At 43.5% G+C, this 57,671-nt stretch carries 41 protein-coding genes and 1 pseudogene (1 of these 42 cut by a window edge); 28 read left to right on the plus strand and 14 right to left on the minus strand.

Annotated features, from left to right (window positions below):
- Nucleotides 1-1,216, plus strand: partial view of a DHA2 family efflux MFS transporter permease subunit gene (locus tag AB4Z50_RS09365; RefSeq protein WP_441878215.1) — the 3' portion only. Its footprint begins 284 nt before the window's first position; only the last 1,216 of its 1,500 coding nucleotides appear in the window; its start codon lies beyond the left edge, outside the window; the stop codon is at nt 1,214-1,216.
- 99 nt (nt 1,217-1,315) lie between these two features.
- Here AB4Z50_RS09365 and AB4Z50_RS09370 read toward each other — a convergent pair whose 3' ends face one another.
- Nucleotides 1,316-1,918, minus strand: a complete 603-nt coding sequence (locus AB4Z50_RS09370) for a TetR/AcrR family transcriptional regulator (protein ID WP_441878217.1) — start codon at nt 1,916-1,918, stop codon at nt 1,316-1,318.
- Nucleotides 1,919-2,055: 137 nt separating this feature from the next.
- Here AB4Z50_RS09370 and AB4Z50_RS09375 point away from each other — a divergent pair, with 137 nt between their 5' ends.
- Nucleotides 2,056-3,318 (plus strand): MFS transporter, encoded by a 1,263-nt coding sequence (locus tag AB4Z50_RS09375; protein ID WP_441878219.1) that lies wholly within the window; start codon nt 2,056-2,058, stop codon nt 3,316-3,318.
- Nucleotides 3,319-3,404: 86 nt separating this feature from the next.
- Nucleotides 3,405-3,989 (plus strand): Crp/Fnr family transcriptional regulator, encoded by a 585-nt coding sequence (locus AB4Z50_RS09380; protein ID WP_441878222.1) that lies wholly within the window; start codon nt 3,405-3,407, stop codon nt 3,987-3,989.
- A 5-nt stretch (nt 3,990-3,994) separates the two neighbouring features.
- On the opposite strand, the gene AB4Z50_RS09385 is transcribed toward AB4Z50_RS09380, so the two are convergent.
- A complete protein-coding gene (locus AB4Z50_RS09385; protein WP_441878224.1) occupies nt 3,995-4,717 on the minus strand; it encodes a DUF4386 domain-containing protein in 723 nt (240 codons plus the stop codon).
- Between the two features lie 190 nt (nt 4,718-4,907).
- Between AB4Z50_RS09385 and AB4Z50_RS09390 the strand changes: the two genes are divergently transcribed.
- Nucleotides 4,908-5,765, plus strand: coding sequence for an alpha/beta fold hydrolase (locus AB4Z50_RS09390; RefSeq protein WP_441878226.1), 858 nt, complete (start codon nt 4,908-4,910; stop codon nt 5,763-5,765).
- Between the two features lie 69 nt (nt 5,766-5,834).
- Here AB4Z50_RS09390 and AB4Z50_RS09395 read toward each other — a convergent pair whose 3' ends face one another.
- Nucleotides 5,835-6,725 carry a diguanylate cyclase domain-containing protein gene (locus AB4Z50_RS09395; protein WP_441878228.1) on the minus strand — a complete coding sequence of 297 codons (891 nt, stop codon included), beginning with the start codon at nt 6,723-6,725 and terminating at the stop codon, nt 5,835-5,837.
- 280 nt (nt 6,726-7,005) lie between these two features.
- Here AB4Z50_RS09395 and AB4Z50_RS09400 point away from each other — a divergent pair, with 280 nt between their 5' ends.
- The 3 genes from AB4Z50_RS09400 (at nt 7,006) to AB4Z50_RS09410 (ending at nt 9,163) form a co-directional block, all read left to right on the plus strand.
- On the plus strand, nt 7,006-7,815 hold the full coding sequence (locus AB4Z50_RS09400) for an SDR family NAD(P)-dependent oxidoreductase (protein WP_441878230.1): 810 nt from the start codon (nt 7,006-7,008) through the stop codon (nt 7,813-7,815).
- A gap of 125 nt (nt 7,816-7,940) precedes the next feature.
- Nucleotides 7,941-8,675: an SDR family NAD(P)-dependent oxidoreductase gene (locus tag AB4Z50_RS09405; protein ID WP_441878232.1), complete on the plus strand. Its 735-nt coding sequence runs from the start codon at nt 7,941-7,943 to the stop codon at nt 8,673-8,675.
- A 68-nt stretch (nt 8,676-8,743) separates the two neighbouring features.
- A complete protein-coding gene (locus AB4Z50_RS09410; RefSeq protein WP_339205714.1) occupies nt 8,744-9,163 on the plus strand; it encodes a MarR family winged helix-turn-helix transcriptional regulator in 420 nt (139 codons plus the stop codon).
- A gap of 146 nt (nt 9,164-9,309) precedes the next feature.
- On the opposite strand, the gene AB4Z50_RS09415 is transcribed toward AB4Z50_RS09410, so the two are convergent.
- The gene (locus AB4Z50_RS09415; protein WP_441878235.1) at nt 9,310-11,928 is read right to left on the minus strand and encodes an S-layer homology domain-containing protein; all 2,619 of its coding nucleotides are present in this window, start codon (nt 11,926-11,928) and stop codon (nt 9,310-9,312) included.
- A 91-nt stretch (nt 11,929-12,019) separates the two neighbouring features.
- On the minus strand, nt 12,020-12,184 hold the full coding sequence (locus AB4Z50_RS09420; RefSeq protein WP_441878237.1) for a hypothetical protein: 165 nt from the start codon (nt 12,182-12,184) through the stop codon (nt 12,020-12,022).
- Between the two features lie 144 nt (nt 12,185-12,328).
- Here AB4Z50_RS09420 and AB4Z50_RS09425 point away from each other — a divergent pair, with 144 nt between their 5' ends.
- The 7 genes and pseudogenes from AB4Z50_RS09425 (at nt 12,329) to AB4Z50_RS09455 (ending at nt 23,084) form a co-directional block, all read left to right on the plus strand.
- The gene (locus AB4Z50_RS09425; RefSeq protein ID WP_441878239.1) at nt 12,329-13,228 is read left to right on the plus strand and encodes a 3-hydroxyacyl-CoA dehydrogenase; all 900 of its coding nucleotides are present in this window, start codon (nt 12,329-12,331) and stop codon (nt 13,226-13,228) included.
- A gap of 555 nt (nt 13,229-13,783) precedes the next feature.
- A complete protein-coding gene (helD, locus tag AB4Z50_RS09430) occupies nt 13,784-16,198 on the plus strand; it encodes an RNA polymerase recycling motor HelD (protein WP_441878484.1) in 2,415 nt (804 codons plus the stop codon).
- 171 nt (nt 16,199-16,369) lie between these two features.
- Nucleotides 16,370-19,438, plus strand: coding sequence for an ATP-binding protein (locus AB4Z50_RS09435; RefSeq protein ID WP_441878241.1), 3,069 nt, complete (start codon nt 16,370-16,372; stop codon nt 19,436-19,438).
- 196 nt (nt 19,439-19,634) lie between these two features.
- Nucleotides 19,635-20,108, plus strand: a pseudogene (locus tag AB4Z50_RS09440) (TetR/AcrR family transcriptional regulator); the annotation flags it as partial.
- Between the two features lie 211 nt (nt 20,109-20,319).
- Nucleotides 20,320-21,894, plus strand: a complete 1,575-nt coding sequence (locus AB4Z50_RS09445) for a sigma-70 family RNA polymerase sigma factor (protein ID WP_441878243.1) — start codon at nt 20,320-20,322, stop codon at nt 21,892-21,894.
- 45 nt (nt 21,895-21,939) lie between these two features.
- The gene (locus AB4Z50_RS09450) at nt 21,940-22,884 is read left to right on the plus strand and encodes a hypothetical protein (RefSeq protein WP_441878245.1); all 945 of its coding nucleotides are present in this window, start codon (nt 21,940-21,942) and stop codon (nt 22,882-22,884) included.
- Between the two features lie 32 nt (nt 22,885-22,916).
- A complete protein-coding gene (locus AB4Z50_RS09455) occupies nt 22,917-23,084 on the plus strand; it encodes a hypothetical protein (protein ID WP_441878247.1) in 168 nt (55 codons plus the stop codon).
- 116 nt (nt 23,085-23,200) lie between these two features.
- On the opposite strand, the gene AB4Z50_RS09460 is transcribed toward AB4Z50_RS09455, so the two are convergent.
- Nucleotides 23,201-23,602: a RidA family protein gene (locus AB4Z50_RS09460; RefSeq protein WP_441878249.1), complete on the minus strand. Its 402-nt coding sequence runs from the start codon at nt 23,600-23,602 to the stop codon at nt 23,201-23,203.
- A gap of 465 nt (nt 23,603-24,067) precedes the next feature.
- Here AB4Z50_RS09460 and AB4Z50_RS09465 point away from each other — a divergent pair, with 465 nt between their 5' ends.
- Nucleotides 24,068-26,854, plus strand: coding sequence for a glycoside hydrolase family 3 C-terminal domain-containing protein (locus AB4Z50_RS09465; RefSeq protein ID WP_441878251.1), 2,787 nt, complete (start codon nt 24,068-24,070; stop codon nt 26,852-26,854).
- A 118-nt stretch (nt 26,855-26,972) separates the two neighbouring features.
- Here the strand turns inward: AB4Z50_RS09465 and AB4Z50_RS09470 are convergent, their stop codons facing one another.
- Entirely contained in the window at nt 26,973-28,034 is a 1,062-nt protein-coding gene (locus AB4Z50_RS09470) for a phosphatidylglycerol lysyltransferase domain-containing protein (protein ID WP_441878253.1), read from the minus strand.
- A 150-nt stretch (nt 28,035-28,184) separates the two neighbouring features.
- Here AB4Z50_RS09470 and AB4Z50_RS09475 point away from each other — a divergent pair, with 150 nt between their 5' ends.
- Nucleotides 28,185-28,718, plus strand: coding sequence for a cysteine hydrolase family protein (locus AB4Z50_RS09475; protein ID WP_441878255.1), 534 nt, complete (start codon nt 28,185-28,187; stop codon nt 28,716-28,718).
- Nucleotides 28,719-28,786: 68 nt separating this feature from the next.
- On the opposite strand, the gene AB4Z50_RS09480 is transcribed toward AB4Z50_RS09475, so the two are convergent.
- From AB4Z50_RS09480 to AB4Z50_RS09490, 3 genes are read right to left on the minus strand one after another with little or no spacing between them, the layout of a single operon-like run.
- Complete coding sequence (locus AB4Z50_RS09480; RefSeq protein ID WP_441878257.1) at nt 28,787-29,029, minus strand: hypothetical protein; 243 nt, start codon at nt 29,027-29,029, stop codon at nt 28,787-28,789.
- Nucleotides 29,026-29,595 (minus strand): RNA polymerase sigma factor, encoded by a 570-nt coding sequence (locus AB4Z50_RS09485; RefSeq protein WP_441878259.1) that lies wholly within the window; start codon nt 29,593-29,595, stop codon nt 29,026-29,028. Before AB4Z50_RS09485 ends, AB4Z50_RS09480 begins: the two co-directional genes overlap by 4 nt.
- Nucleotides 29,588-30,295: a hypothetical protein gene (locus AB4Z50_RS09490; protein ID WP_441878261.1), complete on the minus strand. Its 708-nt coding sequence runs from the start codon at nt 30,293-30,295 to the stop codon at nt 29,588-29,590. Before AB4Z50_RS09490 ends, AB4Z50_RS09485 begins: the two co-directional genes overlap by 8 nt.
- A 165-nt stretch (nt 30,296-30,460) precedes the next feature.
- Here AB4Z50_RS09490 and AB4Z50_RS09495 point away from each other — a divergent pair, with 165 nt between their 5' ends.
- The 9 genes from AB4Z50_RS09495 to AB4Z50_RS09535 all read left to right on the plus strand — a co-directional run bounded on the left by AB4Z50_RS09495 (nt 30,461) and on the right by AB4Z50_RS09535 (nt 45,779).
- Nucleotides 30,461-31,117, plus strand: coding sequence for a response regulator transcription factor (locus AB4Z50_RS09495; protein ID WP_339205700.1), 657 nt, complete (start codon nt 30,461-30,463; stop codon nt 31,115-31,117).
- Between the two features lie 4 nt (nt 31,118-31,121).
- Complete coding sequence (locus tag AB4Z50_RS09500; protein WP_441878263.1) at nt 31,122-32,561, plus strand: ATP-binding protein; 1,440 nt, start codon at nt 31,122-31,124, stop codon at nt 32,559-32,561.
- Entirely contained in the window at nt 32,558-33,325 is a 768-nt protein-coding gene (locus tag AB4Z50_RS09505; RefSeq protein ID WP_441878265.1) for a hypothetical protein, read from the plus strand. Before AB4Z50_RS09500 ends, AB4Z50_RS09505 begins: the two co-directional genes overlap by 4 nt.
- Nucleotides 33,326-33,510: 185 nt before the next feature.
- Nucleotides 33,511-34,911 carry an ABC transporter substrate-binding protein gene (locus AB4Z50_RS09510; protein WP_441878267.1) on the plus strand — a complete coding sequence of 467 codons (1,401 nt, stop codon included), beginning with the start codon at nt 33,511-33,513 and terminating at the stop codon, nt 34,909-34,911.
- Entirely contained in the window at nt 34,904-35,800 is an 897-nt protein-coding gene (locus AB4Z50_RS09515) for a carbohydrate ABC transporter permease (protein ID WP_441878269.1), read from the plus strand. Before AB4Z50_RS09510 ends, AB4Z50_RS09515 begins: the two co-directional genes overlap by 8 nt.
- 52 nt (nt 35,801-35,852) lie before the next feature.
- A complete protein-coding gene (locus AB4Z50_RS09520) occupies nt 35,853-36,686 on the plus strand; it encodes a carbohydrate ABC transporter permease (RefSeq protein WP_441878486.1) in 834 nt (277 codons plus the stop codon).
- 21 nt (nt 36,687-36,707) lie between these two features.
- Nucleotides 36,708-37,847: an efflux RND transporter periplasmic adaptor subunit gene (locus AB4Z50_RS09525; protein WP_441878271.1), complete on the plus strand. Its 1,140-nt coding sequence runs from the start codon at nt 36,708-36,710 to the stop codon at nt 37,845-37,847.
- A gap of 402 nt (nt 37,848-38,249) precedes the next feature.
- Nucleotides 38,250-40,721 carry a LuxR C-terminal-related transcriptional regulator gene (locus AB4Z50_RS09530; RefSeq protein ID WP_441878273.1) on the plus strand — a complete coding sequence of 824 codons (2,472 nt, stop codon included), beginning with the start codon at nt 38,250-38,252 and terminating at the stop codon, nt 40,719-40,721.
- A 300-nt stretch (nt 40,722-41,021) separates the two neighbouring features.
- Nucleotides 41,022-45,779 (plus strand): cadherin-like beta sandwich domain-containing protein, encoded by a 4,758-nt coding sequence (locus AB4Z50_RS09535; RefSeq protein ID WP_441878275.1) that lies wholly within the window; start codon nt 41,022-41,024, stop codon nt 45,777-45,779.
- 360 nt (nt 45,780-46,139) lie between these two features.
- On the opposite strand, the gene AB4Z50_RS09540 is transcribed toward AB4Z50_RS09535, so the two are convergent.
- Nucleotides 46,140-47,786 carry a glycoside hydrolase family 19 protein gene (locus AB4Z50_RS09540; protein ID WP_441878277.1) on the minus strand — a complete coding sequence of 549 codons (1,647 nt, stop codon included), beginning with the start codon at nt 47,784-47,786 and terminating at the stop codon, nt 46,140-46,142.
- A 608-nt stretch (nt 47,787-48,394) separates the two neighbouring features.
- Here AB4Z50_RS09540 and AB4Z50_RS09545 point away from each other — a divergent pair.
- On the plus strand, nt 48,395-48,652 hold the full coding sequence (locus AB4Z50_RS09545) for a hypothetical protein (protein WP_441878279.1): 258 nt from the start codon (nt 48,395-48,397) through the stop codon (nt 48,650-48,652).
- A 19-nt stretch (nt 48,653-48,671) separates the two neighbouring features.
- On the opposite strand, the gene AB4Z50_RS09550 is transcribed toward AB4Z50_RS09545, so the two are convergent.
- Nucleotides 48,672-49,358 (minus strand): hypothetical protein, encoded by a 687-nt coding sequence (locus tag AB4Z50_RS09550; protein WP_441878281.1) that lies wholly within the window; start codon nt 49,356-49,358, stop codon nt 48,672-48,674.
- Nucleotides 49,359-49,612: 254 nt separating this feature from the next.
- Here AB4Z50_RS09550 and AB4Z50_RS09555 point away from each other — a divergent pair, with 254 nt between their 5' ends.
- Complete coding sequence (locus AB4Z50_RS09555; protein WP_441878283.1) at nt 49,613-49,906, plus strand: hypothetical protein; 294 nt, start codon at nt 49,613-49,615, stop codon at nt 49,904-49,906.
- A gap of 113 nt (nt 49,907-50,019) precedes the next feature.
- On the opposite strand, the gene AB4Z50_RS09560 is transcribed toward AB4Z50_RS09555, so the two are convergent.
- Both AB4Z50_RS09560 and AB4Z50_RS09565 read right to left on the minus strand, forming a co-directional pair.
- Nucleotides 50,020-51,066, minus strand: coding sequence for a bifunctional transcriptional activator/DNA repair enzyme AdaA (locus tag AB4Z50_RS09560; protein WP_441878285.1), 1,047 nt, complete (start codon nt 51,064-51,066; stop codon nt 50,020-50,022).
- Between the two features lie 310 nt (nt 51,067-51,376).
- Nucleotides 51,377-56,233 carry an S-layer homology domain-containing protein gene (locus AB4Z50_RS09565; RefSeq protein ID WP_441878287.1) on the minus strand — a complete coding sequence of 1,619 codons (4,857 nt, stop codon included), beginning with the start codon at nt 56,231-56,233 and terminating at the stop codon, nt 51,377-51,379.
- A gap of 408 nt (nt 56,234-56,641) precedes the next feature.
- Here AB4Z50_RS09565 and AB4Z50_RS09570 point away from each other — a divergent pair, with 408 nt between their 5' ends.
- Nucleotides 56,642-57,499, plus strand: coding sequence for a class II fructose-bisphosphate aldolase (locus AB4Z50_RS09570; RefSeq protein ID WP_054025684.1), 858 nt, complete (start codon nt 56,642-56,644; stop codon nt 57,497-57,499).
- Nucleotides 57,500-57,671: the final 172 nt, after the last annotated feature.

Below are 57,671 nucleotides of genomic sequence, written 5' to 3' on the forward strand. Positions count from 1 at the left end.
GATTGTTTCGGCAGTTGCGCCTAACTTCGACATTTTGCTAACTGGCCGCCTTATTCAAGCCGCTGGAGCGGGGATTATTATGCCGCTGTTAATGAATGTTATTCTGACCGTATTTCCTCCGGATAAGCGCGGAGCTGCTATGGGAATGGTTGGATTGTCTATTATTTTTGCTCCTGCAATTGGACCAGCAGTCGCTGGTTATATCATGGAGCATTATTCATGGCGTACGATGTTTTATGGAATGCTTCCAATTGTCGTCCTCATTATTGTAGTTGCTTATATTTTCCTGAAAAATGTAGCTGAACGAACCTATCCTAAAATTGATATTTTGAGTGTCGTTCTGTCAACAGTCGGATTTGGTACCGTTCTTTATGGCTTCAGCAGTGCTGGAAGCAAAGGCTGGTCAAGCGCAGAAGTGATTGCATCGCTTGTTACGGGTGTGGTTGCCTTGATTTTGTTTACATGGAGACAGCTGATTTCGAAGGATCCGCTTCTGGATCTAAGAGCTTTTAAATACAGCATGTTTTCCCTAACCACCATTATTAATATTGCTGTAACCATGGTCATGTATGCAGATATGATGCTGCTTCCACTCTATTTGCAAAGTGCACGTGGATACACCGCTTTGGAGTCAGGCTTGCTTATGCTCCCTGGCGCGCTTCTAATGGGACTAATGATGCCGATAACAGGAAAGCTATTCGACCGGTTTGGAGCAAAATGGCTGTCCATCATCGGTATGGCTATTACGATTATCACAACGATCGGCTTCGTTAATCTGACCGATTCGACTAGCTATACGTATTTAGTGCTGATGTCCACAGGTCGGCGCTTTGGTATGGCGATGTTCCTGATGCCAATCACTACGGCGGGTCTGAACCAACTGCCTGCAAGATTAAATGCGCACGGTACTGCGATATCCAACACCATCAAGCAGGTAGCTGGCGCAATAGGTACTTCTCTGCTTGTTACGGTTATGGCTAGCCGGACAAAGGCACATCTTCTAGATATCTCTGCAGCAGGCGACGCAGCTAATTTTTCGAAGGAGCATATTATGATGGAGGCTTCTATTCAAGGTATTAACGATGCGTATCTTGTCATCATTGGAATCGGAGTAGTAGGTCTGGTGCTTTCCTTCTTCATTAAGCGTGTAGGGCAAGCCGAGGAAGTAGAAGAAACTAAAATAGCTCTGAACCGAAAAACAGCTGTTGAGGCGTAAGGAATAACGGTAGTCAAGTTTCCTAAATGTTTGCTCATTACAAATTATTAAGAAGAGCCTCGTGACTACTCACGAGGCTCTTTTTTGGCTTGAAATCATCTAACTGGATTCGCGTAAGCATGCTGTTTTTAAATAAGCAGCAAAGCTCTTAATATTCATCCGGATATGCCGATTATTGCCTTCAAGCTTGCTCATCATAATGCCGCCCTGCATGATGGAAAGGGAGAAGGTAGCCAGCGCCTCTATATCAAGGTCTTCTTTGAACTCACCGCTTTGCACACCTTCGGATATAATTTTTCTTTTGGCTTCCAGCGTACCTTGCAATGCTTGCTGGGCTTTCTCGCGTAGGCCTGGATGACTGTCGTCGCTTTCGATAGCAGTGTTGAGGAGGGGGCAGCCCCCGATGAAGGGAGGCGCTTCAACGACTTTCTCGTATATATTTAAATATGCCAGCAGCTTGCCAGAGGCCGTTTCCTGCTGACTGATTGCATGAGCAAGCTGAGCCCCAACAATACGCCCGGCATAACTAAAGGCTTCATATGCAATCTCATCTTTACTGGAAAAATGACGATAAATGCCGCCTTTCTTAATGCCTGTCAACTCTGTTATATCAGATAAGGATGAGCCCGAATATCCCTTTTGGTTAAAAAGTTCAGCGGCTTTCGTTATGATGTAATGGCGTGTCTTTTCACCTTTCTCCATCGTCATCCCCCTCGTACGTAACTGTATTTGTACACGTAGTATATCAAACGAATTTGCACTCTTGCAAAACATAACATCTATGTTATCATAAAAGATACCGAACGGTATCTTTTATGAGCGGCAGGGGTGAAACGATAATGGGCACAACATGGTTTAAGGAATCCAGCTATGCATGGATTGGATTAGGGTCTCTTTGGATTATTGGATTTATTGGTGCATTGACCAGGTTCAGCATGTCTTTTTTTCAGGTGCAAATAGCAATGGATTTACAGATTAGCAGGGGATTTATTTCGATGGCATGGTCGACTAATTTATTAATTACAGCGATATGCGCTCCTTTGGGTGGCTGGCTTGTAGATCGTTACGGTGCAAAAAGGATATTGTTTATAAGTGCAGTCTTGAGTACCTTGGGTACTGGCGTTGTCGTGTTAGGGAACCAGCCTATCTTGTTTTTCATTGGATATGGTGTAATCTCTGGTTTAGCTGGTATTGGGCTGACGACAAGTTATATATTGATGTTTGAATGGTTTAGGCATCATCGTGCTAAAGCAATGGCACTGCTTGGGAGTGCTTCCTCTGTAGGATTAGCGATTATTACGCCAATTTTCGTATCCGCGGGATGGCTGACTTGGAAGGATGCCTTTATGGCTTCTTTTGCCCTAGGAATAGTTGTGACATTACCTGTTATTTGGCTTGGAATTAAGAGCTCTCAACAGCAAAATATAAATAAAGCTCAAACGGATCATCCAGTAGAGGTCGTAGAGCATGATATACCACTTAAAGTAACAACATCACCTAAGAAATTTGTCTATCTTCCTATCTTTGTCGTTGTCGCTATTGCGCTGTTTACCTGCGGTATTAATATGGGTTCCGTCGAAATGAACTTGGTAGCTATACATCAGTTGGCAGAAGTGTCACCAAGCATGCTCGCCTTATCCATGAGTATACTTGGCATTATGGAAATTACGGGGGCTCTCTTTTGCGGCTATTTTCTAGATCGATACAATAAATTAATGATGATGTCCATATTGTATGGCATACGTATTTTGGGTTTTATTTTCCTCTTCATGCACTTGGGAAGCTCACCCATTGTATTTGCAATTGCGTTTGGAATTACTTATTTAACCGCAGTACCCGGAGGAATCCTTGTCATTAATGAATTTGCAAAAGGGAAAGGAAAACATACGGGAGTCCTTCTTCTATTCCATCAGGGAGGCGGTATAGTGGGAGCATTAATCGGAGGCTTATCTTTCGATTATTTTGGGAGTTATCAGAACCTGATTGCCGTTGACATTCTAATCTGTATCCTCGTAACGCTGGGGTACTTCATATTATTTACGACCCATAAACGGAAGCTTCGAATCCCCAATAATAAGGTTGCAGCAAGCAAGGCGCTTTGAATTATTTTAAGGGCAGGTGCGCTTTAAAATTGGCTTTCTAGATGATATGCTGAACCGTAAAGCGGTACTGATGAAAGGATAACGAAATGAAAAGCATATTGTTTAAGTATATGACTAAATTCACGTCTCTTAGCGATGAGGAACAACAGGCTATCGTTGATGACATCCTTATCGAGGAATATAAAAAGGGAACAGTACTCCTTAGACAAGGAGATGTTCCCACAAAGTGTTATTTCGTGCTGAAGGGCATTGTCAGACAGCACTTAATAGATGAAGCGGGAAAAGAGGTTACATCGAATTTTTTCACAGAAGAGCAAGCCGTATCGATTTTTAATCGTCATCAGCAAAATAAGCCGTCCGCGTACACCTTAACTTGCCTTGAAGATTGTATATTGGTGGTTGGGGAGCTCGATGATGAAAAAGGCATGTTCAATAAACACTTACAACTCGAATCAATGGTACGCATAATGGTAGAAGAAAATCTGGGTGAGGTGCAAGATGAGTTGACATCATTCATTGCTTCTGCACCTGAAGAACGCTACAAAGCGCTATTACGAAAAAGGCCTCATCTCGTCGATCGTGTACCCCAACATCAATTGGCAAGCTATCTTGGCATAACGCCAGAGTCATTAAGCAGAATCAAGAAACGGGTCAACACCAGCGATAGTTAAGGAAGCTATTTTTCACTTTTGGGAAGTTTTCCTCCTCTGAGCAGCAGCCAAACTCCAAAGCCTAGCTCTCCTGCAATCATTGGCGCCATAAATACGACATTAAGTACATCAATTACCCCATCGTATTGTGAAAGAAACGTTTTGCTAAGGTGAACGACGATATAGCCTATTGAAGCAAGCAGCAATAAAATGCTGATCACTTTAGGAATACGGTTTGATTTTAAAGCCACATAGCCCACAATGAACAAATGCCCGCCAAAAACGATCAAACCAATAGACCAAATCGATTGGAATGCCTCAAGAAATAGCATCATAAGTGACTGCGTTTGTTCGATGTTGAATGAGACCGACTGGTCTGTATTTTTCGAGAGCAGAAATACAAGAATCAAGTTTAAAATGGCAATACCGAGTATTGTCGTATAGGTAAGACGGAGCCATGCACCTAGCAAGGAAAGGCTTTTATTCAATGGCTCTAGGAACACATAAAAAGCCCAGGTGACTAGAATGTCAGAAATCATAATGATGACCCAGCCAAAGATTTCGCCTTTGAAAAGGTTATTTGATGCTACGATGTTGTTGAATGTGGTGCTGGCATCGCCTTCCACAATAAGGCTCCCATGGGCAAAGCCATAGGAAAAAAATGAGGCAAGAGTCATGATGATGAGTGAAATGCCAGCCGTTAGTGCAGCAGTTCGCTGATTTGATTTTTCTTGTACGGTGATAGTCATAAGAAAGCCTCCTATAGATCCTGTATTGTTTTCATTTTAACTAGGAGGAATATGACCGGTCATTGACTTAAATCAAGGAAGAGGGATTTATAAATTCATGAATACGCCTCAAACCTATAATCAATCGGTGGATTACTGGAAGCAATATCAGAAGTTTTTTCCTGAAGAAATGCAGATAAATGAAAACGGATTGCCAAAAGAAGAATGGATGACTTGGAACAATGTTCATATTCATCTGGATCGAATGCTTGCTCCGGATGCAAAATTAAAAATTATTTTCATCCATGGCGCTGGCGGGAATGGCAGGTTGTTGGCCCCATATGCACGAATATTGCAAACATATGGTTATGAAGTGGTATCTCCGGATCTGCCGCCGTATGGCTTAAGCTATGCAAAATCGGTAAAACAATTAGATTATCAGCTTTGGATTAACATCCTTACTGCATTGATTGATGAAGAATTGAAGCGGGACGGTAAACCGATTATCTTGCTGGGTACTAGTATAGGAGGCATGTTAGCTTATCACACCGCTGTACAGAGTAGGCAAGTGAAAGGATTAATTGCAACAACATTTGTTGATACGAGTGATTCCAGCGTTCGTGATCAATTAGCTCCTAACAAACTCATTAGCCGGTTGGGGAAATTTTCGTTGGACAGTTTTCCTAAGCTGTTTGATTCCTTACATATCTCTGTTAATCGTGTATCTCGTATGAAATTAATTACGAACAATGTCGAATTGACCAAGCTTATTATGAATGATGCTCATGCCGCAGGAACGAAGATCCCTTTACGCTTATTAAGAACTTTCTTAAATATGAAACCGGCAATAAAACCTGAGCATTTTGATGTTTGTCCGGTTTTGCTCGTCCATCCTCAATTGGATCCTATGACTCCGTATAGCTTCAGCAAACCATTTTTTGAAAAAATAAAAAGTAAAAAGGAATATGTAGCTTTAGAAGGGGCAGGCCATTTTCCAATTGAACAACCGGGGCTAGAGCAGATGAATGCTGCGGTGCTTTCTTTTTTGAAAACAATAGAGAACGAATAGTAAGTAGAACATCTATTCATATCGACTTAAAAAAGCCCTTTTGCGTAAAGCAAAAGGGCTGATATACGTTCATATGCTGTACGATTCTATCGCGATGGCGTTTGTCCCTATTTTTCTTGCATGGTTAATAACTTCGATGGAGTCTTCGATAATGCTCCGTATATTGGTAACATTTTTGGAATTTGCGACTAATCCACCGATATAGCAGCCCATGTTTTTGTTGCAGCCAATACTTGAAAAATCAAAGTTTATCATATCATCAATAATAGCTTGGGCAGTTTTTTGGATTTCTTCCTTTCCGGCTTTGGCAAATACAACGAATTCATCGCCATGAGCACGGCCAATGGCTGCCTGACTTAAAAAAGCTTTGATATTAGATTCAATGATTTGAAAACAAGCGACAATGACACGATCACCAACATCAAAGCCAAAATCATCATTGACCTGCTTGAAGTGGCTGATGTCAAATCGAAAAACGGCAATATCATCATTTTCTGCGCATAATTCCGTGATACTAGCAGCTGTTTCCAGAAACATTTCCATATTGGGAATGTTCTTTTTGATTTCATGGACGCTCGTTTGTTCGATTTTTAGCAAATGAACTTGTTTATCCATATTAAACCCTTCCTTCTCCAATATTAAGATGAGTCGATCAATTGCGATTTTCTTCTGTATTTGCTCATTTAAAGCAGAGGTAATCTCAATGCGCTTGCGTATCAACTGGTTAATAATTTTTGAGGTTTCGGTAGGTGCGATTAAAGCTTCCTTGATCTCATGCAGAGAGAATCCAAGATTTTTAAGTATGATGATCCAATTTAAATAATGAGCTTGCTCAGGGTCATAGCAGCGATAGCCAGTGAAAGGGTCGATTTTTGATGGTTTTAGAAGCCCTACCTCATCGTAATGTCGAAGCATTTTCGCGGTAACCTTATTTAATTGTGCGAATTCGCTGATTCTCATTTGGAACATCCTTTCATAGAGTACTCCGGCCGGAATAACTTATCATAAACATAAACCTTACCCTAGCAGGAAAGTCAATATTTACTTATAAAAGGACGTTATTCTGCCGAGGAAGGCACTAATATACAACCACACAAGTGCAAATTTACGATACCAAATTGTACCCTTGCACGATAATTATTAATTTGATAATATTTAGACATCAAATAGTTAGACGTCTAAATATAATGCAATCATATTACTTTATCGTGAGTGTCTCTAAGGAAGGGGTTTACGAATAATGGGAAGAATGAACGAGAAAGTGGCGCTTATCACTGGAGGAGCTTCAGGCATAGGCTTGTCCGCAGCTAACTTGATGGCAAAAGAGGGAGCAAAAGTAGTCATTGCCGACTTTAATGCTGAGGGGGCCAAAGAAGCTGCCGAAAATATTAAAATCCAAGGCGACGAAGCCGTAAGCGTATTTCTTGATGCCGGGGACGAAGTGTCCATTAAGGAAGCAGTTGAATTTACGGTACAACAATATGGTAAAATCACGAGCCTGTTCAACAATGTCGGCTCGACAAACCTGAAGAAGGATATAGATGTTGTTAACGTTGATCTGGATGAGTGGGATCGGCTTATGAATGTTAATTTAAAGAGTGTCTTACTCGGCTGCAGATTCGCTATCCCTCATATGATCCATGCTGGTGGAGGCTCGATTATCAATACAGCTTCTATGGCGGGTTTTCATGGAGATCAAGTTCGGGTTGCATACGGAGCTTCGAAGGCAGGCGTTATAAATCTTACCAAATATATCGCTACCCAATATGGGAAGAATAACATTCGTTGTAATGCAGTAGCACCTGGATTGATTTTGACGCCAGCTGCTAAAAATAATATGCCCTCGGAGGTATTGGATATCTTCGCTAAATATAACGCACTGCCTTATCACGGAGAACCGGATGATATTGGACATACCGTCCTGTTCCTGGCTTCAGATGAATCCAGATTTATTACGGGACAGACGATTCAGGTTGAGGGAGGGCATTATATTGCAAACCCATCCGTCCCTGATTTCGAGCAATATATGAAACTGGCACAGCATCCATGACAGCTGAAGATTGCGACTGAAGCGGCCAGCCAAAATATGCTGACATGAATTATAGAAATTCGCTATGCGGTTTTAATGATAGGAACAAATAGCAGATCAATCAAATTACGTTAGGAGAATGCGATATGGGGAAATTGGACAATAAAGTAGCAATTATTACTGGCGGGGCATCGGGTATAGGCGAACACATGGTTAATCTGTTTGCACAAGAAGGAGCTATCGTTATTGCCGCAGACATTAATGAGGCAGCTCTTGAATTGGCAAGTCAAAAACAGAATGTTTACGGTATGAAATTAAATGTTGCCTCTGATGATGATTGGCAGGCGCTGGCAAAGGATGTTCATGATCGTTTTGGTAAAATTGATATTCTCGTCAACAACGCAGGCATTTCTTCTGAAAAACCATACGAGCAAATCAATATCGAGGATTGGCAGAAAATGCTCTCCATTAATGGGTTTGGCCCATTTGCCGGGATGAAGCATGTCACTCCCTATATGGCAGCCCAAAAGAAAGGCTCCATCGTTAATATTTCTTCGTACACGGCTTTGATCGGCCAAGGCTTTAATCACTATTCAGCCTCTAAGGGTGCAGTTCGCGCGATCTCTAAAGCGGCGGCTACAGCTTTTGGGCGTCAAGGCATCCGGGTAAACGCACTATTTCCGGGGATCATTGAAACACCAATGACACAAGCTTTAAGCACTTCAAAGGACCTGTTAGACCGCTTAATCCAGGCCACACCTCTACAGCGTTTAGGCCAACCTGACGATATTGCTCAAGCAGCGTTGTTCTTAGCTTCTGATGATTCTTCGTATATTACAGGATCTGAGTTAGTAATTGATGGTGGATACTCAGCTCAATAATGTGTAATATGATGACAGCCCTTAATTTTAATTAAGGGCTGTCATTTATGTGCACCAAGGAGGTCTTTATGGAAGAGCAAACCATCTTCAATCTCATACATAACATGGATAAATTCACCAATAAAATGATTATTCAGTGGAACAAGTCATTCAATGAGGACTTAGGTGTTTCTCATGTGCTTGTGCTCGGCCATCTTAAACAAAACGGAAAGAGCAGGCCATCGGACATTGCAAAAATATTAGGGCTTACCCCGCCTACGCTTAGTTATTTATCGGAAAAACTTGTCGCCAAGAAATTAGTCGTCAGATTAATGGATGAGTCTGATCGTCGAATTATTTATTTGGGCATTACCGACAAAGGTGCAGATATTCTTAAAAGAGCACAGCTGGAGGGGCAACGGCTGCGTACAAATCTATTAGACAAATTGACTGAGCAGGAGCGGGAGCAGCTAGCCAACCTGTATAGTAAGCTGAATAAAGAGGACTAGATTTTCTGTATACGCAAGATTGTGGTTGCGGTGAATAGTACTGGTGTTTGTTAAAAAGAGGATAGGTAAAGCTTTGTAGCTACCTATTATTTAAAATATGCCTAAGACTGTCCAAAGGACGGTCTTAGGCATGTTCTTGTTTATGCTTATTTCTTTAATTGTAGCAAATTGATAATGATAGTTACTGCTTCGGCTCTTGTTGCCGTATCGTTGGGCACAAATAGGTTGCCGCTGCGTCCGCTTATGATTCCCAATTCCTTCACTGCGGCTACTGAACCTTTTGCCCATGCTGGAATTTGGCTATCATCAGCAAAATTTGTCACTGTAGCAGCTGTTGTATCTGCTTTAGCAGCTCTAGCCATCATAACCGCTAATTCTGACCGAGATATGCTCGCTGCTGGACGGAAGCTGCCGTCTTCATAGCCATTTACAATCTTCGCTTCGGATGCTTGCGCAATGGCCTTCTGAGCCCATTCTGCAATAGGATCTGTGAAGCTCAGTTTTGTATCATTGTCGGCAGGTTTTAGCGCATTCATCAGCATAACTGCAAATTCAGCGCGTGTTACTGTAGCATTTGGTTTAAACGTTCCGTCGCTATAACCTTTGACGATCCCTTTGCTTACCGCTTGTTTAATCTGAGCTTCCGCCCAATGTCCTGTAGTATCACTAAAGTTGGACGAGTCTGATACTGGCAATCCCGTTGCTTGGTCTACAACGAGTACAGCATACTTCGTAAAGTGATCAACCTCTACAGCAATATGGCTGCCGTTAATTTTGCCGCCATTAACCTTCACCCATTCCTTCTTCACTTCATCAAAGTAGAAGATTGCGACCGTTTGATTACTGTTCAGTTTGGCTGAATCGAATGCAAACGTCAAAGTAACGGGTTTATTGAAGTTTTCAGGGAAGTTTTTTAGAACCTCATAGATCGAGCTCGCGAGAATCTCATGTTTGCTAAGCAGATTTTGAGAATTTAATACTTTCTCAATTGTTAATTTTAGCTCCTTGTTACTAGCACTGGCTGGAATGGTTATAATGAGCTCATTGTCCAATCTAACCTCGCCGGCTCTTCCAATAGGAAGCGTTAGGCTCCCATTCGTGGAGATGACTGGTTCGGAGCTGTTGCTTGAACCACCGCCGTTATTTCCATTGTCTACTGTACCATTGTCTTGAGCAGCTCTTGTTATCGTTGCTGTATATTTAGTTCCAGTGCCGTCCTGAGCAATGACGAATAGTTCAATCCGATTGCTGCCTACATTAAGGGGAAGCTCACTGCTTGTTTCTCCATTTGCTAAGCTAATCGGACCTGCTACAAGTACATTGGCACTATTGTATACACTTGCTGTCACAGTGCCATACGTTGAATCACTGACCGTAGCTGATATGGTAATGTTGGACAAAGAGTTAGGCACATTGCCCGTATAGGCGTATACATTTTCGCTTACCGTTTGATCTAATGTCACATTGCTTAAGGTTAATGTTTTCAAGCTTGCACTAGAGCTCAATGTTCTAAAATCAACCTCATTACCATAGCTTACTCCAATTTCATTTATCACATATGCACGTGCATAATAGATTGTAGCGGATTGAAGTCCTGTGAGATGAACAGAAAAGGCTTCTGTCCCATCTAATTCAGCTGCGGATTTTCCATCTATTACAGTAGGATTCGGATGAGTGGAGTATACGATTCCCCGTTCGGCAACCTCGCCGCCACCATCTGAAGTTACTGTTCCTCCTGCGACAGCCGACATAGAGTTGATTTGACTTACCTCTAGGTCCGTTTCAACAGTTGCAGGCTGAATAGAGGAAGCTACAAAACGGTAAGTATTGGAGTAAGTTGTATAACCATCGTCATTCATAGCTTCAACTTTCCAATAATAGGTTGTTCCTTCTTTTAACTCTATTTCGAATTCCTTCATATCTAAGTTGTTTTCTGCGATATGTTCAATACTCCACCCAGAATTAAATTCAGGATCATTACCTAAAATGAATTCATACGAAACGGCATTGGCAGCAGTCTCCCACTGGAAAGTTGGAGATAGGGAAGCGAATGTACCATCTGCTGGACCTATGAGGTGGGTATAACCCGGAAACAGTTCATTATTCAATAAAATCGGCTCATACTGAGCATGACGAATCATTGTATAGCTGCCTTGATCATCCGGAATAAATTGAATGGCTTGCTTCTCAGTCAGGCTCTTCTCTCTCAGAGAATACGTTACATAGTCGCCAATGTCACTTTCTTGTATTCCGATTAAGGCACTTGAACCAAATGATTTATTAGCTAAACTGATTCTGATTTCTTTATCGTCTGAATTGGTGGCCATAAGATTAGGGTATTGCAGTTGAATAACATTAGTAGATTCATATAAGATGACTTGGAAGGTTCCGAAGGGGTTCATATTAGAGTTGCAACAAAAGCGCATATTCGTATATTGTAATACAAATTTCCGATTTGGTGCTTCTCCAATCGTTTTGTAGAGGACTGTACCATCCAGCTCTAGCGAAAGATCAGCCAAAAAAGCTGTAATATAATGATTGGGACTCTCCAAAGGCAGTTCTTCTAAGCTTTCAGGTGTTCCGAAATCATTGGTAGGATTGTTGAACATGAGGAGGCCGTTGGTATTAGCATAAACCTGTTCATTTTTTGTCCCGTAGAAATCAAACGAAAATCCAATAGGAATAGCTCCGGACACACCATCATCCCAATCATCAAAGTCTATCTTGGTTGCATCCTCATAAATGGACTCAATAGGTTGATTCACAGGTAATACACTAGCAGCGTAAGCTTCTGAAGAATGTAGGGTAGACCCCCAACTTACCATAACCACAAAAGCTAAACCTAGCAATAAACCTTTACGTATGTTCTTGACTATCCGCACGTTTTACTTCCCCTTTTCCCATTTCAAAATGATTGGCGGCTCTAAACTTACGCAGTTCTCCCGCATCATTTAACGCCACTATCAAATATAAATTATTATTCAAGTTACAAATAGTGTGCGTTGTCACCAGTTTTGTCATATGACAAGTTTATTTATAGAAGGCAATATGACCTTTCAGGGTTAGGGTCGAGGCTTTATTTGCATGTGCTTCCTGAGTTAGGGAATATTAAAGATCGATTAAGCATGTGCAAATATGACCTATAACAAATGAAGGAGAAGTGTTATGAATTACAGGAATATCACCGTTGCCGGCAGCGGCGTATTAGGAAGCCAAATCGCGTACCAAACTGCTTTCAAAGGGTTTAATGTATCTGTATATGACATTAACGATGAGGCTCTAGAGCGTGCCAAAGAAAGAATTGTAAATTTGAAGCCGCGGTATCAAGAAGATCTTGGGGCTACGAGTGAAGCGGTAAATGCAGCTTATGACCGTATCTCGTTCAGCTCTGATTTATCACAAGCTGTTGCAGATGCTGATCTTGTCATTGAAGCCATTCCTGAGGTCGTACAAATGAAAATTGATTTTTACAAGAAGTTGGGAGAGGCAGCTCCTGCCAAAACGATTTTTGCAACAAACTCTTCAACTTTATTGCCAAGCCAATTTGCGGATGCAACAGCTCGTCCGGAAAAGTTTCTAGCGCTGCATTTTGCAAATGAGATTTGGAAAAACAATACGGCGGAAATCATGAGGCATCCGGGAACAGATATGAAGGTATTCGATGAAGTTATTGCGTTTGCGAAAACCATCGGAATGGTTGCTTTGCCTTTACATAAAGAACAGCCAGGTTATATTTTGAATTCTTTATTAGTTCCTCTATTGGAAGCTGCGCAGCTGCTCCTAGTCAAAGAAGTTGCTGATGTAGAAACGATTGATAAAACATGGATGGTAGCCACAGGAGCGCCACTAGGCCCGTTTGCCATCTTGGACGTTGTAGGCATCAATACCGCTTACAATATCGGACTTGCAAAAGCGCAGGCTACAGGTGATCAAAATTTTGAGAAAGTGGCTGCGCTATTGAAGTCAGAGTACGTAGATAAAGGAAAGCTTGGAAGAGCCACCGGAGAAGGATTTTATAAATACCCGAATCCTAATTTCATTAAACCGGATTTTTTGAAAAGTTAGTTCTTTATCGTTGCAAAAGAAAAGGAGCTGTCCCAAGTAGATTTATCTACGATTGGAGTAGCTCCTATTTTTTTATGAAGCTTAGGCAGAATGATTTCCTCCCCTTAGCATATTTACAGCTTACGAACCTAGCAGGTCCTATTCTAACCATTTGTAGTGGATTAAAAATGTAACGAACCCCAGAATCGTTATTTCGAGAAAAGCAGCTCATAACACGTTACAAAGCATGCAATAACGTTAATAAGATTCGTTAAAATGGAACAGAAGTCGTTTTCTGCATAATAAGCATCATACAGTTCGTTAGAGAAATGGCCTTGGGATGTTATGAGCTAAATTAAAAAGACCCCGGCAGACGCTGCCGAGGTCAACTATATAAATAAATTGCGTACAAAGAAGGACTATGTTAATATTAATGAACCACTGAATAGTTTTTGTAAAGTTCACAGATTTATTACATCTTATCTACACTCTTATCTTATCACATGGATTTACAGTTTGTCAAATGTTCTTTTTCTTCTCCAGACCAAACTAACAAGGAGCGTGTTCAGGAGGATGATGAATGCAAAAGATTGGCAGCAAGAGCAGGAACGGTTGGATATGGTTACGAAACAGCTGCAAACAAGTATCGCTGAGCTAGAGCCTGAAGTGGATCAGCTTCGCGATCAGGCGGCGGACATCCGCAAACGATTTTGGGAAGAGGTTACGGTCGATACGAGCACAGACGAAGATTTTGAAGAGACCTTCTTAACGATTAAGCAGCAGTCTGCGGTGTTGTCCGAACGGGAACGAAGCCACGCGCAGCTGAAGAGGCAGTGGAAGAGTATGAACCGCTTGCTGCCTTCTCCCTATTTTGGGCGTATCGACTTTCATGAGGATGGTCTTGAATCCAAGGAGCAAGTGTATATCGGCGTATCGTCCTTCGTCGATGCAGATGGTATGAGCTTCCTAGTGTATGACTGGCGTACACCTATAGCGAGTGTATACTACGACTATTCGCCAGGGGCGGTCGCTTTTGAAACACCCGGAGGGCATGTCGCTGGGAAGATGGAACTGAAAAGGCAATACCAGATTCGAGGCGGGCAGATTCAGAATTTGTTCGACTCGAGCTTAACTATAGGTGACGAACTGCTTCAGCAGGTGCTTGGCAAAGGCGCAGATGCACAGATGAAAAGTATCGTTGCAACTATTCAAAAGGAGCAAAATGAGATTATTCGCAATGATAATAGCCGAATGCTCATTGTGCAAGGAGCCGCGGGAAGCGGGAAAACCTCTGCGGCACTGCAGCGTGTGGCGTACTTGCTGTACAAACACCGCGAGAGGCTGAAAGCGGACCAAATCGTGCTTTTCTCGCCCAATCCGATGTTTAACAGCTATGTCTCTACCGTTCTTCCCGAGCTTGGCGAGGAAAATATGCAGCAGACGACCTTTCAGGAATATCTGGAATATTGGCTTGGACGGACATTTCGTCTGGAGGACCCGTTCGATCAGCTCGAATATGTGCTGACGGAAGAATCCGATCCGGGGTACGAGGCGAGAATGAAGGGGATTCAATATAAGTCGTCGGAAGTTTTCCTTCAAGCTCTCCGAAACTATGCCTTATGGCTCGGCCAGAAAGGCATGCGATTTCAGGCGATTCAGTTCCGAGATCGTGAACTAATTACCGCGGAGCAAATGAAATCGCAATTTTACAGCTACGACCCCTCCATCCGCTTGGTCAATCGTGTCGTTTTACTGCAGGAGTGGATAATGCGTGAGCTGGTCATGCTGGAGCGTAAGGAGCGGGACGAAAGCTGGGTGGAGGAGGAACTTAACTACCTCGATAATGATCAATATGCGGCAGCCTATCAGTTTTTGCGTAAAGACAAAGGGATCTTCGAGTTTGCAGAGCAATATGTCGAAGCCTATAACATCATGAACAATAAACACCAGCAAGAGGACGATGTATTTGATTTTGCCCAGCAGGAGGAAGAGCTGCTGCGCCGAATGGTTGTGAAAGAAAACTTTAAACCACTGAGGCAAAATGTGAGACGGTTGTTATTTATAGATATGGTTGGTATTTATGATCAGTTGTTTAGTGATAATAACGCCTATCAGGAAATGACGAATGAAACCGTAGTGCCTAGTGATTGGACAGAAATATGCAAGCAAACGAAAGAGAAGCTGAGCAAGCTCGAATTGTTTTATGAGGATGCGACACCATACTTGTATTTAAAAGAACTCATTGAGGGTATTCGGACCAATACGGAGGTTCGGCATGTATTTGTTGATGAGGGCCAGGATTACTCGATGTTTCAGTATGAATTTCTCAAAAAGCTGTTTCCCCGTGCTCAAATGACGGTGCTCGGTGATTTCGACCAGGCGATCTTTACGCAGGCGACGAACTTGCACGAGATGGATTCGCCGCTTATACGGCTTTATGGCGAAGGAGAAACGAGACGCTTCTTTCTCGTTCGCAGTTATCGCTCCACCCGAGAAATTGTTGGATTTACGAGGTTGTTGCTGCCATACGGGGAGGCGATCGTGCCCTTCGAAAGAGGTGGCAAGAAGCCGCTTCTCTTTAAGGCGGATAGCAGTGAGAAAAGAGTGGAAAGAATCGCGGCAGATCTTGCTGCCCTTCAAGCTGAAGGCTTCGAATCTATCGCCGTCATTACGAAGACAGCGACCGAGAGCTGTGATGCCTACGAAGCGTTGACAGACGTGGGCTGTCAGACGCTTCGGCTCATTACGAAGAAGACGCCTACCTTCGAGAATGGAGTGCATGTCATTCCTGCGTATCTTGCCAAGGGAGTGGAATTCGATGCCGTACTGATCTACGATGCTTCTTCGCAGACCTATCATCGGGAAAGCGAACGCAAGCTTTTCTATACGGCATGTACACGTGCGATGCACCAGCTTATCCTCTACACGACAGGAGATTGGACACCTTATATTCAAGCCGTGGATCGTTCCTTGTATGATTTGGAGCAATAAGAAATTGATGCACGTTTATTAGATAATTATTTATGGTCCGATCGCTACTTTTGGGAAATAAGCTTGAGATATAAAAATTTTGAAATCATTAGGCTTATGTTCCATTTTTCGCGATTTAATATTTAAAATCAAAGGAATTACTTTGGTTTTGTCGAAATAGGTTGGATTATGATGACAAAAAGAAAAGCGGTCCTTGTTACAGGGTCATTCTTTATCACCTTATTGCTAATTCGAATCATCTGGGCTTTTCTTCAGGCGTCACCAGAGCACCCTCGTGCGGTTCGGGGCGAGTTGGATTTGCGCGGCTTCGACTTCACCAAGGATCGCACGGTTACAGTAGACGGAGATTGGGAGTTCTATCCCGGCAAGTTTGTGATGCAAAGCGAGTCGAACACAATCTCATCCGAAGAGGGAAGAATGTTCATTCATGTTCCCGGAACGTGGAACCTGTCTTTATCCGAGAACAACTCGCCATACGGCTATGGCTCCTATCGTCTGCGCGTCAATGTCAACCCGGATAATGATCTAACCTATGGCATTCGCGTTTCGAACGTGCGTACTTCGTCTGAACTATATGTGAATGATCGTTTTTTGGCGAGAGAGGGGCAGCCGGCAAAGATCAAACAGCAGTATACAGCCCGAAGCATGCCTTATACCGCTACTTTCAAGGCCGATACAGGCGAAATCGATATTGTCATACAAGTTGCGAATTATGACAACAGTATACGAGGCGGTGTGGTAGGATCAATCAAGTTAGGCAGTGAACTTGCGGTGGACAAAGAAGTAGGGTTTTCCATCAACATGCAGTTAGTCGTATGTGTCGTTCTGATGATTCAGGCCTTGTATACGCTTATTCTGTATGTGATCGGCACCCGACAAAAAGCTTTGATCTACTTCTTTATGCTTGTTGTTAGTGCCGTTGTCATGACACTGCTCGACGATGATAAGCTTTTGCTAGTTTGGCTGCCGGCCATCAACTATGAGTGGTCCATTAAACTCGTTCTTCTGTCCTTTATTGGAATAGGAGCCTTCCTACTGCAGTTTGCCAAAAGTCTCTTGCCAGAGCATGCGGAAAACAGAGTGTTCCGCTGGTTCCCCTTGCTTTGTTTGATTGCCACACTGCTGATTGTGTTTTTGCCAGCCAGGTACGCACTGAGCGCATTAGCTGTATACTACACCATAGATTTGCTCGCTTGCTTGTACTGTCTGATGTTCTCGCTGCGTACGGCCCTGAAGAGCGATAAGAACGCCATTTATTTGGTCGTTGGTCTAACCTCTGTTTTGACTAATATTATTGGAGGGTACCTCAAGAGTCTGCTAGATATGGGCTATTATCCGATCGACCTGATCGTTGCGTTCCTCGCTTTTGCGTCTTTCTGGTTCAAACGTTATTCCGATACTTTCGCCCAAACGGCGAAGCTCGCCGAGAAGCTTCAGAAAGCGGACAAGCTGAAAGACGATTTCCTGGCCAACACATCCCATGAATTGCGGAATCCGCTGCATGGCATCCTTAACATCGCCCAAACCGTTCTGGATAACGGTATTAGAGATCAGGACGACAAAAACAAAGAGAACATGAAGCTGCTTATTTCCGTAGGCAAGCGAATGTCATACATGCTTAACGATCTGCTGGACATGACGCGGCTTCAGGAGAATGGCATCCGCTTGCATATAGGGAGTGTCCACGTTCAGGGAGTCGCCTCCGGTGTAACCGATATGCTTCGTTTTATGACGGAAGGCAAGTCGATTCGCATCGTCAGCGACATTCCCGACAACTTTCCTAGTGTCATGGCCGATGAAAACCGGCTTACACAAATTTTGTTCAACCTGCTTCACAATGCGGTGAAATATACTGATCAAGGACATATTATAATAAAGGGCGAGGTCAAGGACGGTAAGGCGAGCATTGTCGTCGCCGACACCGGCATCGGGATAGATCTAGAGACACAGCAAAGGATGTTTGCTCCCTACGAGCAGGGGGACCCTGGCATAACGGCAATTGGAGGCGGGCTCGGGCTCGGGTTAAGTATATGCAAGCAGTTGGTGGAGTTGCACGGAAGCACGTTGGAGGTTAACTCCATTCCGGGCCATGGTTCGGTATTCAGCTTTACCTTGCAGTTATCCGATTCATCCATCCGACATTACGAGAAGGCTATGATTGCTCCGGTATCGGGTGTTTATGCAGAAGCGGTGGTTTCCGCTTCCTTTGGACTTCGCGGTGACATTTCCAAACTGGAATCGGCGACCGGTTCAGACCGGCCAAACATTCTGGTCATAGACGACGATGCTGTCAATTTAAGTATATTGAGCAACCTCCTTACTTCGGAAAAGTATAAAGTCGTCACGGCTGCAAACGGGCGTGACGCACTTGCCATACTGAATACGAGAGAATGGGATTTGATCATTACCGACATCATGATGCCACGCATGTCCGGATACGAATTGTCCCGTATCATTCGTGAGCGCTTTTCCGTCACGGAGCTACCCATTCTGCTCTTGACCGCCCGCAGTCGACCGGAAGATATAGATACCGGATTCCTGTCGGGAGCCAACGATTACTTGAGGAAACCGGTAGATGCGCTGGAACTGAAATCCAGGGTACGGGCATTGACTGAATTGAGGCAATCGGTGCGCGAAAGACTGCGCATGGAAGCGGCTTGGCTTCAGGCGCAAATTCAACCGCATTTTCTGTTCAATACGCTTAATTCGATAGCCGCACTCAGCGAAATCGATAATGAGAAAATGAGAGCGTTGCTTGAAGAATTCGGCCATTACTTGCGGGCAAGCTTTGACTTTCGGAATTTGGAACGACTCGTTCCGCTTGAGAATGAGCTTGGTCTTGTCCGCTCATATCTGTATATCGAAAAGGAACGTTTTGAGGACAGAATAAACATTCGCTGGGATGTGGATGCAAGAATTCATTTGCAAGTTCCACCGCTCTGCATCCAACCTCTTGTCGAGAACGCAATACGACACGGCCTGCTAAGCCGTGTTGAAGGCGGAGAAATTCATATCCGAATTACCGCAAAAGAACATGAGGCGGAAATTTCGGTCACAGATAATGGTATAGGGATGGATGAGGAAACTGTACGGCGCGTCTTGGACAGCCGCTTGGACGTAAAGGCGGGAATCGGCTTGTACAATACGGATCGGCGATTGAAACAACTATACGGCAAGGGATTGCAAATCCGGAGTGTTCCGAATCAAGGCACTATTGTCAGTTTTGTCGTGTCAAAATGAGGGAAGAGAAGAGCATTAATTAAGATCTTAAGATTCTAGTGGATTAATTCTCTCTGCGATTCGTTCACCGAAAGATGGCAATGTGAACGTAAGACGGATTGACGGCAGGAACCGTTAATAGCGAGTATGACGCATGCCGAATTTACGGCATTAATCGTAAGATTGCTCAAAGCGGCCATTCTGATTAATAAGTAAAAAAGAACAGCTCTATGCCGATACATTGATGGACTGGATGGACAAGCAGTTGGTGGTGTATGACAACATTCTTGATTCGGAACTGTCTTTTCCTGAAAAAACTAAAGAAATCATGCTGTTGGAGGCCAAAAATTCAAACATGTTAGCGGATGAATTTCCAAAGGCCCCATCCTCTGAGTTGAGTGGATTGATGCAAATGATGGAGAGCTATAGCGAGCAGAAGGTCGTGCACTTTTTTGAGAAGTTTGTCGCGCTTGGCAAGCAAGAGGGTTATATCCATAAAGGCCAAACAGAAGAGATGTCGATGCGTTACTTCACTATGTTTAAGAATGAAATTGGTCGTCATTGGGAGTCATCGAATCAAGAACACATAACTAGGAGTATGGATCAATTGATGGAGTTGTTCTTTTATGGGTTAGTGGGACAGGTGCAGAAGCAGAAACATGCCAAGGAGCAAAATGGATCTACCTTTTAAAGAGCCCATAAAGCTGGACCTTATCACACAAATCGAGTGAAAACGATAGTTCGCATGATTCATGTTTACAAAGAGAGGGCCGTCCTGCAAAGGAAGGCCTTTTTCTCTCCTTCTCATAATGTCATATGTATTTTATTGTTTTGACCTTTACCTGTAACCTTTCCATAGATAGTAGGCACTTCTATATCATACGGAAGAAAGGAGCGGGAGCATGCTTCAGTATATTGAAGACGCAAAACAAGGGGATCGGCAAGCTTTTGAATCTATTGTCCGGCACTATACAGCAATGGCAAACGCGGTTGCGTACGAGAAGCTGCACGATTTTCAACTAGCGGAAGATGCAGTGCAAGAAGCATTCACTGAAGCCTTTCTGCATTTAAATAAACTGCGAGTAGGAGAAGCATTTCCGGGATGGTTCAAAGCTATTGTGATACGGCAATGTTATCGTATGACGCGTAGAAAGCATCATCCCATCGTGCCTTACGAGGAAGTAGCGCAATCGGCAGAGGCTCAAATTAGTGTCTCTGATATTATTGAGAAAAGAGAGCTGCAGCAGTCCGTTCATGATTCTATAGCTTTATTAACACCGAAAATGAGAATTGCGGTTCAATTGTTTTATATTCAAGGGTATTCTCTTCAAGAAATTTCGAGCTTTGTGGGCACTTCGGTTCCGATATTAAAGAAACGGCTCTTTGATGCTCGTCGTAAATTGAAGGGTGCTCTGCCAGTAGCCGATTTGATCTCCGTATATAATCATTTGTATGTAGGAGGAAAAGGTGTGCTTCATATTGTAAACGGAGATTCAGTAGCAGAGAAGCTGCGGCAAGGCATCGTGCAGGGTGAGATTTTAGTATGGCGGGAAGTGTACCCTCATGGTCCTGTATTTTTAGATTCTGCTGCAGTAGACCATCGTTCTAGACGATCACAATATTTGGAACAAACAATGGGAATCCCTCGCTCTGAGTTTGTTCAGGGTAGTGAAGCGCAGGAGAAAGTGTTGGCTGATTTTCATAAATATGAGGAGATTGTGCTTTGGTTTGAGCATGATTTGTTCGATCAGACGATGCTGTGCTATTTGCTCCATTCGTTCTCAGGGCAGCCTTTGCTGAAAACAAAGCTGAGCTTATTGTGCATCGGGGAATATCCAGGAATTGAACTGTTTCGCGGGTTGGGACAGCTTTCTCGGGAGCAAATGGAGACGTTATCGGGAACTTGGAAATTGATTGGGGCAGAGGAGCTGGACTTAGGCAGAGCGTTTTGGCAAGCCTATACGTCACAGAATCCACAACAGTTGCAGCAATTGTTAAGTCAAGATACGTCCGTGCTGCCATTTGCGCATGATGCCTTCCAATTTCATTTATCACGGTTCCCGTCTACCCACAATGGGCTTGGTATCGTAGAGCAGATAACGCTTGCGATGATCCAGGGGGGAATAAACAGTCCGTATGAATTATTTCAGCATGTTGGAAACAAACTCAACGCCTTGGGTATGGGTGATCTGCAATACTGGCATATTTTAAAGGAAATGTCTCGAGATCCGTATCCATTAATACAAATCGGCGGATTACAGACGATCCCTTCTTATCTCGATTCATCGATATCATTCCGCGATTGTATCGTTACGTTAACCGAATTCGGAAAAAAGGTGTTGGATGGAAAAGAGGACTGGATTGCGAATAAAGGAATAGATGAGTGGTATGGCGGAGTGCATTTGCAGGGATATTTTCCGCGGTGGCGCTGGAATACAATCGAACAAAAGATCATTGAGATAGGCGCAGAAACGTGACCTTATTTAAAAGATAAAGTTTATGCTTAAAGGTGGGGTGGGGAGATGGACAATCGCATCTTAGAAAGAGGCCTATCGATCATATCGCAGTGCAAGGGTCGAACGGGTGATATATGGGAGGCGCATTTTGGGGCGGCAGCAATCGCAAGCTATTTTTTCGTAAAAGAAAACCTGATGCCAGCCGAGACGTCAGCTCGAATTGCAGCAGAATCAGGCGTGATGCTTCGCAGTCGAGCATACGAGCATATCGCTCGCAGCAGAGGAGAGCTGGATGCCGAAATAGCCGAAAAACAAATTCTAGCAGCTCTACTGCCTACAATGGATGGGCTCCACTGGGTCGGACACAATGTTATCTATGCAGCTATCAGTTTGATGGCGATCAGAGAACTTGACGGTTGGGGGCATGCGGATGAAATTGAAGGCATTACGAGCTTGATTGCATCTTTTAATAAAACCATTCCCGGAAGGTCATGGCTAGGGTATTCGGCATCGGACGTGAAGCGGCTTGAAGTAGCAGAGAGCGATCGGTTTCCTGCTATTCAAAATGCAGAGCAGCTATCCGAATTTATCATAAATGAACTTTCGTCTTTTCAAACCATTTACAGATCAGAGGCTCACCATGATCTAATTGGACATATGCTAACTTTTTCGCAAGCATTAACAATTTTGCATGAGCTTGGTCATGTCGAATATTTTCTGAAAGGCATTCCCTCTCTTCAAAAGCTGGTTAAAGTTCTTCGTACCAGTCATCACATAAATCCGGAGCAGCCGCCAAAATTGTTCTCTTCAGTAGACCGTTGGCCTCTTCCACTGGCATGTCGATCAGAGTGGCTGCCTATTGAAGATGAATATTGGCTGCAAGGCTTTCAACATACGGATTGGGATTTTGGTCACACATTTAAATTCCCGTACAGCTTTTATAATCATATTAACCGGCTCGACACACCTAACCTTCAAGCAGTGGAAAACTTCCGATACATTATCGGGTAATCACGAGCGCATTAGCGACCGTTGCGATTCCGATGCATTACAGTACGAAGGCGTTAGGGATTTTAGGAAGATCTGTTTTCGCCAAGGCGGATATGTTCATTAAGGCTGTAGGACAGCGAACGACAGAAGTGAATACATTAGAAGTTACAAAGGAAAACGTGTCCCAATTTGCCGGCGTCGTCACGATGCAGTATGAATAATAGAAGAGAAACTCTATGTTATTAAGGGTTAGAGTGTAAAAAAAAATGGCTCCGCGAGATGATCATGTCATCTGCGGAGCCTCTTTTAGCTTGATTTATGTGCAAAGAGTCTGGCTCTAGCCCGCTGCCCAAACGTCTAATTCAATTTTTAATTCGGGCAAACCTAATCCTTTAATATAAGCAACCGTCATGGAGGGAGGCGTTTGGCCAAACACTTTATCCCAAATGGAATAGAAATGATCCCAATCTATTTCTTCCGTAGCCCAAATGTTGATTTTAATGACATGATCAGGAGTTAATTGTTGGGAAGAGAGGATATCAACAATATTACTCATTGTATTGGTTACTTGTTGATTAAAATCGGTAGGAATATTGTTGTTCTGATCAATGCCAATTTGGCCGGAAAACACGTACATCTCCGCATTTCTGCTTATTTTCGTTACATGACTATAGCTGCCAACCGGCTTCGCTATATTTTCCGGATTATATCTATGAACAACATGATTATTTAAATTCATCGTTTGTAACGTCTCCTTATAAATGGAAAATAAATAACTATGAATAGGTTATCTATTTCACTGTATTTTAACTTTTTATGATTGTAGACAGAGCTATCCCGTCTTGATCAATTTTAGAAAAAAACAGCAGTAGAATACCCGATTCCAACAGATAATGATTTAATCGATCTCTTCTTCATCAAGTATCCCTCCTTCATTTATAAGTAAAATAACTTACTGTAGAATAATAACATTGTTGAAGTGAAAAGAATAGCAAGGTTGTTGCATGATCACCAATGAGGTAAAAACTGTTAACTTTGCTTTTTTAGAAGCTGTGCTTGTATATTGTTAGTATATCTTTTATTTTTTAAAGGATTTTATAGGGAACATGCATGGGTTCGTGAAAACTAGAAATGTAGAAAGAGAATAAATACTTTTCTATCGAACCAGCCATATGTGTGGAATAGACAACCGGGAGGAAACAAAATGAGTACACAGAGTCTGGGAGTTCCATTAGAAGGTTTTGCTGAATTTAGTCGAACCGTAGCTGCAGAAGGCGCGGTACTGTTAAAAAATGAAGGACAGGTGCTTCCGCTTCGAGATGGCGAAAACGTTGCTGTTTTTGGCAGAACCCAAGTGAATTACTACCGCAGCGGTACAGGATCAGGCGGGAGCGTCCATGTTTCTTATACAACGAATTTATTAGATGGTCTTCGCGGTAAAAAGAACCTGACAGTCAATGAAGAGCTTGCGGCTGTCTATGAAAAGTGGATTGAGCAAAATCCATTCGATAATGGCGGCGGCGGCTGGGCGGCTGAGCCGTGGCACCAGAAGGAAATGCCGTTAACTGATGAACTAGTGTCGGGCGCAAGAGCTAAATCGAGTAAGGCAATCATTGTGATTGGACGTACAGCGGGAGAAGATCAGGATAATGCCGATGCACCGGGAAGCTATCAGCTAACCTCGGACGAAAAAGCGATGCTGAAGCAGGTAACAGCCTATTTCGAGCAAACCATCGTAGTGCTGAATGTATCGAACATTATTGATATGAGCTGGATGAACGATGAAAGTTATGTCCACCCCATTTCAAGTGCGATCTACTCTTGGCAGGGCGGCATGGAAGGCGGTAACGCCATTGCCGATGTTCTGGCCGGAGAAGTGACTCCGAGCGGTAAATTGACGGATACCATTGCTTATTCCATCGATGATTATCCATCCACTCGAAACTACGGCAATGAATTTAAAAACTTTTATCAAGAGGATATCTATGTAGGCTATCGTTATTTTGAAACATTTTGCCCAGAGAAGGTTCAATATGAATTTGGATACGGGATATCGTATACCTCATTTAAAGTCGATGCTGAGCAAGCAAAACTGACCACTAAAGATGGGAAAAATTTCGTTGAAATTGACGTAACGGTTACCAATTCAGGAGCTGACTACGCGGGTAAAGAGGTCGTGCAGGTTTATTATGAAGCACCGCAAGGGAAATTGGGACAACCGGCCAAAGCTTTGGCTGCATTCGGCAAAACCAAAGTGCTTCAAGCAGGCGAATCAGAGCGCCTTACAGTGAGTTTTCCTGTAGATACAATGGCATCTTATGATGACGCTGGTGTGACAGGGCATGCTTCCGCTTATGTTCTAGAAGCGGGAACGTATCGCTTTTATGTAGGAACAAGCGTTAAAAACCTTATTGCAATAAGCGTACAAGGTAAAGACGGTTACGTTGTGGAAGCTCTTGAGGTCGTAGAGCAGCTGCAAGAGGCGTTGGCACCAATAGAGGGCTTTAGTAGAATGAAGCCGGGCGCTCGGAAGGAAGACGGTTCATATGAGCTGATTACGGAAGAAGTACCCACTCGCAGCGTTTCCTTAGCAGAACGGATTGAGAAGAATCTTCCTGCAACACTTAAGCAAACTGGAAACAAAGGATATAAATTAAGAGATGTTTATGAGCAGAAGGTTGGCATGGAAGCTTTTATCGCTCAGCTTAGCGATCAAGATTTGGCTGCCATTGTCAGAGGAGAGGGCATGAGCAGTCCGCTTGTTACGCCGGGTACAGCTTCGGCTTTCGGCGGAGTAAGCGACAGCTTATTTAATTACGGAATTCCGGTTGCTTGTACAGCAGATGGCCCGTCAGGTATTCGTATGGATAGTGGGCAGAAAGCGACCCAGGTTGCCATTGGCACCTTGCTTGCGGCAACTTGGAATGCTGAGCTGGTCGAAGAGCTCTATGTTATGGAAGGGCAAGAATTGTTAAGCAACAACGTGGATGCTCTGCTTGGGCCTGGCCTCAATATTCGCCGCAGCCCGCTGAATGGCCGCAACTTTGAATATTTCTCAGAAGATCCGCTCATTTCCGGCGTATTTGCAGCAGCATGTACTCGAGGAATTATGAAAGGCGGCTCTAATGCTACGCTGAAGCATTTTGCCTGCAACAACCAAGAAAAGCATCGCAGTAAAGTAGACGCTATCGTATCAGAGCGCGCTCTTCGTGAAATTTATTTGAAAGGCTTTGAAATTGCGGTAAAAGAGGGCGGCGCGAATTCGATTATGACCTCCTATAATCCAATTAACGGACATTGGGCGGCTTCTAATTATGATATGAATACTACCGTGCTTCGCGGCGAATGGGGCTTTAAAGGTATTGTCATGACTGACTGGTGGGCCATCATGAACGATGTCGTCAATGGAGGATCAGCGGATCGTAAATATACGAACTGGATGGTTCGTGCACAAAATGATCTGTATATGGTTGTTCCTAACTATGGCGCGGAAATCAATGGCTGGGATGACAATACGATTGAATCGTTGGAGAATGGAACGTTAACAAGGGGCGAGCTTCAACGCTCTGCAATGAACATTTGTGAGTTCATTATGTATGCGCCTGTATTCTCGAGAAAACAAGTCATTGAAGAGAAGGTCGATACATTCAAAGCGAATGCATCTCTATCTCCGGAGCAAGCACAAGTACTTTCCGAGAATGCACAAGTTAAACCAGCGGCAGCAGGATCAAGCTTTATGAAAGTGGATCAAGCTGGCCAATACCGGATTATTGTCAGCATTATGTCTCCTGAGCCTGAACTGGCTCAAAGTGCTTGCAACGTGACACTGAATGATCAATTGATGACGACTATTCAGACGAATGGGACGGAAGGCAAATGGATCAAGCAGAAGCTTGTGAAAGTCGAGCTGGAAGCAGGTCTTTATGAACTGAAGCTGGAATTCATCAAACCAGGCTTGCAAATTGAATGGATCGAATTTAAAAAAGTGTAATGCAGAATAGCTGTGTGTAATACTTACCAGAAAGAACGAGGGCACCCGCAAAGGTGCCCTTTATTTTTGAATGCTTATAAAATCGGTATAGTAATGCTGTGACATCATTGCTCTACAGCTAAGCCCTTTTCTTTGAAGACAGCACTTTATGTATAAAATGCTTAGGCGGAATTTGGCTTGGTGATTGTTTATTGGAATCGTTAGAATGAATGATTAATGCTAGCAGCGCAACGTTTATGGAAGTAGCTGTAGCCTGCGAAACGAGGTAGACATTTTCCCAGTTTGGAGCGAATTTATTTTTATATTCATAAAGCCCCTTGAAGTTATACAGCTTGTTCCCATACTTATAGAGAAGCTTGATGATGTGCGAATCAGTAACGTTAGCAAGCGGAGCCATGCCTAAGCTGCAAACATCATAGGCTTGTTCTTTGGCCCAAAGGAATAGGGAAACAAATAGAACATCCATTGTGCCATGCGGACATGCTTTTGTATAACGCATGAGATCCACCGTTAATCGCCGAAAAACAGATTCTTCTTCCATTGTATTAATAAATGGCTGATGATCCCCTGCAATGGTGACAAACGCTTCATAATTTCCGTCAGGCCCAACAAGCACCGCGACTGGAAAACGCATGACATACTCCTTTGCGAAAGAGCCTACAGAAAAGCTTTTTTCTTTCCGATTACCCAGCCATTCATCTGAAATGTCTTGAAGACGATGGAGGAATGAGTCGGAATATGGCGGGTGCAGAACATCGAAGGTAAACCCGGAGCGTCCAAATTTATTCATGCGATTTCGCAGCTTAAGCCATTGCTTTCCATTCAGTTGAAAGGTAGATAAGTCGACCTGTGCTTCTTCACCGATTTTGGAGCATCGCAGCCCAAGCTTCTCATACAGCGATAGAAATGAGGATTTTGCTTGATAGAACACGGGTATTTGCTTATTTTCAGTGCAGTCCGCTACAAACTGCTCAATAACGCGCCTAGTAAACCGTGGGTTTCCAACAGGGTCGCCAAGTACAATTCTTCTATTTAAGGCTGTGCGGTACACGATCAAAGCCTCGTAATCGGAATCCCAGAACCATTCTTTATCACCAAGGTAGTATAAATGCGTGTGTGAGTTATTGCCGTATCTTTCAAGCAGTTTTGTCAGACGTTCTTCAGAATGGATATCAATCATGGTGAAGCCTCCAAGTAAGCAGTCTCTGGGAGCCAGCTGAAATAATATTTGTCTTCCTATTAAACAGAGATTATAGTTAAAAATTATACCAGTAATACCTATGTTTTAGGTTTTTTTCTTGCGAATATAACGAATGTGGAGGAAGTTTTCATGAAAAAAGCATTGGTCGTAATCGATGTACAGGAAGCCTTTTTTTCGTTGCCGGAAAATTATCTTCACAAAAAAGAAGAGTTGGTAGCGCGGATCAATGAGTGGATTACGGCCGCGCGGGAGGGTAATGTCCCAATCGTTTTTATCCAGCATACGGATTATGACAACGCAGATGATGAATTTTATGTAGATTCATCGGATTGGAAGCTGCATCATGGACTCGACATAAGGGCTGAAGACACAGTGATTCGCAAAACAAGCTGGGATTCGTTCTATGATACCGAACTGGCATCTACGTTGGAGGAAATGTCGATAGAGCAGCTTATTTTTGCTGGAGCACAAACGGAGTTTTGTTTGGACACCACCATTCGGGCAGCGTACAGCCGTGGTTACAAGAACAATATTTTAGCAAAAAACAGCCATAGTACATTAGATAACACCGTCCTGACTGCACCAAAAATCATCGAACATCATGAGAAGGTTTGGAATAGAAGATTTGTTACTATTCTTGATGTGAATGAAGTGACATTTTAGGAGTTTAGGCTTGCAGGACAGCAAGAAAGGGACCGCTCAAGGCGGTCCCTTTCCATTTGTTAAGACGATTATCCAGAGCGTTTATATAAATAGGGTGAAACGATAAATGATTTATTATGAAATGGAAATTGATTAAATAATGAATGCCACCATTCGCAGCCTAGATCGTTTGAAACCGTAAATAGTTGTGTGTTGATTTCATCTGTTTGCTGTGAAGAAAGCTGGACATGATGAGCCCAGGTATCCAGCAATTCATCCAGCATTAGCTCGACATCCGAAGGCAGCTTCAAATCTGACTCGTAATCGCTCATCCATTTCCCTTCCTTCCTACAGCCTTTTCTTTGGGCAGCATACCAAGCGCTTCGGCAAGCTGACGGCGTGCCAGCAGTATTTTATAGCGAACGGTGCCTGAAGGCAGCCCAAGCGCTGCGCCAATTTCACCGCTTTTCATGCCGCCAACAGCCTTCATGAGCAGTATAGAACGAAGCTCCTCGGGCAATTCTCGGATGGCTGACTCAAGCTCGTGAAACTGCTCACGGCCAGCCAACAATTGTGATAGGTCACCATTCGGACTTGGAAAGCTATACAGCTGGATTTTGGATACAGCTTGTTTATAGCTCTGCGATTTCCGATAATAATCCTTTACCCGATTGGCAGCAATCGAAAATATCCAATACAAATGCTGATCCTCGGGTATACTTTCGACGACATCTTTGCGGTTCCAGATTTTCATGAATACGTCCTGCAGCAGGTCGGAGGCCGTTTCTTTACTTTCTGTTCGTCCGAGCAGATAAGAATAGATTTGCCTTGAATGTGTACGATACAATTGCTGAAACAAAGCCTCTGCGTTTATCGGCATAGCTTGTTTCTCATTCATCATCTCTTGTTTTGATCGTTCCTGTTTTTGAAATAGCAAGGTACTGGAGTAGAGGCACAATAGCCTTCGAAGCTGTTATATCGCCAATGACTACAATCTCGGAAACTTTACTTTTAATTAATTCAAGTTGCACATCATCATCCATTTCGAAATTTCCAATCAGCACCATACACATTTTTTCCTCGACAAATTCAAAGAAGCTGTTGGAGAACGTGTCATCTCCTAGAAATAACCGCACATTGGAGGATGTATTGGAATAATAAATGATTTGACCGAGCATGCGCGATATGGAGCTTCCTAATACGACTTCGCTCCCCTTAGGCAGGATCAGCTGTCCAGCTAAAATGACATCTTGAAACCCGATCTTCTCCACCGGCGAAGTGATGACCGCTTGCCCCGCAATGACGACGATATCCTCGGGAGCGCCATTGCTGTTGGCAAAAAACTCGCCTCCCAATGAAACTTGCCCGGACAAGATTTTCACTTTGCCTGCCGTAGAAGGGACTAAACAAACGCAGCCAATATTTTGCTGGGGTATGCGATTCAAAGCACTAGATAGCGATTCTGGGGCAATTATAATACCAATGTTGCTAATGGAGGTTACATTAGCTAGATCCTCAGCTTTCACTCCAGTCAAATCGAGAAGACCCATATTCTCCAAAGCTCTTTCTTGAACATTAGCTTGCTGTACGTTTTCCATACGCTTCACGCTCCCATCATTTTCTAATTACACTAAATATAACGTATGACATTTAAAAGTGTTGGGAGAAAACAAAATAAGTTAATTCATTGCATCTTTAACGTTGCTTCGTTATCGTAGCATTAAGAGCGGTACATTAATGATACGTGTTAGGAGATTCGGGAAATGAAAAAAAAGATCTTGATTGTTGAAGATGATATTCATATATCCAAAATTATTAAAATGAATCTCAACCTTGTGAACTACGATACGGCGGAGGTTTATGACGGCTTGGCGGCGCTGGAGCTGCTTCAGCGGGAAAAGGTTGATCTTATATTGCTGGATGTGATGATCCCGCATTTGGATGGATTTGCGCTGATGGAACGAATTAAGCCGTATCAGATACCGGTTATTTTTTTGACGGCCAAAAACTCTGTCTACGATAAAGTGAATGGATTAAAACTGGGAGCCGATGATTACATGGTTAAGCCTTTTGAGGCCATCGAGCTGCTTGCCCGCATAGAGACGGTATTGCGAAGATACGGCAAAGAAGAAAGTGTATTACAATTTCAATCTATTGCAGTCAATATGGATAAACGAGAGGTAACCAGTCAAGGGGAAGTTGTCGAGCTGACGCCGAAGGAATATGAACTGCTTGTTGTTTTGCTGAAAAATAAGAACATTGCCCTCTCGAGAGAGCAGTTTATTAGTAAGGTATGGGGCGGCGACTATTATGGCGAGACGAGAACGGTCGATATGCATATTAAATCACTGCGCAAGAAGCTAGAGCTGCAGGATCACATCAAGACGATTTATAAACTCGGTTATCGGCTGGAGGATTAAGAGAATGAAATTTTGGCAAAAAATTTATATCTTCTCTATTCTGGTCTTCATTATTATTTTTAACGCTGCCTCTATTATGGTGATCGAGCGGAGCCATAATCGAATGCTTAAGCAGGAAATCAACAACGCTTTAAGCCAGAACATGAGCATTCATTCCAGCGTCGATGCGATTGTACCCATCCTTCGAATCTATGACTCCATTGATTACGAAAAAACGGTATTAACGAGAATTGCTAATGAATTTGTTGGTAAAAATAATGAGCAGCTCGTTTATTTGGAGATTAGGGACGAGCAACATCGGTCAGTCTTTAACAATACCGATTTCCAAATCCCAAAGCAGCGTGAGGAACTGGACAAGCTGGCCGTAGACAAAATTAGTTATATTTTGCGGGATATCGATCAGCGAACGATACTGTTCACATCAAATATTGCGAATATAAACCATAAGAGCTATGTGTTCACCTATATGATCGATGTTACTTCTGTGTACCAGGACCGCGTAGATCAATATCAGTTTTTTGCAAAAGTAGATGTGGCAGCCTGCATCCTCTATATGCTGATTATGTTTTTTGTAAGCCGAGGGCTGACGAGGTCAATTGATCGCCTTAGCCAGACCGCGCAGGTTATTGCACAAGGCGATTTCTCGGAGCGCGTCCGGATAAAATCAAAGGATGAAATCGGCATGCTGGCTCAAAATTTTAACGATATGGCTGCTGTTGTTGAGGATAAAATTACGATTCTCGAACGAAATAATGAAGAGAAACAGCGGTTCATTAACAATTTTACACATGAATTGAAGACGCCTTTGACTTCCATTATTGCCTACGCCAATTTTATGAGGACAACCAAATATAACGAGGAAATGTTCATGGATAGTTTGAATGTCATTTATTCGGAAGGAAAGCGTCTAGAGTCGTTGTCATTGAAGCTCATGAACCTGATTTTGCTGCAGGAGGACGATTTCCAGATGGAGCTGCACGATTTAGGGGCGATTTTTGCTGAAATAAAGCCGACGCTTCGTGTGATGGCGAGCGAGAAGCATGTGGGAATGATCGTGGAATGCGAACCGTGCGAGCTGCTGGTGGAGAAGGATTTGATAAAGGTGTTGATCTCCAATCTTGTAGATAATGCGCTGAAAGCTTCAGCTCCGCAGCAAACCATCATCCTGCGCGCTCTGTGGCGCGGAGATCAATATATTTTGCAGGTACAGGACGAGGGCATTGGGATTGCCAAAGAACATCAGGATAAAATATTTGAACCTTTTTATATGGCGGACAAGTCTAGAACAAGAAGCAGCAACGGAGCAGGTCTAGGGCTTGCGATATGTCAAAGTATTGCAGGCGTACATCATGCTGCAATCCATATTGCAAGCAATGAAAACCAGGGCACAACCGTAGAAGTTGTGTTCACTCCGGGTCATCCGAAAGGCGGGATTAAGGAATGAACAAGCTCATTCTGGTTATGGTGCTCGCAGCGCTTGCAATCATTTCGACGGGGTGTGGCAACGTATTGGATAGGACCCCCAAAAACACGGTAATGGTTAAAAAAATAACGAAAGAAACGGGCAGCAACGATGTGGAATACGAGGGTGTTCTGTCCCAAGAGGCGGTGAAGACGCTTAGTTTGAATGCAGTCAACAAGTATTTGGAAAAGAGTCTATCGATCGATGAGCTGCAATTCGAGCTGGTGGCTATTGACCAGCATAAATTTAGAGAGCTGCTAAATGAAGCGGAGTATGGAGTTGACCCCAGACCGGAAAGGGCGCAGGTAATTGAACAGGGCGCTGAGGCCAAGCTGGATTATCAAACCGAACTGGATGACATTTCTGGCGGCTTGTATTATATAACGCTCACTAGATTGTCTGATCCTAATGAAGTGTATGACATCGTGCTGAACGCCAAAGACGGTGATGTGATTAAACTTTCCGAGGTAGGCGTCGTGCGGGCCCCTTCCTCCAGCAGTCAAAGTGAACAAGAGAAAATCATTGCTCTCGCAAATGCGTTTATCGATAAAAAAGGAAGCTACCCCTTATCTGAATTGTCGCTGAATGAGGACATTACCCGCTGGGACAGCGTTGTGGAATTGTATTATACGAGCAAGGATGATAAGAAGTTGAAATATTGTGTCACGGTGAATGTGAGGCAAAATAAGGTTGTCGGGTTTAGCAAGGACGTTATGGCATTGTTAAGCTACTATTCCAGACTGTAAATAGAATGAGACGAAGAGAGCCAATTGCATGTGCAATTGGCTTTTTTGTATTTTTATATTTTACAACTTCAATACAACTCTATCTCACTTATCATATATCCAGTCACTATACTGATGAAGTAATGCCTCGGAACGATAGAACTGCAAGCAGTAGACAATGATAGCAATTGAAAGGAAGAGAACCTATGAAAAAGRCATTGTTCATCTTGTTGACGATAATGATGATGGTTGTATCTGCATGCAGCTCTGCTGCAGGCGGAAATTCAGGAGGTACGCAGACAAAGAGCGAGGGGCAGACCAGTACAAATCCGCCTAAGGAAGAAACGGTTGAACCGAAAAACAGCAATGAGAAAAAAACAATTGTGTTCTCGACTTTTTTTCAGAACGATTTTTTTGTAGAAGCCAAAAAGAAATATGAAGACAAGCATCCCAATATCACCATTGATCTCAAATACATCGATACAGAGGATGCGGATTTAGAGGTCAATTTGGAGAAGTTTATCAAAACGACAGGTACGGCTTTGTTGTCCGGTAAAGGGCCTGACCTGATTGAGATGGACCAGCTGCCATCAGGGGATTATATAAAAAAACAGCTTTTGGTTAATATGAGTGAGCTGATCGATAAGGATCCAACTTTTAAGAAGGAACAGTATTTCGGCAATATTTTGGACGGAATGAAAGTGAACGGAGGATTATATGGGATGCCGCTTGGCTTCTTTATTTATGGTCTATTCGGCAATAATACGTTGATCGAGAAAAGCGGCGTTAAGATTGACGACAGCCATTGGAACTGGACTCAGTTTATAGAAACGGCTAGAGAACTCGTCAAGCATACAGATGAGAATCAATCGGTATTAGGCACAACTGAGCCAGAATATATGATTACGCAGCTGGTTAATGATCAATATGGGACGTTTGTGGATAAAGAGAGCGGAAAGGCTAATTTTGACTCTGCTGCCTTTACTGATTTGCTGAAAGAAGTAAAATCCGTGTTCGATGACAAAATCATGAGTGGAGATAAAGGTTTTCCTATATTTAGAGACACCCAAATTAACTCGCCTGACGATTATATTCGTGAGGTAAAACAAAGCGAGTTTTTGACAGGGGGTCTATCCCACAAGACAAAACTATACTTAAAGCCGATCGCAAGCGGTCAGCAGGCAGGCGGCTCCTTCAGAACGTATCAAACGCTGGGCATAAACGCAAAGTCTTCTGTAAAAGAGGAGGCATGGGATTTCTTGAAATTTATGCACTCTGATGAAATGCAGCATCGAGCAGGCAGTGCCGGCTTCCCACTCAGTAAAGCTTCATACAGCAGGGTCGTCCAGGACGTTTTAAAAAAAGGGACGGTTGAGTCTATTCAACCGATCGGACCGATGAAGGGCAAAGTGTTTGAAATTACCCAAAAGGATATTGACGATCTAGATAAATTCCTTACTGGGGCCAAATATTCGGTTCAGTTCAACAATACTCATATTGATGACATTGTAAGAGAAGAGTCCTTAGCTTACTTCACCGGACAAAAAACGCCTGAAGCCGTGGCAAAGCTAATTCAAAATAGAGTGACGACTGTTTTAAATGAATAGGAAAAGCATCAAAAGTGTTCTGATCAGGCTGCTGCGCAAGGATGGTGCTGCGGCAGCCTGCTTTTTGGCACCGAGCCTGATTGGTTTTTCCTTATTTTATCTTGTCCCGTTTGCCATGGGATTTGTATATTCATTTCAGGATAGTACCGTTAACGGTTCATTTGTTGGTTTGGACAATTACAAGGATTTGCAGGCCAGCGCATCCTTTCGGAAAGCGGCAGCCAATACATTTCTGTTCACTGGCGTTAGTGTACCGCTCATTATCGCTTTGTCTTTGTTGTTTGCGCATTTGCTGAATCAAAAGCTGTTTATTCGAAATTGGCTGCAGACCGCCTTTGTACTGCCGCTTGTCGTGCCTGTCGCCTCTATTGTGATGATATGGCAAATCATGTTCGACTGGAATGGGACATTGAATGCTTGGATGCAGAGCTTGCATCTGGATCGAATAGATTGGATGAAGTCGGAGTGGTCAATCGGTGTGCTCGCCATCGTATATACGTGGAAAAACATCGGGTATAACATCATATTATTTTTGGCGGGGCTTCAAAGCATCCCTAAAGACTATTATGAGACGGCGGATATTGAGGGAGCGGGCATTTTTCATAAATGGATTCATATTACGCTCGTTTATTTGACTCCGACCCTGTTTTTTGTCGTCCTTATCTCTATTATTAATTCGTTTAAAGTGTTTCGTGAAACGTATCTGATCGCAGGCAATTATCCTCATGACCGCATCTATATGCTGCAGCATTACATGAATAATATGTTTTTATCCCTTGATGTACAGAAGCTGACAGCCGCTGCAGTTCTAATGGTAGGCTGTATTCTTGCTTTTGTAATGGTCATGCTTTCCATCGAAAAGCGTTTTCGGAATTCCATGGATGGGTGAAAAGGTGGTGAAAGGATTGCCATTATTAAAGAAGCTTGTGTTGTCAGTTATCATGGGGGGGCTTGCTGCGGCAATGCTATTCCCCATTGTTGTTACATTTTCCAACTCATTCATGACAGAGACCGAAATTGACTATAACTATAATCTCATTGGCAAGATGGTTAATATTGCGGCAGGGGAAAAAGACGGATATATCAATCTAAAGCTGATCCCAGATTGGGTATCATTCGGTCAATATGCGGAGGTATTGGTTCATAAACCGATGTTTCTCCATATGTTTTGGAATTCCGTGTTTTTGGTCGTACCCATTATTGTACTGCAAGTGATAATCGCGTCTCTAGCCGCTTATGCATTTGCCAAGCTGCGGTTTTGGGGGAGGGATAAGCTGTTTGTCGTATATTTGATGACTATGCTTATGCCGTTTCAAGTGACGTTAGTGCCCAATTATATTATTGCGGATAAGCTGGGGCTGATGAATACAGCTTCCGCTATTATACTGCCGGGGATTTTCAGCGCTTTTGGCGTGTTTATGCTTAGGCAGTTCATGATGCATATTCCATATACGTATGTTGAAGCCGCCAAAATAGATGGGGCAGGGCATGCAACTATTTTTTATCAAATTATTGTACCGCTCGTCAAGCCGGGAATCGCCGCTTTAATTGTTTTGTTATTTGTTGATAATTGGAACATGGTTGAGCAGCCGCTTATATTTCTTGAGGACACATTCAAGCAGCCGTTGTCACTCTATTTATCGCGTATTAGCGAGGGTGCAAGGGGCGTTGCTTTTGCTGCCTCCGTTTTGTATATGACTCCGATGGTGCTGTTATTTTTATATGCAGAGTCTTACTTTGTTGAGGGTGTTCAGCTATCGGGAATTAAAGGTTAGCCCATTCACGGAGGGATTTTAATGGAATTACAACTAGCTGGCCAAGCAGTGCCTGGACGCAAAAGAAAAATTCGCCTTCTGTTTGGCTTGTTTATGGGGCTGTTAATCGGATTTACGCTGTTTAGCAATACGCTAATGTCCTTAACTTTACCCAAGGTCGTGTTAGTTACGCCAAACCGTGGTGAACTTAATCATACCTTTCAAGGCAGCGGCATTGTGAAGTGGCGGGTGCAAATGGCTTTGTCAGGTGAGCCCGGGATGAGGGTAAACAAAGTGAATGTTAAGGAAGGGGAACCCGTTAAGAAAGGGCTGGTATTGATTGTTTATGACCAAAAGGCTGCAAAAAATCAAATACTAGACGAGCAGGCCGCTCTTAGCAAGCTGCAGCTTCTCAATACAGGGCTGCAGCAAAGCTATGTCGAAGCCTCGCAAAGCGGGGATGAGAAGAGCGTCGAAAGCGCCAAACATGCGCTGAAGGTAAACGAGATTGATACGGATATGCAGCAGCGGAGAATTCAGAAGCTGCAGGAGAATTTGGCAGAAACGAGCACATTGGTTGCCCCTTTTGACGGAATTGTAACCAAGGTTGGCGCAGTCGAGGGTGTGGCTTCATCCGAAGGAGGGCCTGCTGTCACGATTGCCAACACAAGCCTTGGCTTTGAATTTGAATTTCTAGTTCCTGAGGCTGCAGCGGCCCCGCTGAAAAAAGGAGCGAAGCTTGATGTTCAATTGAGCGGCATGCAGGCTAGACAAATCGAGGGCAGCCTAGTGGAAATTCAAGATACTGATACTCTTAGTCCAGCAGGGGAAGGCGGGAGCACAGCCTCGCATACGGCAATGAAGAAATTGCTTGTTGCGATAAAGGATAATCAATTGCAGGGAGGAGAGCGTGCCGAGGTTATGCTGACTCAGAAGACAGATGATGCCATTCTGGTATCGAATAAAGCGATTCACGATGAGGGAGACAAAAAATATGTATTTGCCATGGAGGAGAGGAGTGGACCATTAGGCAACGCATTTTATGTGCGCAAAGTGTACATTACAGTCGTTGATTCAAATGATACACAATCTGCCGTTACAGATGGGCTGTTCGAGCAGCAGTCCATTGTATTCGAGAGCGGAGATCCGCTTCAGGATGGCGACAAGGTTCGCGTTCACTAGAACGGTGTCCTATAAATGTTATATGGTTTGTCCGCTGTCCACAGTTATTATTTGACCTGTCATGTGGAATACGGATTAGAGCCGGCTTTGGTGCCTGAGATTGTCTAAGAAGGAGCTTTACTCCATGTAAAAGGGGTATGGTTCTTTTTTTAGGTTCAATTTCATCCTTCCATATTTTAATACCGAGTTAACTGATATACTATTCCTATTAGATAAGACTCCTAAAATGGTAATTTCTATTATAAACAGCAGGTTCGCTGCGAACCTTAAAAATTATGTTCTACCAATCGCAACAGGTATACGGAGGAACTTTCATTGATTGTAAGTACAAAACTTCACATCCCCCATGTGCGTAACTCTTTAGTACCAAGACCACGGCTAATACATATGCTTAATGCGGGAATGGAAGCTAAGTTGACGCTTATTTCTGCGCAGGCTGGATACGGGAAAACGACAGCTTTAAGTGAATGGGTGCGGCAATGCGATGCAGCTGTTGCCTGGATTTCACTCGACAAGCAGGATAATGATTGGATTCAGTTTTGGAAATATGTCATAGCTTCTATTCAGGAAAAAATTACCGGATTTGGCTCCACAGTAGGGGTGCTGCTCGAAAAAGGTTCATCGACTTCGACGGAGCTTGCCATTATAGCGCTGCTTAATGAGCTCAGCCAATTAACCAGCGAGCTTGTCATCATTCTTGACGACTATCACGTTATTGAACTTTCCTCTATAAACCATTCCATGGCCTATTTGCTCGAACATCTGCCTTCTCAGATTCATCTCTATATCGCAAGCCGTACCGAGTTGACGATACCTACCGCCAGACTGCTGGCAAAAGGTGATTTACACCGAATCGTCATCGACGATTTGCGTTTTAAGCTGGAGGAAGGCGTTCTTTTTTTTCGGGATACGACTGATTTATCATTGTCTAAAGAACAAGTGACGGAGCTGTTCCATCAGACAGAAGGGTGGATCAGCGGCTTGCAGCTTGCAGCAATCTCTCTGAAGCGAAGTGATAACATAGCTGCGACCATTCAACAATTTAAGGGTCAGCAGCATCATATATCCGATTATTTATTGGAAGAAGTATTTCAGCATCAATCGGCATCCATACGCACTTTTTTATTGGAAACCTCTATTTTAAGTCGGATGAATCATTCATTGTGCGAGGCTGTAACGGGCCACCCGAATAGTCAGGAGCAATTGGAGAGATTAGTGCAGCTGAATTTGTTTGTTATCCCGTTGGATGATCAGAGAAATTGGTATAGGTACCATCATCTGCTTTCAGATTTTTTGCAACAAATATTGTTTCGAACAGACTCGGAAAAGTGGATGCAAGTACATAATCAAGCAGCTGCTTGGCTGGAGCATCATGGCTTTGACGAAGAAGCAGTAGACCATTACTTAGAGGGAAAGCAGATAGAGGAAGCTGTCCGTTTAATAGAGAAAAATTTGCATAAGTTAGTGCATTCGAAAACGGTTTTGTTAGTTAAGTGGGTATCGCTTTTACCGGAAAACGCTTTTGCAGAGAAACCAATGATTGATTTATTGTATATTTCGGTCTTACTAGGAATCGGAGAATGGCAAGCCGCCTTCATAAGAATTGGGGAAGTAGAAACTCGCCTACAAGCGCTGCAGGGAAAGATGAGCGAAGTGGAATGGCGCCAGGTCATGGGCAATATCTACTTTTTTTATTCTATTTCCTCGTATCTTCAAAAGGACTTGGAGCGACTGTCGACATACCTCGAGTTGGTAGAGAAATATGTGCCGGAAGGCAGCTTTTTTCAAACGATGGGGCGTAACAGACATCAAGCATATGATATATTTGATGATCATTTGGCGCATATCAATGATCTTCAAGCCGTAGACACATTCCTCTTGGAATGGATTAACGTTTGGGAGAATAAAAAAGAATATCCCTTTATCGGTTTTTTATACGCTTCCTATAGCAAATTGCTATACGAGTGGAATCGATTGGACGAGGCAGAGCTATATGTAAATAAGGCTATTGAGCGTAGGGACATCGTGCCATATGCCCGGATTATGATTCCAAATTATATAAGTGCTTCGAGAATTCAGCAAGCCAAAGGAATTCCAATCCGTGCATCAGAGCTGCTCATTCAGTTGACACGACAAATTGACTCACCTGATTTCGAATTATTTATGTTGGGCATAGAAGCGGAACAAGCTCGTTTATCACTGCAGCAAGGTTCGCCCCAAGCTGCTTTTGATTGGATGCAAAGATGTGGTCTGGCACATACGGATGAGGTTCCATTGTCTCGAATGGCAGAGTATCTATCTTTGGCCAGAGTGCTTGCAGCGTGTGAGCGGATAGAAGAAGCGCTTTTCTTATTGGAACAGATGTATCGTATAGTAGAGAAGAAGGATCGTCTCCGCGATCAAATTAAAGTTTTAATTATGCAAAGCGTGATGCATCAACGTTTGGGTCATACTGAGGCTGCCAGGAAACAGTTGGAGAAGGCATTACACTTAGGGCAACCAGAGGGGTATGTACGCAGCTTTATCGATGAAGGACCTATAGTAGCTGAACTGCTGACTGCTTATATGAAGGGAAAGCGAGAAAAAGTTTTATCCGCTCCTCCCATGGTTTCACTGGAGTATGTTAGACAGTTGCTTCAAGCATTTACTGTCATACAAGTAGAGGACAAATCGCACAAAGTCCTGCTAACCGAACAAGAGACAAAGGTTTTATTGTTGATTGGGGACGGATTGTCAAACAAGGAAATCGCCGTTAGCCTGAATATTACTGCTGAAACCGTAAAGTTCCATATAAAAAATGTGTATAGAAAGTTTGGAGTAAACAATCGGGTGCAGGCGTTGCAGCATGCCAAACAATTAATGCTAATCGTATAATAGCCCCCTTTTTCTTACACATACCTCCCCATTCGGGGAGTTTTTTTTTTGAAAATATAGTCTTATAGTTAGAGGGACCATTAGGAGATTCGACATAAAAAGATAATCTACAACAATAAATTAGTATAAAAGGGGGATAAAAGCTATAAGTCTAAAATGAATAAAGCAGAAATCGGGGAAATAATTAGTAGTTCGTCATACTTAGGAACTAGATTTAAATGTTTGTACTGCGGCCTTATCTTTATAGTTGTGAAATACCTAGAATCACTAAAGTCTATCCATAGGAGAGTTAAAAAAGCGATGTTTAAAAAAAGAATATCAGGCTCGATGCGAGTATTGTTAAAAGGTTATATGGTTCGTTTACTATTGGGCTTAATGGTTTTTTCATTGTTTTCGTCGTCTCTTGCGTTGCCTGCATTTGCAGATGCGCCAAACGTTGGCCCAGACGGCAGTGCGGGTTGGACATATTGTGCGGATGAGCGTACTACATGCGGCTTTGAAGGAACAAAAGAAGTACGATACTGGGGTAATGATGGTAGTTATAGCTTTAATACAAAAATTGCGACTAACAGTATAGCTTGTTCAAATGACGTATTCGGTGATCCTGCTGCAGGAACCCCCAAAAAGTGTTATTACCGTAACCTTCAGCTTGATTCTGGGGAAATGACCAAAGTGGTTAGTAATTACAATAAGACATTAACGGTTACGTTTAACGTATATGCGAAACAAGCTGGCACTTTAGAGGATTTGAAAAGCAAGATTACCATTAAAAAAACAAGTGACGGCGACTTTACAGCTCTTGATGCAGACGATACCGTTACGAACGCAACATCTAGCACGCTTCAAATCAATTTTAAAGACAATCTAGTTGGTGCGGCAAACGCCATAAAGATTGATGCAGGGGCTTTTTTGGATAGCGATAACACGCCTTACGGTTTGCCGTTAGAAATTACGGCTATCATGTTCACCCCGCCCACAGTTATAGCGGACACGACGGATAACAATAATGCGAATGATATTGAGCTTACGTTCGCTGACGATTCGGAGTGGCGCCAAGCGATCACGGCGGTGAAGGATGGATCTGCCACTCTCGCTATGGGAACGGAATATACGGTCAATAACGGGAAAATCACGATAAAAGCCGGCGTCCTGGCAAAAGGCAATCATAATATCAACATATCCGCGTCTGGCTTTCCAGACGTAGGGGTAAGCCAGCTTGTTAGAAAGCTGTATCCAGGAGCAGGAGCGGGTACAATAAGTGATCCATATCTCATAGAAACCTCTGATCATCTTAATGAGGTTAGAAATAATATGGATAGCGGCACTTATTACAAGCTCGTAGCAAACATTAATTTAAACGGTTTCGCAAACTGGGAGCCGATAGGAAATGATATTGAGCCGTTTAAAGGATATATAGACGGCAGCGGATATCCAATTTCAAATTTAAAAATCGATACTAATTACGCTGGAAACAAAGGATTATTTGGTTCTGTGAATGCAGAGGGCACCCTTACAAATATGGTATTGGAAGATGTTAATATAATTGGTCAAAGCAGCAACGTAGGAGGGCTGGCTGGTACTAATTATGGAAAAATTAGCAACAGCAGCGTTACAGGAACGGTACAAGGTTCTACCGCTGTAGGAGGCTTGGTTGGCTATAGTGAAAATGGAACCATACAAAACAGCATGGCGGCGGTAAATGTAAGCGGGGTCTTTTATATTGGCGGATTGGTTGGTTTTCGTCAATACGGGTCCATTAGCAACAGCTACGCGACAGGTAGTGTGAGCGGAGCAAGTTATGTTGGCGGCTTGATTGGTGTCGCTCAATTTGGCTCAGTAAGCAATAGCTACGCAACAGGATCTGTGTCGGGGAGTTCTTTAGTAGGTGGCTTGAATGGTAATGTAGCTTATGATTCAACCAATAACAGCTACTACGACAGTCAAACCACTCACCAAGGAGATACAGGAGGAGGTATTGGGAAATCAACCGCTGAAATGCAAACGAAATCTCATTTTAACAGCTGGAATTTCAATACGGAGTGGTATATTCTCCCGGGAAAATATCCTCAATTATGGGCGTTTGTAGCCTTGGCTCAAGGAACGGACGGCGGTTCAACCAAATTAATCCGCGTTGCAGAGGGGATGGAATATTCATTTGACGGCAGCACTTATATTCCAATTACCGGCATGGAAGCGGATAACCTTATTGCAGATGCGGGAGATAAAGTCTTTATTCGTGCAGCAGCAGATATATTGAGCACAAAAACATTGACGGTTTCTCTAGCGAATATTAAGTCGGGTAGTGCACCTACAACGTCGGCATTGACCGCTGGGACAAGTGCGGGAACAACAAAGCTAACTGGCGTGACGAGTGCAATGGAATATAAAGTGGGCTCTGGATCGTACTCGGCAATAACGGGTATAAGCATGGACAATATTGTTGTCAATGCAGGAGAAAAGATTTCCGTTCGATTAGCGGCTGTGATGACACAACCTGCATCACTTGACCAAACGTTAACGGTAACACGCGAAAACATCAAGTCTGCGGCGGCACCGACAACGGGCACTTTGGAACCAGGAACGATTGGTGAGACAACCAAGTTAAATGGTATTACCTCAGCGATGGAGTATAAAGTCAACAATAATTTGTATGAGAGAATTTCTGAAACAAGCATCGATAATATTGCTGTTAAGGAAAATGATACGATCTCCGTTCGTATAACGGCAACAGCTCTGCAACCGGAGTCTGAGCCGCAAATACTGACCGTGCAGTCAAATGTAAGAAATCCGAAGAGTGCTGATGCATCGCTTAGCGAGCTTACGTTAGGCGGAGTGACGCTTAGTCCAACGTTTGATAGTGAAACAATGGAATATACATCAAATGTAGCTAACAACGTGACGAGCACGTCAGTTACGGCAATCAAGGGAACTGCAACAGCTACGATTATAGCAGCTGATTTAGGTGTGAAACAGTTATCGGTAGGAGAGAATGTGATTACAGTGCATGTAACAGCGGAAGACGGCATTACGAAAAATGAATATACCGTCACCGTAACGCGAGCATTAAGCTCAGACGCAACGTTAAGCACGTTGACGTTAAGCGGCGTCACACTCAGCGAGGCGTTTGCCAGCGATACATTAACGTACACGGCAAATGCGGCTAATCACGTGACGAGTACGACAGTTGCAGCAAGCAAGAGCAATGCAGCAGCAACGATTACAGCATCCGATCTAGGTTTGAAACAGTTATCGGTAGGAGAGAATGTGATCACCGTTCATGTAACAGCAGAAGACGGCAGCACACAATACTATACGGTCATCGTAACGCGAGCTACAAGCCCAGATGCAACGCTAAGTGCATTGACGTTAAGCGGCGTGACACTCAGTCCGTCATTTGCTAGCGGTACATTAACGTACACGGCAAATGTGGCTAATCACGTGACGAGCACGACAGTTGCGGCAAGCAAGAGCGATGCAACAGCAACGATTACAGCATCCGATCTAGGTTTGAAGCAGTTATCGGTAGGAGAGAATGTGATCACCGTACATGTAACAGCGGAAGATGGCAGTACAAACAGTTATACGGTCACCGTAACGCGTGCTAAAAATTCAGATGCAACGCTAAGTGCATTGACGTTAAGCGGCGTGACACTCAGTCCGGCATTTGCCAGCGGTACATTAACGTACACCGCAAATGTAGCTAACGACGTGACGAGCACGACAGTTGCGGCAAGCAAGAGTACTGCAACAGCTGCGATTACAGCAGCCGATCTAGGGTTGAAACAGCTGACGGTAGGAGAGAATGTGATCACCGTACATGTAACAGCGGAAGACGGCAGTACAAACAGTTATACGGTCACCGTAACACGTGCAGCAAGCTCAAATGCAAGGTTAAGCTCATTGACACTAAGCGGCGTTTCATTTAGCCCAACGTTTGACAGCGAAACTTTGGAGTATACAGCAGATGTAGCTAACGACGTGATGAGCACGACAGTTGCGGCAATCGAAAGTGATGCAACAGCAACGATTACAGCATCCAATCTAGGTTCGAAACAGCTTTCAGTAGGTGAAAACACCATCACTGTGCAAGTCACAGCAGAGGACGGCAGTACAAAAAAATACACCGTTATCGTAACGCGTGCGCAAAGCTCAGATGCAACTCTCAGCGAACTGACATTAAACGGCGTGACACTCAGTCCGAAGTTTGTAAATGGTACATTCGCTTATACCGGGAATGTAGCCTATAGCGTGACGAGTACAACAATTACAGCTACTAAGAGTGCTGCAACAGCTACGATTAATGAAACAGATTTAGGTTTCAAACAGCTTTCAGTAGGAGAGAACACATTCATCGTTCACGTAACAGCCGAAGACGGTGTTACAAAGAAGCAATACAATATCATTGTTACACGTGCAAAAGAGGTTGTATCTGGTGGAGGTGGTTTGCCGGTACCTACACCATCGCCAACACCAACTCCGGTACCTACGCCAAAACAGATACCATCACCAACACCAACGATTAGCTTAGTTGATATCTCCAGACACTGGGCTGAAGATAACATCAAACAGGCGATTAGTAATGGAATCGTGACAGGTTATCCGGACGGTACATTTAGGCCTAACCATACCGTGACACGTGGAGAATTTGCAGTCATGCTGATGAATTTGTTGAAGCCGCAAGAAGCGGGAGCGGAACTGTCATTCACAGATACAACAAAGATTCCAGCTTGGGCGCAGAAGGCAATCGCACAAGCGGTACAGGAAGGTATTATTAATGGCTATGAGGACGGTACTTTCCGTCCAAATGCAGAAATTACACGCGCAGAGATGGCAGTTATACTAGCTAAAGCTTTGGGTCAGTCTACGGAAGCCAATGCTGCTACAAGCTTCGCGGATGATAATGATATTCCTGCGTGGGCGAGAGCTAGCGTTGCTTACGTAAAACAAGCGGGCATAGTAAAGGGGAAGGGTAATAATGAATTCGCCCCTCAAGACCATGCCACAAGAGCTGAAGCTGTAACCGTTTTGCTGAATATACTGGCAAGTCGGAATAAGTGAATAAGTGCATCCTAGAGTCTGAAACTTGGAATTTTTATTAAAGGATGGAGTTATATGCCTCACTACTATTTTAATGAAATTTGGACACCTTTTAAAATCATAGGTATTCGTCTATATCGCGATGATGATAGGGACGTATGGATCAAGTTCTGGAACGCGAAAAGGCGCCGAGTCATTCGAGCAGGATAGATACCTGCATTAAACTTAAAACAGCAGCCCTTATCAATAGGGCTGCTGTTTCAGTCTTTTCAGCTGCATCGATTGGCTATTAAACTTGGCCGGGGAGCATGCTCTTCACGGAGAAAGAGCAGTCGTTATTTTGCTGTTGTTGACCGGAGTTATTGTTTGGTTTTTATTTTTTTAGAACGGGCTCATCCCGATTGTATTGACTTTCTCGCCAGTTATACTGATGCCCATTCTTGTCGTAATGTCACGGTAATGACCAACACGGCGACCGACTCGGTAGTCCGTCTCGTCTTTGTTTCCTTCAAAGTTGCCGTTAATAATCATAATGGTTACACCAAACCCAGCAGGTGTTAACCCTTTGGCAATGTCTGATGCAGATGGTGTCCAGTTGCCGACCATTACATCATGTGCAGAAGGTTTCGGCGGTTGTGGAGTCATCCAAAATAAGATAGCTGTCATAAAGCCTAGCTTGCCGTCGTTTACGATTAATTCAGGTTGTTGGAGCAATGTGTTCTGATTTCCATAAATAATTCCGCTAATAAGTCCGTAATTGTAGTTCCAGCTAAGCTGAATCGGTCCACGTCCGTGATACGACTTGCCTGGAACTGGAGGGAATTCGGCATGGCTTTGAATGTATCCTGTGTTTGTGGAATTAATATAAGCGACTTCTTCATTCCAAAATAGTCCCCAGCTCAGCTCGCCGCCAGGTGCTGTCGCCCAGCCTCCGCCTGTTTCATGCGCAATATTGGCGAGGAAAGCTGCCAGCTCGCGCTTGCGGTTTACAGTGGAACCTTCTTTAATAAATGTGCCAAAATCAACCGTTTTAGAGATGACCGGTACGTTCAAATTCCATGAAGCGTTGAAATCTGCATTTTGAGAAATGAGTGTTTCTGTTTTCGTTGTTTTGTTCAAGCGGAATACACGGTTGTTCCATGTAGCACCTTGGCGGTATTCAAGCTTGTACTTAATGTTTGCAACGTCTGTTACTGCAGCGATTAGGTTGTCATAAGAATAATAGTCGACTTGACCAGGTTTATAATACGTTTTGCTAGCAGCGAAAGTGTGCCATGCAGGTGTACCAATACGCATCGGGAACAGTGCTTCATATTCTGTTTTTGGCAGTGCGGCTTGTACGGCTGCCGCTGCGTTTGCTGGTGAATATTGAGGATCAATTCCGCCCCATTGTGCTGTAATTTGTTCATCGGTTAGAACGCGGCTTTGTCCGACATTTAGTTCGGCAAGAGAGGTTTTTACGGTGATGGCCGTACTTGCTGTTGTGTTGCTGGAGCTGTCTTTTGAGGATACAGAGTAGATATACGAAGTGTCAGGCTGCAAGCCAGTATCGGTGTAAGTTAATGTGGAGGCGTTTGTGGAACCAACTTTTGTAGTGCCGCGGTAAATATCGTAACCAGTTACAGCAATGTTGTCTGTTGCAGCATTCCAAGTTAATGTGACTGAATTAGCGGTTTTTCCTGGCGAGGCAAGATTCGTTGGAGCTGTAGGAGGAGTTGGATCTTGGTTGCCCCCGCCCGTACCTGGCTCAAGCAGCAGCCATGGTGAGCTCGATGGAGCGCCAGCACCGGGTACATCGCCTTGTGTCCACCATTTGGCTCGATAGTTGTTGTTATTGTAGCTCACTTCATCGCCGGTTAAATACACTTGGGTGGACACCCACGGTGAGGCCGTTAATGCAGCTTGCTGCTGAGCAGCATTGGCGGACACGGTTTTTGACACCGCTTCCAATTGAGCCAATAATAACAAAGTGGATAATACAATGACGCTTATGCGGATGAGCTTTCTGCTTATCAGTTTGCGTTTCATAGACATCCTCCTAAACTATTTTGTTAATTTCAACAACAAGTATATAATCTTCCAAAAATTTAATATATAGACGGTAATAACTATATTATTTTGTTTGTTCGTGTCGATTGTTACAACATTCGAACTATTTTTAGGGATAAATTTATGAGATATTAATATTTTTATGTAAAATAATACAAAAATACCCCAGTGCAATTGTACTGGGGCTTTGATCGATTTATTCGGTGTCTGGTGCAGCGATAGAAAGGCCAAGCCAAGGTCCTAGGGTAGACCTTGTGCTATCTGCCGTATAGAAGCGGTCAAAAAGTAAGCTCAGGCTATTGCCAGATAACCCCCTAGTTTCGTTGATAATCATTAACGAAAAGACTTGCTCTAAATTGAGCAAGTCACAAACCGTCGCATATTAAAGCGACAAAGAGGCTGATTTTTTTTATAAGCTATTAATATAGGGTAAACTTTCCTTTATAAAGATTAGAAGAGCCGTCGGATCTTGTGTTGTCCTTCACTTTAGCTGAACCGCCTACTGCGTTTACGATGTACCCGACCCCGTCCAAATGGACACTATTGTTTTTGAAATCATTATTGGTGCCAGTTGGATAGCTTGAGCCGTGGGTGCGATTCTGGAACGCATCGACTACGCTGCTGTTGCCATTGCGGCTGCCAGTATTGTTGTAGATCTTGGAGTTAACCCCTTCACGTCAATAAAGCTGTCCGCTGAGTTTGCCCCGGAAATTCCAGTGCCGTTAAATGTGCAATATTCCACGAGAGTTCCATCAGCACCCTCTTTAATATCGATATGCTCAGCTGTTATTCCAGGGCCGAAAGTGGTGTATCTTATAGTATTGCCAATGACCGTGTGCTCGTAAGCAGCACTTTCATCCGATCCTACATAAGCGCCTTCGCCGTATCCCGCTTGATATTTTCCAGTATCATAATTGTTGGCGTTATCCAGTGTATTGTAGGAGCTGCCGTCCCTGAAATGAACGCCTTCGTCGCCACATTGTATATTTCGGCCTTGAAGATGAAGTTGTAGTTCCCATTGTCGATCATGATCCCCTTTTGTGCTCTTGTTACTTTAATATCGTGAATTTCCCAATAGTCGCCTGTTAGATGAATGCCGTAAGAACCATCATTGGTAGCGGGTCCTTGCAATATAGGGGGATTTGCTGGGTCACAACCCTTCAAAATGATGCGGCTGCCGGAAGTGCCGCTAGCGCCCGAATAGAAAACACCAGTTGGAACGCCGTTAGCATCCAATCTAGGATCACCGCTTGCAGCTCGAATACCTGAGTAGGTTCCTGGCGCAATCGTGATTATTGTACCTGCGCTCGCATTGATCATCGCACCTTGAATGGCAGCTGCGGAGGTTAATGCGCCGGAACAAGCTGCTATCCCTCCGGACTGTGTAGTTGCGCTGACGGTATTGCTCGAAACCGATTGATTGCCTGCCGCATCCTTTGCTTTTACGTAATAGCTGTAAGTTGTCGATCCGGACAAGCCAGTATCACTGGCTGTAGTTGCTGCTACCGATTTGAGAAAACTGCCGCCGCGGTAGATGTCATATCCAGTCACGCCCAGATTATCCGAGGAAGCGTTTCAGCTCAAGTTAATTTGACTGCTCGAAGCAACGGAGGCGCCCAAACCAGTTGGTGCAGTCGGTGAGGAGCTTTAGGCGTAACGCCTAAGAAGTATCGGGCTGAGGTGTTTGGTGAGGGGCAGCTTTAAGAAAATTTGCAAGAATTTAATAAAAAATAAAAAAAATAATGTAACATTATGTTATTGTGGAAAATATATCAAAAATAAAATTAAAAGGAGGGGGAAGTGTTATGAAAAAATTAGAAATTATAAAAATAGGGCCGAAGAGTGCTTTTAAAGCGACATTATATTTTGCTATTATTCCATTATCGATTATGGTTGTTTTAGGCTTTTTAGTCGCGATTATTGGACTCGCTATTGGCAAGCCAGGCTTACTGGCAGCAGGAATTCCTTATATTATTATGCCCGTTATACTTATTTTTGTTTACGGCTTGATTGGGATGTTAAGTGCCTTTATCTATAGTAAGCTAGCGACAAAGTTTGGCGGTCTTGAAGTAACGGTTGTAGAAAGGATAAGCTTATAGGATAATCCGTCATGAAAGACCGATCTCAGCTTCGTGTAGAACGCTGGGATCGGTCTTTCATTTTAAAAGTACGGTTGGTTATGCACGGACAGCGCACTTCTTCCAACGTCATATTATTCTCCTTGTTTCTCGTGATGTAATAGCCAGTTTTTACGTGTTAATCCACCGCCATAGCCGCCTAAATCACCATTTGAGTTGATGACTCGATGGCAAGGAATCATAATCGCAAGCTGATTTGCGCCATTGGCCTGAGCGACAGCACGATAGGCGGATGGTTTACCGAGTGCAGCGGCGATGTCTGAATAGGAACGCGTTTCGCCCGGCGGAATTTTCATTAATTGCTCCCATACGCTCTTCTGAAAAGGTGATCCAAGCAATGAGACGGGGGTTTTGAATTCGGTCAGTTTTCCGTCAAAATAGCGGGTCAATTCACTTTCAATCGATTGGATTGGTTCCGTGACACCTGGAATGATGGCGGATTTTGTCCGTTGACGAAGCCTTTCTACTTCGCGCTCTAGCCCTCGCCGATCAACAAATTCAAGAAGATAAAGTGCACTCTCATCCCCAATTGCAATCATCGGCCCTAGCCGTGTATCGATCCAAGAAGCTTTCAAAACCTGACTATTCTCTACTAATGTAGGCGCGGCCCCCATAATTCGCGAGAAAGCATCTCTGAAACCGCTGCTGGATTCATAACCAGCAGATAGCTGAGTATCAATGATCGTTTGACCCGATCTAATGTTCTTCAAGGCAAGTCCCATGCGGCGAGCGCGAGCATATTCAACAAACGTCATGCCAAATCGCTTCTTGAACTGACGGCGCGCTGTTGACTCATCAACCGAAAGATTTTTGAAATCTTGTTCTTTCCATCGTTTTTCAGGATTTTCCTCAACGGCAGCAACAAGCTGGCGAACAACCTCCGATACATGGTTTGGGTGGGAAAGCGGACGGCATCTTTGGCATGGCCGATAGGAGGCAAGCAGCGCTTGTTGTGCCGTCTCATAAAATTCGCAGTTCTCAAATTTTGGCTTTCGTGCTGGGCAGGTTGGACGACAGAACACGCCAGTCGTTTTGACGCCTACATAAAATACGCCTTCATATTCCGTTCTTTTCTCTAATAACGCCCTGTAGTATTCTTCGTTACGCTCTGCAGGTACCATGTTTGCACGCCCTAATCTTAGATTATGCTCTTATTATAGAGCCTTCAGAAATATAACGTAGCCGAAAATCAGGCATTTATTTTTTTTGATTCGCATGTATTCAGATGAAGTTCGTAATCTGATTACCAGAACGCAATCCAACAACGGATGACGCTTATCTTGACTTTGACACGGCTTTACAGTCCTTCATGTTGATTGTGCAGTAAGAGAAAAGCCAAGAAATATGCTAGTTATAACCCAGCATTTTCTTGGCTTTTGAGTATGAATGAATTGTCGAGCTTGAATCCACTTCAATAGCGACAGGATGGTGCTATTGCTTAAATAATAGCTCTTTACCATCCGAAAGATACGTATAATAGTGATCTTTTGAAGCTTCTTCAATATGCTCGAATGCCCAGTGAGCAGAAGTCGCATCCGGCCAAGATGGTGTTGTCACGCCTGTAAGCGGTCCTCTTCCTAGCAAACGGTTCATAATGGTAACTGCTTGCGCACGTGTTACATATTCCTTCAGACCGAACGAGCCATCTTCAAAACCGATCATAACCCCCGCTTTGTTTACAGCGGCAATAGCTGCTGCAGCCCAGTGCTGATCAGATACGTCCTCAAATGTGTTCGTGAATGGTCCGTTAAGATCAGCATTTAACCATTTGGCCGCAATCATTGCCATTTCGGCTCTCGTTATGCGGTCATTTGGCCGGAAGTTGCCCTGCTTATCGCCAATCATTAATCCAATATCTTGTAGCTGCTCGATGTTAGCTGCGGCCCAGAAGCCTTTTGCAACATCTGGGTAGAGCTTTTGGTATTCATAAACATTAGGTAAATTTTTGTTGCGTGCTAGTAAAGCCGACATCTCCGCTCTCGTGATCGTGTTATTCGGGCGGAATGTGCCATCAGGGAAGCCTTTAATATAAGCATTATGATGGCCAGGGTTTGCAATGTTCAGGTCAGTGAAAGACTTCAAAGTGCCTGTGAAGCCGCTGCCCGGCTTATAAGATACGGTTGCTTCATAACCAACGGGAATAGGATTCTTCAGCTGAATAATAACTTGATTGCCATCCATTCTAACGTCTTTTATTTCCACTGCCTTGCCACTAATTTTTACTATAAAGCCTGATGTGTCCACCTTACCGCTGCCATCAACTAGATCAAGAACAATGGTTCCCGCTTTTGGATCGATGGTGGTCTTCTTCACTTGCTCCGTCACAGGCTGAGCGGGTATGACGGTGCTTTCACCTGTCGACCGTTCTGTTAACTGAATAACGGAGAAAATGCTAAACTTGTCAATTTCAATCTCTAGCCCAATTGGAGTATCACCGCTGTACACAACGGCAGGTTTCATTACCACTTTTTCTCCATCGCTATGCTCTACAAAGATTCGCAGCGAATCTAAAAAGCTGTCGTAGTTGCTTGCAGGTACGGTGATTCCGTTTTTTGCAAATGGTAAGAACAGTGTTGTTGTGTAATCGCGATAGTTTGTTTCAATTTCCAAGGAGGAGCCGATCACTGCAACATTTCGGCTTCCAGCTGCTGCTCTGACAACTGTCTCATTCACAATGCTGGTATTTAATTCCGCTTGATGACCAGCATCTTTTACAGGAATTAAGCGGAAAAACAAGTCAAGATAACGATCTGCCATGCGGTCAATAACATTTGCAGCGATGGATATAGTTGCATATTCTGTACGTATATCCAACGTATTTTGGTTGGTGTTTAACAGTCTTATAGATTGTCCAGGAATTTCGACAGCAATCTCACCTGGTTCGTCTCCTGCAACCTCATCAACAAATACAGTTGATACTCCGTTTTTTGTTCTAAGATCATTAATAAACCTTGCTGCTGCTGCCGGATCAAAAATGGCTTTGTCAATTTTTACTCCATTTGATAACATAACACGATTAATGCCAACCGGCTCACTCACCTCGTTGTCTGAGCCGCCAACAACAGGGACTTGTCGATAATTCTCGATTGTTGTCTTTGTTAGGTTCTCGGCTTTGACAATTAACAGGAATGTGCGGGTTTTCTTTACACCATTTTTAGAAACGGAAGCGGTGAGTATAACACTCTCATCCTTTGCATGACGATGAACAAGTGTCTTGATTGATCCATTCTCAGGCAATGAAATTTCAATTGAACTTGGCTTGTTGGAAGTCCAATCGATCATCGTTTCATTTGCCCCTGTTGTTACAATGAGTACAGGAAGCGTAACACTCTCCCATGTATCGTTTGCTTGGTAACCGATTTGCAGGGCCCTCAGTGCATCATCAATGGCTTCGTCTGTCGTGAATTCGACCGTTATAAGCAAGGGCTTGCTTTCATATCTGTCTTTTTCCGTTAATGTCACTTGAATTTTGGTTCCAGGCTCAAGGTCAAGTCCTCCGATGACAACGGTTCCCGTCTCTTCTCCGGCATTTACCGCACGTTTCAACTCTGTACCATTCTCGTCGTATACAATAATGGTCGCCCCAGCAGGCACCTCTACTACCTTAACGCTGCCATTCGATACACTTGCTTTAACCTTTGAACTTTCCGGTGAGCCACTATCTATTTTTGCTGTGCTAGAAGTGGATGGGCTTTCCAGCTTTCCAACTTCTGCAATTGCAACCTTAACCAAGTCTCCCTCACCAAGTACATGCGGGGCTTCAATGTTAACTACAACGGTAGCTATGGACGTATCCGTGTTTGTAACTGTACCAATAACATCGCCGTTCTTGTCATATACGTTGATAGTTGCACCTGGTGGTACATCTTTAACGGTTACTGCGTTTTTCGTTGCGTTTGTTTCCACATTGTTACTCTCAAGCGGCGCGCTTTCCGTTTTTGCTTCGCTCGATATCGGTTTACTTTCCAGATGACCGTCTTCTGTGATCGTAACTTTTACAATATCGCCTTCAGCAAGCGCGGTTGTAGGTTCAATAGTAACGACAACGGCTGTTTTTGATGTGCCTGTATTTGTAGCCTTACCGATAACATCACCGTTCTCGTCGTATACTAGAATGGTTGCACCCGGCGGTACATCCTTGACGGTTACGGTATTATTTGTTGCGTTCGTTTTAACGTTATTTGTGTCAAGCACGCTGTCAAGCTTCGCTTCGCTAGACACTGGCTCACTTTCGAGCTTACCTGTCTCAGTAACTGTAACTTTAATGTTGTCTCCTGCCACAAGCGTATGCGGTTCTTTAATTTCAACTACGATATCTGCTTCCGTGCCAGTGTTAGTAGCTGTTCCAATAACCTCGCCGTTCTTGTCATATACGTTGATGGTTGTACCTGGCGGTACGTCTTTAATCGTTACCGTATTGTTCGTTGCGTTTGTTGTGATTTTTTTCTCGTCCAACGGGTCGCTCTCCAGCTTCGCTATGCTTGTTACTCGTTCGCTTTCTGGCTTGCCGTCTTCTTCTGTAATTGTAACCTTAATGATGTCACCTTCTTGAAGCTTAGTTGGCGGATCAATAGTGACTACCACTTCTGTTTCTTCATTGCCGTTGTTAGTTGCTGTACCGATGAGCTCGTCATCGTCACCATACACTTTAACAGTCGAGCCCGGTGGGACGTCTTTAACGGTTACTGTGTTTTTGGGTACATTCGTAGTGATTTTCTCTTTTTCAGGCGCACTGCTCCGTAAAATAGGAGATACTGCTGTTACGTTGCTGGCTACTTCACCATTTTTTGCATATGAAATATCAATTTGGCTGGCGCCAGCTAGTATATCCTTGCCATCGTCGGTCAATGTCAAGCGAACCGTTCCGTTCGTTGCAATTGACGAAGTTGCAATGACTTCATGATTGTCGTCGTATAGGGTTACGGCTACTCCATTCGGAACGCCATCAATCGTCACAATGCCATTAGCCGTATAGGACAACACAATGTCATTTGCCACAGGCGCCTCAGTCATAATCGCTGAGCTGCTCGCAGAAGTGCCTCCGTTACTGGTGATTACAGTAATATTGTTATTACCGGCCTGCAGATGACTCGAATCATCAAAGGTATAAACAAGCACGCCCTCACTATTTGTACTATACTCGCCATCTACTAATTGATTGTTAACATAAATATCAACCTTTTCATTAGGTAAGTTATCACTTTTGCTAATGCCGTTGACCTTGATATCAATACCCGTCTGTGTTCCAACACCTGTGGAGAATACTTTATTGATTGTAACTGCACTTGGTCCTTGCTTGTAATTTCCGTTGGGTTTTAGTCCTCCGTCAACGTAGGAGTTTTTGAAATACCATGCCAGAATATCATGATGGGAGTTGGCTCCCCCTGTACTCGCGCCAAAGCCTACATATACCTCTTTGTTCATAAGGGATGTGCCGACATTACGAGTCAGTGATCTGTTATCCGCATTCGTTCGATCATCACTTAGACCATAAGTTGTAGTAAGAAGTCCATTATCATCATAATCAACCCAAACATGAACGTAAGCATCGCTTGCGGCGTAATCGTACAAACGGAAGTTGGCTCCTTGCAAATTATCAATAACGTCGCCACTGCCCTGTTGATGATGGTTGTTGCCATTCATTACAATAGCGACATGATCGGCAGTAGGGCCGGTTGGATTCGTTATCGGATGATATTGATTTAAGCGATTAAAAGGGGTGTTGGGATCATTGTATTGAATTCCCTTATGAGGTCCGAGGTTTTTCCACGTATCGAACTCTACACCTACGGAGTTTGGAATACCGGCATAGCCTACGCCTTCGCCTACCCCGCCTAGAACAGGAGTCGGATTATCCTGAATAATAAAGGTTAGACCATCAGCGGGTCCCGGAAAGTTTAAATTATTTAACGAAGTGCTTCCATTCAAATGCATGACAAAATAAGTGCTAAAGCCGCCGTCAAGCTTAATTTTATTTGTACGAACGACGATGCCGCTTGAATCATTCGTAACCGGCACTACTCTTAATCGTCCGTTCGCTGTTGTGGCGGTGTTATTTCGGCCCGGAATAGCCGGGAAGCTCAGCACTCTGGTCGCATCATTAGATACAACTGCAGTAGGACCGGTATGATTAAAATTTTGCCAGCCGACATAGATTGGCAGCGAGTCCGGCTCGGAGCTCGCCAGCACAGGCGTTATCGGCGCCGCTGAGAGTACCAAAATAAAGGAAGTAACAACTAATAAAATCCTTCTAAAAAATGAATCTTTGTGTAGATGATCAACATGCATGATTTTTCCTCCTGGTTGTGGTCATCAATTTGTAAAAATATGCTAATTCGCACATTCCTAATTATACCATCCTGCTCTGTACAAACTCTAAACATCCCTTGATATGTTGATCAGCACTTGTAAATCATGAATAAAATTACTTTATTGCTTCAGTTTATTATTTTCGAGAAAAAAATGATGAAAAACCTATGTGTAAGCGATTGCAGCTGGGAAGTGTTCGTTATTTAGGGGCAAAATAAGTTGATTTATTAAAGGATAAAGATGTACAATAGTTGGGTGATTGATAAAGAAGTATCGGGTATTCAGAATGTTAATGGTCCTGACTATGCATTAGTGATAATTGTCACAATATAATCAGGCATTTACATGATTAAAAATAGTTAGTTAAACTCTAAGGAGGATTTTAATATGGCATTGGTATCAATGAAAGAAATGTTGAACAAAGCGTTAAAAGAAGGCTATGCAGTTGGTCAATACAACATCAACAACTTGGAGTGGACACAAGCCATTCTAGGCGCTGCTCAAGAAGAGCAATCCCCGGTTATCCTTGGCGTTTCTGAAGGCGCAGCTCGTTACATGGGAGGTTTCACAGTTGTAACTGCAATCGTGAAATCACTAATTGAAGAAATGAAAATTACAGTTCCTGTTGCGATCCACTTGGATCACGGTTCTAGCTTTGAAAAATGTAAAGCTGCGATCGATGCTGGATTTACATCCGTTATGATCGATGCTTCACACTCACCATTTGAAGAAAACGTAAAAACGACTCAAGAGGTTGTTGCATACGCGCACGAGCGCGGCGTTTCTGTTGAAGCTGAGCTAGGTACAGTTGGCGGACAAGAAGACGATGTAATAGCTGAAGGCGTTATTTATGCAGATCCTAAGGAGTGCTTCGAGCTAGTACAACGTACTGGTATTGACTGCCTTGCTCCTGCACTTGGTTCTGTTCACGGTCCTTACAAAGGTGAACCAAACCTAGGCTTCAAAGAAATGGAAGAAATTTGCCAAACAATCAAATTGCCACTAGTATTGCATGGCGGCACAGGTATCCCAACTGAGCACATCAAAAGATCCATTTCGCTAGGAACAGCGAAAATCAACGTAAATACAGAAAACCAAATCACATTCACAAAAATCGTTCGTGAAGTGTTGAGCGCAGATTCCGAAGCTTTCGATCCACGTAAATTCCTTGCTCCAGGTCGCGAAGGAATCAAACAAACCGTTATGGGCAAAATGCGTGAGTTTGGTTCATCCAACAAAGCGTAAGTCATTTTCGAATATACAAAAAGAGCTGTCTTTCAAACGCCGCTGGCGGGAGAAGGACAGCTCTTTTTTTTGTAATCGGATTTGCGGCAAACGCAAGGCTGCTCACATTCCCGGCAAGCTGAGCGCCAGCAAATAAAAAGGATTTCAATCAGAAACGAGGAATATAATGTGA

Source organism: Paenibacillus sp. 2TAB26 (genome assembly GCF_052115145.1).
GTDB lineage: Bacteria > Bacillota > Bacilli > Paenibacillales > Paenibacillaceae > Pristimantibacillus.

Coding starts and splice junctions, on each gene's coding strand:
- AB4Z50_RS09370 (WP_441878217.1), bottom strand. CDS start 1,918: ATGGAGAAAGGTGAAAAGACACGCCATTACATCATAACGAAAGCCGCT.
- AB4Z50_RS09375 (WP_441878219.1), top strand. CDS start 2,056: ATGGGCACAACATGGTTTAAGGAATCCAGCTATGCATGGATTGGATTA.
- AB4Z50_RS09380 (WP_441878222.1), top strand. CDS start 3,405: ATGAAAAGCATATTGTTTAAGTATATGACTAAATTCACGTCTCTTAGC.
- AB4Z50_RS09385 (WP_441878224.1), bottom strand. CDS start 4,717: ATGACTATCACCGTACAAGAAAAATCAAATCAGCGAACTGCTGCACTA.
- AB4Z50_RS09395 (WP_441878228.1), bottom strand. CDS start 6,725: ATGAGAATCAGCGAATTCGCACAATTAAATAAGGTTACCGCGAAAATG.
- AB4Z50_RS09400 (WP_441878230.1), top strand. CDS start 7,006: ATGGGAAGAATGAACGAGAAAGTGGCGCTTATCACTGGAGGAGCTTCA.
- AB4Z50_RS09405 (WP_441878232.1), top strand. CDS start 7,941: ATGGGGAAATTGGACAATAAAGTAGCAATTATTACTGGCGGGGCATCG.
- AB4Z50_RS09410 (WP_339205714.1), top strand. CDS start 8,744: ATGGAAGAGCAAACCATCTTCAATCTCATACATAACATGGATAAATTC.
- AB4Z50_RS09420 (WP_441878237.1), bottom strand. CDS start 12,184: ATGACAAAACTGGTGACAACGCACACTATTTGTAACTTGAATAATAAT.
- AB4Z50_RS09425 (WP_441878239.1), top strand. CDS start 12,329: ATGAATTACAGGAATATCACCGTTGCCGGCAGCGGCGTATTAGGAAGC.
- helD (WP_441878484.1), top strand. CDS start 13,784: ATGAATGCAAAAGATTGGCAGCAAGAGCAGGAACGGTTGGATATGGTT.
- AB4Z50_RS09435 (WP_441878241.1), top strand. CDS start 16,370: ATGACAAAAAGAAAAGCGGTCCTTGTTACAGGGTCATTCTTTATCACC.
- AB4Z50_RS09445 (WP_441878243.1), top strand. CDS start 20,320: ATGCTTCAGTATATTGAAGACGCAAAACAAGGGGATCGGCAAGCTTTT.
- AB4Z50_RS09450 (WP_441878245.1), top strand. CDS start 21,940: ATGGACAATCGCATCTTAGAAAGAGGCCTATCGATCATATCGCAGTGC.
- AB4Z50_RS09455 (WP_441878247.1), top strand. CDS start 22,917: ATGCATTACAGTACGAAGGCGTTAGGGATTTTAGGAAGATCTGTTTTC.
- AB4Z50_RS09460 (WP_441878249.1), bottom strand. CDS start 23,602: ATGAATTTAAATAATCATGTTGTTCATAGATATAATCCGGAAAATATA.
- AB4Z50_RS09465 (WP_441878251.1), top strand. CDS start 24,068: ATGAGTACACAGAGTCTGGGAGTTCCATTAGAAGGTTTTGCTGAATTT.
- AB4Z50_RS09470 (WP_441878253.1), bottom strand. CDS start 28,034: ATGATTGATATCCATTCTGAAGAACGTCTGACAAAACTGCTTGAAAGA.
- AB4Z50_RS09475 (WP_441878255.1), top strand. CDS start 28,185: ATGAAAAAAGCATTGGTCGTAATCGATGTACAGGAAGCCTTTTTTTCG.
- AB4Z50_RS09480 (WP_441878257.1), bottom strand. CDS start 29,029: ATGAGCGATTACGAGTCAGATTTGAAGCTGCCTTCGGATGTCGAGCTA.
- AB4Z50_RS09485 (WP_441878259.1), bottom strand. CDS start 29,595: ATGAATGAGAAACAAGCTATGCCGATAAACGCAGAGGCTTTGTTTCAG.
- AB4Z50_RS09490 (WP_441878261.1), bottom strand. CDS start 30,295: ATGGAAAACGTACAGCAAGCTAATGTTCAAGAAAGAGCTTTGGAGAAT.
- AB4Z50_RS09495 (WP_339205700.1), top strand. CDS start 30,461: ATGAAAAAAAAGATCTTGATTGTTGAAGATGATATTCATATATCCAAA.
- AB4Z50_RS09500 (WP_441878263.1), top strand. CDS start 31,122: ATGAAATTTTGGCAAAAAATTTATATCTTCTCTATTCTGGTCTTCATT.
- AB4Z50_RS09505 (WP_441878265.1), top strand. CDS start 32,558: ATGAACAAGCTCATTCTGGTTATGGTGCTCGCAGCGCTTGCAATCATT.
- AB4Z50_RS09515 (WP_441878269.1), top strand. CDS start 34,904: ATGAATAGGAAAAGCATCAAAAGTGTTCTGATCAGGCTGCTGCGCAAG.
- AB4Z50_RS09520 (WP_441878486.1), top strand. CDS start 35,853: ATGGGGGGGCTTGCTGCGGCAATGCTATTCCCCATTGTTGTTACATTT.
- AB4Z50_RS09525 (WP_441878271.1), top strand. CDS start 36,708: ATGGAATTACAACTAGCTGGCCAAGCAGTGCCTGGACGCAAAAGAAAA.
- AB4Z50_RS09530 (WP_441878273.1), top strand. CDS start 38,250: ATGGAAGCTAAGTTGACGCTTATTTCTGCGCAGGCTGGATACGGGAAA.
- AB4Z50_RS09535 (WP_441878275.1), top strand. CDS start 41,022: ATGTTTAAAAAAAGAATATCAGGCTCGATGCGAGTATTGTTAAAAGGT.
- AB4Z50_RS09540 (WP_441878277.1), bottom strand. CDS start 47,786: ATGAAACGCAAACTGATAAGCAGAAAGCTCATCCGCATAAGCGTCATT.
- AB4Z50_RS09555 (WP_441878283.1), top strand. CDS start 49,613: ATGAAAAAATTAGAAATTATAAAAATAGGGCCGAAGAGTGCTTTTAAA.
- AB4Z50_RS09560 (WP_441878285.1), bottom strand. CDS start 51,066: ATGGTACCTGCAGAGCGTAACGAAGAATACTACAGGGCGTTATTAGAG.
- AB4Z50_RS09565 (WP_441878287.1), bottom strand. CDS start 56,233: ATGCATGTTGATCATCTACACAAAGATTCATTTTTTAGAAGGATTTTA.
- AB4Z50_RS09570 (WP_054025684.1), top strand. CDS start 56,642: ATGGCATTGGTATCAATGAAAGAAATGTTGAACAAAGCGTTAAAAGAA.